Source organism: Aquirufa salirivi (assembly GCF_045310485.1).
Classification (GTDB): domain Bacteria; phylum Bacteroidota; class Bacteroidia; order Cytophagales; family Spirosomataceae; genus Aquirufa; species Aquirufa salirivi.
Genome location: NZ_JBEWZH010000002.1, coordinates 2,501 through 60,171 on the forward strand (window position 1 = coordinate 2,501; position 57,671 = coordinate 60,171).

45 protein-coding genes and 2 rRNA genes (2 of these 47 running past the window's edge) are annotated in these 57,671 nt (G+C 38.9%); 18 read left to right on the forward strand and 29 right to left on the reverse strand.

Annotated features, from left to right (window positions below):
• Both U0R11_RS02430 and rrf read left to right on the forward strand, forming a co-directional pair.
• A 23S ribosomal RNA gene (locus U0R11_RS02430) occupies positions 1 to 2,705 on the forward strand; it begins 126 nt to the left of the window's first position.
• Between the two features lie 68 nt (positions 2,706 to 2,773).
• Positions 2,774 to 2,885, forward strand: a 5S ribosomal RNA gene (rrf, locus tag U0R11_RS02435).
• A 641-nt stretch (positions 2,886 to 3,526) separates the two neighbouring features.
• Here the strand turns inward: rrf and U0R11_RS02440 are convergent.
• The 4 genes from U0R11_RS02440 to U0R11_RS02455 are packed head-to-tail and all read right to left on the reverse strand — an operon-like array spanning position 3,527 to position 9,423.
• Complete coding sequence (locus tag U0R11_RS02440) at positions 3,527 to 3,952, reverse strand: Fur family transcriptional regulator (RefSeq protein WP_406749630.1); 426 nt, start codon at positions 3,950 to 3,952, stop codon at positions 3,527 to 3,529.
• Positions 3,953 to 3,956: 4 nt separating this feature from the next.
• Positions 3,957 to 5,756 carry an ABC transporter ATP-binding protein gene (locus U0R11_RS02445; RefSeq protein WP_406749631.1) on the reverse strand — a complete coding sequence of 600 codons (1,800 nt, stop codon included), beginning with the start codon at positions 5,754 to 5,756 and terminating at the stop codon, positions 3,957 to 3,959.
• A 4-nt stretch (positions 5,757 to 5,760) separates the two neighbouring features.
• Positions 5,761 to 6,798, reverse strand: a complete 1,038-nt coding sequence (locus U0R11_RS02450) for a gliding motility protein GldB-related protein (protein ID WP_406749632.1) — start codon at positions 6,796 to 6,798, stop codon at positions 5,761 to 5,763.
• The gene (locus U0R11_RS02455) at positions 6,799 to 9,423 is read right to left on the reverse strand and encodes a valine--tRNA ligase (RefSeq protein WP_406749633.1); all 2,625 of its coding nucleotides are present in this window, start codon (positions 9,421 to 9,423) and stop codon (positions 6,799 to 6,801) included.
• A 131-nt stretch (positions 9,424 to 9,554) separates the two neighbouring features.
• On the opposite strand from U0R11_RS02455, the gene U0R11_RS02460 reads away from it, so the two are divergent.
• The gene (locus U0R11_RS02460) at positions 9,555 to 9,986 is read left to right on the forward strand and encodes a sterol desaturase family protein (protein ID WP_406750040.1); all 432 of its coding nucleotides are present in this window, start codon (positions 9,555 to 9,557) and stop codon (positions 9,984 to 9,986) included.
• A 2-nt stretch (positions 9,987 to 9,988) separates the two neighbouring features.
• On the opposite strand, the gene U0R11_RS02465 is transcribed toward U0R11_RS02460, so the two are convergent.
• From U0R11_RS02465 to U0R11_RS02475, 3 genes are read right to left on the reverse strand one after another with little or no spacing between them, the layout of a single operon-like run.
• A complete protein-coding gene (locus tag U0R11_RS02465) occupies positions 9,989 to 11,239 on the reverse strand; it encodes a sulfate adenylyltransferase subunit 1 (RefSeq protein WP_406749634.1) in 1,251 nt (416 codons plus the stop codon).
• A gap of 18 nt (positions 11,240 to 11,257) precedes the next feature.
• The gene (gene cysD, locus U0R11_RS02470; protein WP_406749635.1) at positions 11,258 to 12,178 is read right to left on the reverse strand and encodes a sulfate adenylyltransferase subunit CysD; all 921 of its coding nucleotides are present in this window, start codon (positions 12,176 to 12,178) and stop codon (positions 11,258 to 11,260) included.
• A 15-nt stretch (positions 12,179 to 12,193) separates the two neighbouring features.
• Positions 12,194 to 12,886, reverse strand: a complete 693-nt coding sequence (locus U0R11_RS02475) for a phosphoadenylyl-sulfate reductase (protein WP_406749636.1) — start codon at positions 12,884 to 12,886, stop codon at positions 12,194 to 12,196.
• A gap of 126 nt (positions 12,887 to 13,012) precedes the next feature.
• On the opposite strand from U0R11_RS02475, the gene U0R11_RS02480 reads away from it, so the two are divergent.
• The 5 genes from U0R11_RS02480 to U0R11_RS02500 all read left to right on the forward strand — a co-directional run bounded on the left by U0R11_RS02480 (position 13,013) and on the right by U0R11_RS02500 (position 18,685).
• Positions 13,013 to 13,708, forward strand: a complete 696-nt coding sequence (locus U0R11_RS02480; RefSeq protein WP_406749637.1) for an AlbA family DNA-binding domain-containing protein — start codon at positions 13,013 to 13,015, stop codon at positions 13,706 to 13,708.
• Positions 13,705 to 15,078, forward strand: a complete 1,374-nt coding sequence (locus U0R11_RS02485; protein ID WP_406749638.1) for a monooxygenase — start codon at positions 13,705 to 13,707, stop codon at positions 15,076 to 15,078. The genes U0R11_RS02480 and U0R11_RS02485 overlap by 4 nt, the downstream gene beginning before the upstream one ends.
• 48 nt (positions 15,079 to 15,126) lie before the next feature.
• Positions 15,127 to 15,987 (forward strand): dienelactone hydrolase family protein, encoded by an 861-nt coding sequence (locus U0R11_RS02490; protein WP_406749639.1) that lies wholly within the window; start codon positions 15,127 to 15,129, stop codon positions 15,985 to 15,987.
• 342 nt (positions 15,988 to 16,329) lie between these two features.
• The gene (locus U0R11_RS02495) at positions 16,330 to 18,291 is read left to right on the forward strand and encodes a KUP/HAK/KT family potassium transporter (RefSeq protein ID WP_205753257.1); all 1,962 of its coding nucleotides are present in this window, start codon (positions 16,330 to 16,332) and stop codon (positions 18,289 to 18,291) included.
• Position 18,292: 1 nt separating this feature from the next.
• Complete coding sequence (locus U0R11_RS02500; RefSeq protein WP_269010328.1) at positions 18,293 to 18,685, forward strand: HIT family protein; 393 nt, start codon at positions 18,293 to 18,295, stop codon at positions 18,683 to 18,685.
• Here the strand turns inward: U0R11_RS02500 and U0R11_RS02505 are convergent, their stop codons facing one another.
• The 4 genes from U0R11_RS02505 to U0R11_RS02520 are packed head-to-tail and all read right to left on the reverse strand — an operon-like array spanning position 18,686 to position 25,523.
• Entirely contained in the window at positions 18,686 to 19,711 is a 1,026-nt protein-coding gene (locus U0R11_RS02505) for an NAD(P)H-dependent glycerol-3-phosphate dehydrogenase (protein WP_406749640.1), read from the reverse strand. It abuts the gene before it with no gap.
• 38 nt (positions 19,712 to 19,749) lie between these two features.
• On the reverse strand, positions 19,750 to 21,426 hold the full coding sequence (locus U0R11_RS02510; protein ID WP_406749641.1) for a hypothetical protein: 1,677 nt from the start codon (positions 21,424 to 21,426) through the stop codon (positions 19,750 to 19,752).
• A 12-nt stretch (positions 21,427 to 21,438) separates the two neighbouring features.
• Positions 21,439 to 24,735, reverse strand: a complete 3,297-nt coding sequence (locus U0R11_RS02515) for a tetratricopeptide repeat protein (protein WP_406749642.1) — start codon at positions 24,733 to 24,735, stop codon at positions 21,439 to 21,441.
• A gap of 26 nt (positions 24,736 to 24,761) precedes the next feature.
• Entirely contained in the window at positions 24,762 to 25,523 is a 762-nt protein-coding gene (locus tag U0R11_RS02520) for a hypothetical protein (protein WP_406749643.1), read from the reverse strand.
• Positions 25,524 to 25,964: 441 nt separating this feature from the next.
• On the opposite strand from U0R11_RS02520, the gene U0R11_RS02525 reads away from it, so the two are divergent.
• The gene (locus U0R11_RS02525) at positions 25,965 to 26,402 is read left to right on the forward strand and encodes an Lcl domain-containing protein (RefSeq protein ID WP_406749644.1); all 438 of its coding nucleotides are present in this window, start codon (positions 25,965 to 25,967) and stop codon (positions 26,400 to 26,402) included.
• Position 26,403: 1 nt separating this feature from the next.
• Here the strand turns inward: U0R11_RS02525 and U0R11_RS02530 are convergent, their stop codons facing one another.
• Genes U0R11_RS02530 through ettA form a run of 5 tightly spaced genes read right to left on the reverse strand, consistent with a single transcriptional unit; the run spans position 26,404 to position 32,169 of the window.
• Positions 26,404 to 26,862: a DUF1569 domain-containing protein gene (locus U0R11_RS02530; protein WP_406749645.1), complete on the reverse strand. Its 459-nt coding sequence runs from the start codon at positions 26,860 to 26,862 to the stop codon at positions 26,404 to 26,406.
• Between the two features lie 10 nt (positions 26,863 to 26,872).
• Positions 26,873 to 29,083: a glycosyl hydrolase family 28 protein gene (locus U0R11_RS02535; protein WP_406749646.1), complete on the reverse strand. Its 2,211-nt coding sequence runs from the start codon at positions 29,081 to 29,083 to the stop codon at positions 26,873 to 26,875.
• 56 nt (positions 29,084 to 29,139) lie between these two features.
• Positions 29,140 to 30,099, reverse strand: coding sequence for an AAA family ATPase (locus U0R11_RS02540; RefSeq protein ID WP_406749647.1), 960 nt, complete (start codon positions 30,097 to 30,099; stop codon positions 29,140 to 29,142).
• Between the two features lie 30 nt (positions 30,100 to 30,129).
• Positions 30,130 to 30,501, reverse strand: coding sequence for a DMT family protein (locus U0R11_RS02545; protein WP_406749648.1), 372 nt, complete (start codon positions 30,499 to 30,501; stop codon positions 30,130 to 30,132).
• Positions 30,502 to 32,169 (reverse strand): energy-dependent translational throttle protein EttA, encoded by a 1,668-nt coding sequence (gene ettA / locus U0R11_RS02550; protein WP_406749649.1) that lies wholly within the window; start codon positions 32,167 to 32,169, stop codon positions 30,502 to 30,504.
• A 219-nt stretch (positions 32,170 to 32,388) separates the two neighbouring features.
• Between ettA and U0R11_RS02555 the strand changes: the two genes are divergently transcribed.
• Positions 32,389 to 33,663, forward strand: coding sequence for a DUF349 domain-containing protein (locus U0R11_RS02555; protein WP_406749650.1), 1,275 nt, complete (start codon positions 32,389 to 32,391; stop codon positions 33,661 to 33,663).
• Here the strand turns inward: U0R11_RS02555 and U0R11_RS02560 are convergent.
• Entirely contained in the window at positions 33,649 to 35,019 is a 1,371-nt protein-coding gene (locus U0R11_RS02560) for a UDP-N-acetylmuramate--L-alanine ligase (protein WP_406749651.1), read from the reverse strand. The two genes, U0R11_RS02555 and U0R11_RS02560, sit on opposite strands and share 15 nt — an antisense overlap.
• Before the next feature lie 102 nt (positions 35,020 to 35,121).
• Here U0R11_RS02560 and U0R11_RS02565 point away from each other — a divergent pair, with 102 nt between their 5' ends.
• Both U0R11_RS02565 and U0R11_RS02570 read left to right on the forward strand, forming a co-directional pair.
• Positions 35,122 to 36,603, forward strand: a complete 1,482-nt coding sequence (locus U0R11_RS02565; RefSeq protein ID WP_406749652.1) for a type III PLP-dependent enzyme domain-containing protein — start codon at positions 35,122 to 35,124, stop codon at positions 36,601 to 36,603.
• Between the two features lie 10 nt (positions 36,604 to 36,613).
• Positions 36,614 to 36,736: a hypothetical protein gene (locus U0R11_RS02570; RefSeq protein WP_406749653.1), complete on the forward strand. Its 123-nt coding sequence runs from the start codon at positions 36,614 to 36,616 to the stop codon at positions 36,734 to 36,736.
• On the opposite strand, the gene glpK is transcribed toward U0R11_RS02570, so the two are convergent.
• Entirely contained in the window at positions 36,733 to 38,223 is a 1,491-nt protein-coding gene (gene glpK / locus U0R11_RS02575; RefSeq protein ID WP_406749654.1) for a glycerol kinase GlpK, read from the reverse strand. The genes U0R11_RS02570 and glpK overlap by 4 nt on opposite strands.
• A gap of 6 nt (positions 38,224 to 38,229) precedes the next feature.
• The gene (locus U0R11_RS02580; RefSeq protein ID WP_406749655.1) at positions 38,230 to 38,934 is read right to left on the reverse strand and encodes an MIP/aquaporin family protein; all 705 of its coding nucleotides are present in this window, start codon (positions 38,932 to 38,934) and stop codon (positions 38,230 to 38,232) included.
• A gap of 161 nt (positions 38,935 to 39,095) precedes the next feature.
• Between U0R11_RS02580 and ruvB the strand changes: the two genes are divergently transcribed.
• Together ruvB and U0R11_RS02590 are read left to right on the forward strand one after the other, a co-directional pair.
• Complete coding sequence (ruvB, locus tag U0R11_RS02585; protein WP_406749656.1) at positions 39,096 to 40,121, forward strand: Holliday junction branch migration DNA helicase RuvB; 1,026 nt, start codon at positions 39,096 to 39,098, stop codon at positions 40,119 to 40,121.
• A 12-nt stretch (positions 40,122 to 40,133) separates the two neighbouring features.
• Positions 40,134 to 42,239, forward strand: coding sequence for a prolyl oligopeptidase family serine peptidase (locus tag U0R11_RS02590; RefSeq protein WP_406749657.1), 2,106 nt, complete (start codon positions 40,134 to 40,136; stop codon positions 42,237 to 42,239).
• A 253-nt stretch (positions 42,240 to 42,492) separates the two neighbouring features.
• Here U0R11_RS02590 and U0R11_RS02595 read toward each other — a convergent pair whose 3' ends face one another.
• Positions 42,493 to 43,299 carry a T9SS type A sorting domain-containing protein gene (locus U0R11_RS02595; RefSeq protein WP_406749658.1) on the reverse strand — a complete coding sequence of 269 codons (807 nt, stop codon included), beginning with the start codon at positions 43,297 to 43,299 and terminating at the stop codon, positions 42,493 to 42,495.
• A gap of 173 nt (positions 43,300 to 43,472) precedes the next feature.
• On the opposite strand from U0R11_RS02595, the gene U0R11_RS02600 reads away from it, so the two are divergent.
• Positions 43,473 to 45,332: an ATP-binding protein gene (locus U0R11_RS02600; protein WP_406749659.1), complete on the forward strand. Its 1,860-nt coding sequence runs from the start codon at positions 43,473 to 43,475 to the stop codon at positions 45,330 to 45,332.
• Between the two features lie 11 nt (positions 45,333 to 45,343).
• Positions 45,344 to 46,051, forward strand: a complete 708-nt coding sequence (locus U0R11_RS02605) for a response regulator transcription factor (protein ID WP_406749660.1) — start codon at positions 45,344 to 45,346, stop codon at positions 46,049 to 46,051.
• On the opposite strand, the gene serS is transcribed toward U0R11_RS02605, so the two are convergent.
• The 4 genes from serS to U0R11_RS02625 form a co-directional block, all read right to left on the reverse strand.
• A complete protein-coding gene (serS, locus tag U0R11_RS02610; RefSeq protein ID WP_406749661.1) occupies positions 46,044 to 47,315 on the reverse strand; it encodes a serine--tRNA ligase in 1,272 nt (423 codons plus the stop codon). The two genes, U0R11_RS02605 and serS, sit on opposite strands and share 8 nt — an antisense overlap.
• Positions 47,316 to 47,325: 10 nt before the next feature.
• On the reverse strand, positions 47,326 to 48,648 hold the full coding sequence (locus tag U0R11_RS02615; protein WP_406749662.1) for an aspartate kinase: 1,323 nt from the start codon (positions 48,646 to 48,648) through the stop codon (positions 47,326 to 47,328).
• 18 nt (positions 48,649 to 48,666) lie between these two features.
• A complete protein-coding gene (gene ribH, locus U0R11_RS02620) occupies positions 48,667 to 49,143 on the reverse strand; it encodes a 6,7-dimethyl-8-ribityllumazine synthase (RefSeq protein ID WP_406749663.1) in 477 nt (158 codons plus the stop codon).
• A gap of 72 nt (positions 49,144 to 49,215) precedes the next feature.
• The gene (locus U0R11_RS02625; RefSeq protein ID WP_406749664.1) at positions 49,216 to 49,893 is read right to left on the reverse strand and encodes a tetratricopeptide repeat protein; all 678 of its coding nucleotides are present in this window, start codon (positions 49,891 to 49,893) and stop codon (positions 49,216 to 49,218) included.
• Between the two features lie 189 nt (positions 49,894 to 50,082).
• On the opposite strand from U0R11_RS02625, the gene U0R11_RS02630 reads away from it, so the two are divergent.
• On the forward strand, positions 50,083 to 51,666 hold the full coding sequence (locus U0R11_RS02630; protein ID WP_406749665.1) for a glycerol-3-phosphate dehydrogenase/oxidase: 1,584 nt from the start codon (positions 50,083 to 50,085) through the stop codon (positions 51,664 to 51,666).
• Here the strand turns inward: U0R11_RS02630 and U0R11_RS02635 are convergent.
• Positions 51,663 to 51,884 carry a DUF2795 domain-containing protein gene (locus tag U0R11_RS02635; RefSeq protein ID WP_109324052.1) on the reverse strand — a complete coding sequence of 74 codons (222 nt, stop codon included), beginning with the start codon at positions 51,882 to 51,884 and terminating at the stop codon, positions 51,663 to 51,665. The genes U0R11_RS02630 and U0R11_RS02635 overlap by 4 nt on opposite strands.
• A gap of 180 nt (positions 51,885 to 52,064) precedes the next feature.
• On the opposite strand from U0R11_RS02635, the gene U0R11_RS02640 reads away from it, so the two are divergent.
• Positions 52,065 to 52,823, forward strand: a complete 759-nt coding sequence (locus U0R11_RS02640; RefSeq protein WP_406749666.1) for a copper homeostasis protein CutC — start codon at positions 52,065 to 52,067, stop codon at positions 52,821 to 52,823.
• Here U0R11_RS02640 and ftsZ read toward each other — a convergent pair.
• The 4 genes from ftsZ to U0R11_RS02660 all read right to left on the reverse strand — a co-directional run.
• Positions 52,820 to 54,106: a cell division protein FtsZ gene (gene ftsZ, locus U0R11_RS02645; protein ID WP_406749667.1), complete on the reverse strand. Its 1,287-nt coding sequence runs from the start codon at positions 54,104 to 54,106 to the stop codon at positions 52,820 to 52,822. The two genes, U0R11_RS02640 and ftsZ, sit on opposite strands and share 4 nt — an antisense overlap.
• A gap of 56 nt (positions 54,107 to 54,162) precedes the next feature.
• Positions 54,163 to 55,653, reverse strand: a complete 1,491-nt coding sequence (locus U0R11_RS02650; protein ID WP_406749668.1) for a M20/M25/M40 family metallo-hydrolase — start codon at positions 55,651 to 55,653, stop codon at positions 54,163 to 54,165.
• Positions 55,654 to 55,752: 99 nt separating this feature from the next.
• Entirely contained in the window at positions 55,753 to 56,766 is a 1,014-nt protein-coding gene (locus tag U0R11_RS02655; protein ID WP_406749669.1) for a hypothetical protein, read from the reverse strand.
• Between the two features lie 26 nt (positions 56,767 to 56,792).
• Positions 56,793 to 57,671: the 3' portion of a YifB family Mg chelatase-like AAA ATPase gene (locus U0R11_RS02660; protein WP_406749670.1), read on the reverse strand. The gene runs 660 nt beyond the window's last position; 879 of the gene's 1,539 nt are visible here — the last part of the coding sequence; the start codon falls outside the window, past its right edge; it ends in the stop codon at positions 56,793 to 56,795.

A 57,671-nucleotide genomic window follows, 5' to 3' on the forward strand; every position in this document is an offset into this window, starting at 1 on the left:
ACCCACTAGATTGAAGATCTAGTATTCTATTTAAATAGAAGGCAAACCTGCTGAACTGAAACATCTAAGTAAGCAGAGGAAGAGAAAACAAAAGTGATTCCGTAAGTAGTGGCGAGCGAACGCGGATTAGCCCAAACCAGTGTTGTTGCGGCAAGACTGGGGTTGTAGGACTTCGATATCGATGTTATAAATGAACGAGAACTGTCTGGGAAGGCGGGCCGTAGAAGGTGAGAGCCCTGTATTGGTAAGTTTATTTCATTGTAGGAGTATCCTGAGTAGGGGGGGACCGGAGAAATCCCCTTTGAATCTGCCGGCACCATCCGGTAAGGCTAAATACTACCAAGAGACCGATAGTGAACGAGTACTGTGAAGGAAAGGTGAAAAGTACCCTGAGTAAGGGGGTGAAAAGACCCTGAAACCATACGCTTACAAGCGGTCGGAGCCCTTTCGTGGGGTGACGGCGTGCCTTTTGCATAATGAGCCTACGAGTTACTTTCACTGGCGAGGTTAATCACATAGATGTGAGCAGCCGGAGCGAAAGCGAGTCTGAATAGGGCGCTTAGTCAGTGGGAGTAGACGCGAAACTTTGTGATCTACCCATGAGCAGGTTGAAGCTCCGGTAAAACGGAGTGGAGGACCGAACCAGTTTACGTTGAAAAGTATTTGGATGACTTGTGGGTAGGGGTGAAAGGCCAATCAAACTGAGAAATAGCTCGTACTCCCCGAAATGTTTTTAGGAACAGCCTCGGGGTCAAGTTTTAAGCAGGTAAAGCTACCGATAGGACTAGGGGGAGTCAAATCCTACCAAATCCTGACGAACTCTGAATGGCTTAAAATATACCCGGGAGTGAGGGTTGGGGTGCTAAGGTCCCAATCCGAGAGGGAAAGAACCCAGACCAACAGCTAAGGTCCCAAAATCTTTACTAAGTTGAACTAAGGAAGTCTGATTGCAGTGACAGCCAGGATGTTAGCTTGGAAGCAGCTATTCATTTAAAGAGTGCGTAACAGCTCACTGGTCGAGCGAGGCGGGCATCGATAATAAACGGGCATCAAGTAAAGTACCGAAGCTTTGGATTATATTTATATACTGGTAGGGGAGCATTCTGATTGCGGCGAAGGTTGAGCGACGAGCTTGGCTGGAGCGATCAGAAAAGCAAATGTAGGCATGAGTAACGATAATGAGGGCGAGAAACCCTCACGCCGAAAGACTAAGGTTTCCTCAGCTATGCTAATCAACTGAGGGTTAGTCGGGGGCTAAGGGTCTAGCGAGAGCGACAATCTAATGCACAACAGGTTAATATTCCTGTACTTACTTATTGGGCAAATAGATGACGGAGAGAATGGGTTACCAGATACTGACGGAATAGTGTCTTTGAGAGGCGGCAGCAATGCCAAAACGAGTGTAGCGAGTGATCTTCCAAGAAAAGTCTAGGCGTGTATAACTAATAAGTAACCCGTACCGTAAACCGACACAGGTGGTCGAGAAGAATATTCTAAGGCGCTCGAGTGAATCACGGCTAAGGAACTCGGCAAATTAACCCTGTAACTTCGGGATAAAGGGAGCCTCGAGTAATCGAGGCCGCAGAGAAATGGCCCAGGCGACTGTTTAACAAAAACACATGGCTTTGCAAAATCGAAAGATGACGTATAAGGCCTGACACCTGCCCGGTGCTGGAAGGTTAAGGGGGGATGTTAGCTGCAAGGCGAAGCATTGAACTGAAGCCCCAGTAAACGGCGGCCGTAACTATAACGGTCCTAAGGTAGCGAAATTCCTTGTCGGGTAAGTTCCGACCTGCACGAATGGTGTAACGATCTGGGCACTGTCTCAGCCGTGAGCTCGGTGAAATTGTAGTAACGGTGAAGATGCCGTTTACCCGCAACGGGACGGAAAGACCCCATGAACCTTTACTATAGCTTAGCATTGAGTTTTGGTACTGGATGTGTAGGATAGGTGGGAGGCTATGAGCCGGTGTCGCTAGGCATCGGGGAGCCAACGTTGAAATACCACCCTTCTTGTACTGGAATTCTAATCCCTAATTGGGAGACATTGCTTGGTGGGTAGTTTGACTGGGGTGGTCGCCTCCAAAAGAGTAACGGAGGCTTTCAAAGGTTCCCTCAGCACGCTTGGTAACCGTGCGTAGAGTGCAATAGCAAAAGGGAGCTTGACTGTGAGACCGACAAGTCGATCAGGTACGAAAGTAGGATATAGTGATCCGGTGGTTTAGTATGGAACAGCCATCGCTCAAAGGATAAAAGGTACTCTGGGGATAACAGGCTGATCTCCCCCAAGAGCTCACATCGACGGGGAGGTTTGGCACCTCGATGTCGGCTCGTCACATCCTGGGGCTGGAGAAGGTCCCAAGGGTTCGGCTGTTCGCCGATTAAAGTGGCACGCGAGCTGGGTTCAGAACGTCGTGAGACAGTTCGGTCCCTATCTGTTGTGGGCGTAGGAATATTGACAGGTTCTGACTTTAGTACGAGAGGACCGAGTTGGACTGACCGCTGGTATATCAGTTGTTCTGCCAAGGGCATAGCTGAGTAGCCACGTCGGGATCAGATAAGCGCTGAAAGCATCTAAGTGCGAAACTGACCTGAAGATGAGTATTCCATGAAGGGTCCGTGTAGACGACACGGTCGATAGGCTACAGATGTAAAGGCAGTAATGTCAAAGTCGAGTAGTACTAATTACCCGAAAGCTTACTTTTATTAAAAAAATGCAACGACTGTTTATTTTATCTCACAATATGGAAAAAGGCTAAGACCTTGCAAGATTTATGGAGCCGATAGGACGGGTGTTCACCTCTTCCCATCTCGAACAGAGAAGTTAAGCCCCGCACCGCTGATGATACTGGGATCAAACCCGGGAAAGTAAGTAAGCTCCAAGTTATTATTATCCCCAAGCCCGCTAGATTCTAGTGGGCTTTTTTTTTGCTGAATGTAGAATTAGTGGTTAGTTATTAGAGTTTCGAATGTGAATCCGACATCCATTCATAATTTATACTTCACCATTTACCATTTATTAGTGCTGCATTGTTGGAATAAACCTTTTCATGGTCTTTCTTTTTTTCATAAAAAAAAGAAACAAAAAAAACAGAGGAAATACGGTTAATCCAATACGAATTCCGCATGCACGGAACCGATGTTCACTCCGCATACGGCTTTAATCTTTGACGCTTAGCTTTAGCCTACGCACGAGGTCAAAGATGCGCCTGCCGCTTCGCTTATGCTGCGCTACTATCTTTCGTTGGGATTAACCTGTATAGGGATTAGTTATTAGTGATTAGAATGTAGCCAAATCCATTCATAATTTATACTTCATCATTTACAATTTACTTCCCGCCTTGGCTGGACGACAAAAAGAAGTTTTTTGTTTCTCTTTTTATTAAAAAGAAACAATTATAACTGTTGATATTCGGTTAATCTAATTTTGGAAATTGAGAATTTGGCTTTAGACACCCAAAGCTACTGAAGCGCTATTAAATAAACCCGATATGTATATGGGCTTACTAAAAGGAAAATAAGTTAATTAAACCTGATTGCACAAATTACAAACCCCTTGAATTAATAAATTACTTTCTTTTTTTGTAAAATTTTCTGGTAAACTGATACTTGGTATATGAACCAATTCCAAACAAGTTGTTTGGCCACATTGGTCACATTTAAAATGCACATGATCGTGTTGATGTGCATGTCCACCCTGATGACAAAGCTCTTTACAAAGTGCATATTTGATGCCCCCAATATCGTCCAGCACCTTATGAATTAGTCCTTGACTTAAGAAAGATTTGAGTGTACGATACACTGTAACACGGTCAAATTGGCTACTTAATTGGTGTTCAATATCGCCCTGACTTAAAGCATAGTCATGAGATTGTAATAAACCCAATACCTCCATTCTACAAGGTGTGGGCCGAAGGTCAAAGTCAGACAAACTAAGTGCTTTATGCTCCATTTTCTTAGATATGATCAGATTGCAATTTGACCATTTTTTGATAAATTCCATCGTTCAAGCTCATCAATTCCTCATGATTACCCGTTTCAACAATCTGACCTTCTTGCATGACAATGATTTTGTCTGCCGAACGAATGGTCGATAGACGGTGAGCGATGATTAAACTAGTACGATTTTTCATTAATTCTTCTAATGCCGATTGAACCCATTTTTCCGACTCCGAATCTAAAGCACTTGTCGCTTCATCCAGCAATAAAAACTTGGGGTTTTTTAATATAGCTCTCGCAATGGCAATGCGCTGCCTTTGTCCTCCAGATAATTTTACACCTCTTTCCCCAACCAATGTTTCCCACTTTTCAGGAAATGATTCAATGAATTGTTTGGCAAAGGCTAATTCAGCAGCTTTTTCTATTTCTTCCATCGTTGCACCTGGTTTACCATATGCAATATTCTCACGGATACTTCCTCCAAATAGTAAAACTTCTTGAGGTACTAAAGCCACTAATTTTCTCCAATCACTCACATCGAACGATTGTATATCCTGATTTACCAATTCAATTTTCCCCGAATTCGGTTCATAAAAGCGCATGAACAACTGGGCTAATGTTGACTTACCTGTACCAGAACTGCCTACAATGGCTACTTTCTCACCAGGTTCAATCGAGAAATTAATACCTTTTAATATTGGGACATTCGGTCGACCAGGATAAGTAAAATGTAAATCCTTGACTTCAATTCTTCCAAATGGAATTTCAATTTCTGATTCCTTTTCCATGTTTATTTCAGATGGATCATCTAAAATTTCTAAAATCCTTTCAGAAGCTCCAATAGTCTTTTGTAACTGAGCATAAATGTCACCCAGTCCACCTACCGAACCCCCAATAAAAGCAGTATAAAATATAAAAGTCAGTAGCTCAGCCAGAATTAAATCCCCTGATGAAACTAATTGTGCTCCATACCAAACCACTCCAACGATTCCACCAAAAAGAGCGAAGATGATAAAGCTGACAAAACCTCCTCGGAAAGTCGCTGCCTTTAACGCTTGGTCCACCACTAAATTTAAGGATTGTGTATAGCGATTAACTTCCCATTTTTCATTGGTAAAAGATTTGACTGCCTGAATGGATTGGAAAGTTTCTTCCACAATGATGTTGGTGGATGCCAATTCATCTTGAGATTTTTTGGAAACTTTGCGAATAAATCGTCCAAAAACTAAGGCCGCAATGACTAAAACAGGAAATGTGGCTAGCATGAATAAGGTTAGTTTCCACGATATGTAGGTAATCAAGGCAATTCCACCTACTAGGGTGAAGATTTGTCTAAAGAATTCAGCCAATGTAATGGAAAGTACATCTTGTAATTGGGTAATATCGGAGGTTATTCGACTCATCATTTCTCCTACTCGGCGTTTTTCAAATTGAAAAATAGGGAGTGTAATGATCTTGGAATAGAGATGTTGACGAACGTCCCTCATCGCTTTTTCGGATACCTGAGCAAAGGTATAAATCCTAAAAAAGGATAAAATAGCCTGAATAACCAAGATCGAAAAAAAGAAGATGGTGACCTGATTGATGGAAAAATGCGATTTCCCTTCCATTACTTTGGTCATTTCGCCAATTACTAAAGGGAAACTCAAGGTAGTTAAATTCGAAAAAAACAAAAAGAACATTCCTGCGATGAATGTCCATTTATAAGGCAAAATAAATTTGTAAATACGTAATGCTTTGCGAATTCCTTCTTTATTGACTTTTTTGGCATCTTTAGGGTCAGCTCCTTCTCCAAATTTCTCGTGTCTCTTTGCCATATGATTATTCTTTCGCTTTACCTCTATATCCTGAGGCCTGGAATAGTTGATTGGCATTTGGTTTTGCCATGATTGATGCCAAACTTTCTTTTGGATGATTTGTTTGATAAGCAAGGACGATTCTCCATCCTAACCATCGACCAATAGAGCCCGGGCATGCGGGACCAATTTCAATCGTTTTGGGTCTTTCCCCCAAATATTTGGCTTTGGTGAATTCATCCTGTTTGTACAACAAAGATTGATCAATAAAATGTTCCCAAATTTCTTGTTGGAACATATCTGATTCCGCTAATTCTGTTTGAGTATATCCAAACAATAAGCTATCTGCTAAAGCAGGGGCCATTTTTTTAGCAAATGCATAGCTTTTTCCATACCAAATCATATCGCTTAACATGGTAGCATTTTCTGCATCATGTTGATTGAAATAGCCAGCATACAATAATAAAATTTGCCCAACTAGCGATCTAGGTTCTAAGCGCCTTAATTGGTAGTCATATACATTTTGAGGGAGATACAATCCCTTTTTTCCCATGAAATAATCTAATCCGATGATGATTAGGCTATCGCTTACAACAAGGTGTTGGGTTTTGAAGTTTCCTACAGCCCCAAATCCCGTAAATACCGTTCTGATTTTAGGTATTTTAGCAAGAGGGAACTCATTTTTTATTTCTTGGAATGCAGCTTGTAACTCATTCTCCAAAACTTTTCCACCAAAAAAGGCTTGTTGCTGACTTTGTTCATAAAATTTCTTAAGTGCGGGATTTTGGAAAAGTGCAAAGAAGTTTTTTGCAAGTTCAGCTGAGCGATTTGTTCCAACAGAAAAATAAGCCTGTAAGACCTCAGGATGCTTGTGAAGAATACTGTCGATTTGTTTTTCAGTCGTACTATTCGCAATAGTCTGATCTAAACGCTGTATATCCAATTGAATGATTGGCTTATTTGCCTGGATTTCCTTTTTGTCTTCCACACTTCCGCAAGACCCAAAGAAAAAAGGGGCAATTATCAAGCCAAAAAATCCTACATAGCGTTGAACGTTTTTCATCTAGTTTAAACGGGCTAATAACTCTTTCAAGGATTTGATTTTATTTTCAGCATCAGAGAGCTTTTGTCTTTCTCTTTCTACCAAATCTGCTTTGGCATGTTGAACGAATTTTTCATTGGCTAATTTTGCCTCAACGGATTTTTTAAACCCTTCCAAGTAAACTAATTCCTTTTCCGTTTCTTCTTTTAACACAGCTGGATCCTCGTCATTGGCTAAGGGAACAAAAAACTGATCTGATTTTACGACAAAAGTTTGTGCCTCTGAAATAGATTCTTGAATGAAAGAAACAGAATCTAAATTAGCTAGTTTAATTAAAAGGGCATTTATTGCCTCATAAGCGCTTGCTTGCTCCGTTTTGATGCATAAACTAAGCGCTATTTTAGGAGAAATTTGTTTGATGTTTCTAATCTCTCGGATTTTAGTCACAACCTCAAACATGGCGTCAAACTGGGCAATGATGGAAGCGTTGACAGGTTTTGCTAATGGAAATTCGGCTTTACAAATACTAATGCCTTCTTTTCTTTCTTCCATGTTCTGCCAAATTTCTTCGGTAATAAAGGGCATATATGGATGCAATAAACGCATCAATTGATCAAATAAACCTAAGGCTTTTGTTAGAGTTTCAGAAGCAATTGGGCTTTGGTATGGCGGTTTGATGATCTCCAAATATTTGGCACAATAATCATCCCAAACCAAATTGTAGATACTTAATAAGGCATCTGAAATACGGAATTTTTGGAAATGGTCTTGTACATCCAGAATCGTTTGAGATAATTTAGATTCAAACCATTCCGCAGCTAGTACATGTTCTGGTAATGTTTTACCTTCCTGAACTTCCAATCCCTTTAATAAACGGAATGCATTCCAGATTTTGTTGGAGAAGTTTCTTCCTTGTTCACAGAGTTTATCATCAAACAACAAATCGTTTCCGGCTGGAGCAGAAAACAATAAACCAGAGCGAATTCCATCCGCTCCAAATTTTTCAATCAATTCCAGTGGATCAGGTGAATTGCCCAAGGATTTAGACATTTTTCTGCCTTGCTTGTCGCGAACAATACCCGTCAAATACACATTTCTAAAAGGTAATTCGCCTCTCCATTCATATCCTGCCATAATCATACGGGCTACCCAAAAGAATAAAATATCAGGTCCCGTCACTAAGTCGTTGGTTGGATAGTAGTAATTGATTTCTTCATTTTCCGGGTTTCCTATACCATCAAACACTGAGATTGGCCACAACCAAGAGGAGAACCAAGTATCCAATACATCAGGATCTTGCGTTAAATCATCTTCTACTAAAGCAAATAATTGGTATTTATCTCGAGCAATGCGCAACGCTTCTTTCTTATCTTTCGCCACAATCAGCGTTCCATCTTGTAGGTAAAATGCAGGGATTTGTTGGCCCCACCATAATTGGCGAGAAATGCACCAATCGTGGACATTTTCCATCCAAGAACGGTAGGTATTTTTGAATTTGGCTGGATGCAATTGGATGTTGTCATTCATGACATTTTCCAAAGCAGGTTTCGCCATTTCCTCCATTTTCAAAAACCATTGCAAGGAAAGCTTTGGCTCAATAACCGCACCTGTACGCTCAGAAGTACCAATGGTCGATTTATATTCTTCCGTTTTGATCAGATAACCTTCTTCTGTTAATTGTTTGACAATTCGCTTTCTAGCTTCAAAACGATCTATGCCTACAAACAAGACAGCCTTTTCATTTAATGCACCATTGTCGTCAATGATATCGATAACAGGTAATTTATGCTTAATGCCTAGTTCATAGTCATTCAAATCATGGGCTGGAGTTACTTTAAGACAACCCGTTCCAAAGTCGGTACTTACATAATCATCTGGAATGATGCTGATTTCACGATTGATCAAAGGAATAAAAACCTTTTTGCCATGCAAGGAGAGATAGCGCTCATCCCTAGGATTGACGCAGATGGCAGCATCGGCCATGATGGTCTCAGGACGCGTAGTGGCAATGGTAACATATCCAGAACCATCGACCAAGGGATATTGGATATGGTATAATTTGGCTTGAACATCCTTGTAAATAACTTCTTCGTCAGACAAAGCCGTTTTACCTTGAGGGTCCCAATTGACCATTCTAACACCTCGGTAAATTAACCCTTTGTTGTATAGTCGAACAAAAGTTTCAATTACAGCCTCATATAATGAAGGCTCCATCGTGAATCGGGTACGATCCCAATCACACGAAGCGCCTAATTTTTTTAATTGATCTAAGATAATTCCGCCATACTTTTCCTTCCACTCAAAAGCATATGTTAGAAATTCTTCCCGACTAATATCCTTTTTTTCGATGCCTTTTTCTTTCAACATCGCAACTACTTTTGCTTCAGTAGCAATGGAAGCATGGTCTGTACCTGGTACCCAACAAGCTTCTTTTCCTTCCATACGCGCTTTTCTAATCAACACGTCTTGGATGGTATTGTTTAACATATGCCCCATGTGCAAAACTCCCGTCACATTGGGAGGAGGGATGACGATGGTATAGGCTTCTTTATTAGGATCTGGTTTGGAAGCAAATAGCTTATTTTCCATCCAATAGGCATACCATTTTTGCTCTATTTCTTGGGGGGCGTAATTTTTGTCAATCATAAAGGAAGATTCTTGCCGTATTCTAGGAACGGTTTATTATAGCCTACAAAGATAATTGATTTAGCTCAAAGAGGAAGGTGGAATTTTAAAACAATTCGACGTAATTTCGGTTCAAATTGAAAACAGAAATCATGGAAATAGGATTGTGGCTAGGTACTTTTTTACTGATGGAAGGAATGGCCTGGTTTACCCATAAATACATCATGCACGGTATCATGTGGAATTGGCATGAGTCACATCATGTACATCACAAAAATGTATTGGAAAAAAATGATTTGTTTTCGGTAGTGTTTGGAGTCTTGTCGACCCTAACAATCATCATAGGTGCTGAAATCGAAGCTTACAGGCCATTATTGTGGATTGGACTGGGCATTGCAACCTATGGTTTGTGCTATTTTATTTTTCATGATATCATCGTCCATCGACGAATCAAAATCAAGTTTAAAACAAAGAATAGCTATTTGAAGCGCTTGATTAAAGCTCACTACGTTCACCATGAAGTGCATGAAAAAGAGGGCGCAGAAGCTTTCGGTTTCTTGTACGCCCCCAAAAAATATGAATAGGTTTATTTAACGAAACCTATCCCAACTGTTGAGTTAGAAAACTCGTCTATTAATATAAACGCTCCATTGGAAGGATTTTCTGCATAGACATCCGCCATGATCGGCTGTGCTGTACGCAATTGTATTCCTCCAATTTCATTGAGTTTCAGTGAGTCTACATCTTGGCTAGATGTTTGCGCTACCACATCCAATCGCTCTGTTATTTGAGAAATTTTGGCTTTAGTCAAATTTACCCCATGCTGTAATAAATAAGTTTTTCCTGGACTTAAAGCTTGGTGATCTAACCAGCAAATGTGGGCAGCAAAATCTTTTAATTGGGGTGCTTGCGTATCCGAAGCCAATACCAAAGAATTTCCACGAGAAATATCCACGTCAGTCGTTAATGTAATCACGACCGAATCTCCAGCGACAGCATGCTCTAATTGTTCACCAAATTTTTCAATGGAAGCAATGGTGCTTTCTTGACCAGTAGGTAATGCTTTGATGACATCCCCAACTTGAAAAGTACCTGAACTGATTTTTCCAGCATAGCCACGGTAGTCGTGATATTCTTCTGTTTTTGGGCGAATAACCCATTGAACTGGAAAACGAGCTGGTGCGTGTGCTAAGCTTTCTGCAAATTCAAAAGCTTCTAATTCACCCAATAAGGTATTTCCTTGATACCAAGGCATCTTATCAGCAGCTTGGGTAATGTTCTGTCCAAACAGGGAAGAAATGGGTAAAAAGCTGATTTCTTGTCCTTCAAAAGTGGTTTGAGCTACCAATGAACCTAAACTATCTTTGATGGCTTCAAATTTAGCTTCGTCATATTGAACCAAATCCATTTTATTCACACAAACAATGACTTTGGGAATGCGGAGTAATGCCGCAATGGATAAATGCCTAGCTGTTTGTTCTACCACACCTTGGCGAGCGTCCACCAAAATCAATGATACTTTGGCATTGGAAGCCCCAGTAACCATGTTACGGGTATATTCCACGTGACCGGGTGTATCTGCAATGATGTATTTACGTGTGGGAGTGGAGAAATAAATATGCGCCACATCGATGGTGATGCCTTGTTCTCTTTCCGCGATTAAACCATCTGTTAAAAGAGAAAGATCTAAAAAATCTAATCCTTTTCTTTTGGAAGCGCTTTCTAATGCTTCAATTTTATCTTTAGTAATTGAATTGGTTTCATATAATAATCGACCAATTAAAGTACTTTTTCCGTCGTCTACAGATCCTGCAGTAGCTATACGTAAAATATCCATATTCCTTTCTCTCTCCTGTTAAAAATATCCCTGTTGCTTTCTTTTTTCCATGGCGGCTTCCGAGCGCTTATCGTCGATACGAGCTCCTCGTTCTGAAATTTCTGCTGATAAAATCTCTTCAATGATGATTTCAATTTCTACTGCATCAGATTCTACAGCAGCCGTACAAGTCATATCACCTACGGTTCTAAAGCGAACGGTGGCTTCAAATGGGATTTCATCGGCTTCTTTATTCAGGTAGGCTGAATCTGCCCAAAGCATACCATCACGTTCAATAACTTGGCGTTGGTGCGAGAAATAGATGCTTGGGATTTCCATTTTTTCTTCCTTGATGTAATTCCAAACGTCTAGTTCTGTCCAATTGGAAATAGGGAAAACACGCACATTTTCGCCCACAGCTATACGGCCGTTCAGCATATCAAATAACTCAGGTCTTTGCCTTTTGGCATCCCATTGGCCGAAATCATCTCGAACAGAAAAGATGCGTTCTTTTGCTCTGGCCTTTTCTTCATCTCTTCTAGCTCCACCGATACAAGCATCGAATTTAAATTCTTCAATGGTATCTAATAAAGTTACGGTTTGAAGAACATTGCGAGAGGCATATTTACCTGTTTCTTCTTTGGCTTTTCCTTGGTCGATGGAATCCTGTACATAACGTACGATCAATTCTGCTCCAGTTTCTTTGGCTAGCCAATCTCTAAATTCAATGGTTTCAGGGAAGTTGTGCCCTGTATCAATATGTACCAAAGGGAAAGGAATTTTTCCAGGAAAAAATGCTTTTTGAGCTAATCTTACTAGAGTAATAGAATCTTTACCTCCAGAAAAAAGTAAAGCTGGGCGCTCAAATTGAGCTGCAACTTCACGCATGATATAAATAGATTCATCTTCCAGTTTTCTTGGAAACTGTCCTATTTTGTCTTTAATGGTTGAATTTGTCATAAAATGGGTAATAAATTAGGCGTGTAAACCACATTCTTTTTGAGAGTTTTCCCACCACCATCTGCCTGCCCTAGGGTGTTCTCCCTCAGCGATGGCACGGGTACATGGTGCGCAACCGATGGAGATAAATCCTTTTTTATGCAAAGGGTTTTGGGGTATTTTATGGTGTACTAAATATTGATTTAATTCATTAAATGTCCAATCAATTAATGGGTTGATTTTGAACAATTGTCTTTGTTCATCCCATTCTACGATGGGCATATTGGCTCTATTTTCAGATTGCTCGGCTCGTAAACCTGTTATCCAAACCTTTGCTCCTTGCAAAGCTCGGGATAAAGGTTCCATTTTACGAATAAAACAACATTCTTTTCTGTTTTCTACTGAATTATAAAAGGAGTTGAAACCCTTTTCTTTCACTAGTTTTTCCACCGATTCTGATTTTGGAAAAAAAGTATCAATCGTAATTTGATACTTTCGGGTAGTCAAATCCATTAATTCATAGGATTCTTGAAACTGCCGTCCGGTATCTAATGTGAATATGTGTATAGCTAAAGATTGACTAGCTATGGCGTATAAAATGGCTTGATCCTCTTGCCCAAAAGAAGTGGAAAATACTATTTTCTCATTAGGGAAAAGTTGAGTCAATACACGCAATCGTTCTTCTAGAGATAGATTTGCTAAGGTTTTTTCAAGGGTTGAAATATCCATGCTCTTAAAATTTTCACAAAAATACATAATGTCTATTGAATTACTATACTTGACAATAAAAAGATTTACATGATGTATGCGAAGGCAATAAATCTTTTGTAAATTCATCACGATAAATAAGGTAGAATGCATCAAGGCTCTGAGATTTGGTGGAATGAGGGAATGGAGGAAGATAAATCTCCCTTTTTGGACTTGAAGGCTATAAAAAACTTAGTTAAGCAGGGGGAGGGTCTGCACTTGGAGTTTAAAATGAAAGTAAAATTCCCAGAAAAGATTATCAAAGAAATGGTAGCTTTTGCCAATACTGATGGAGGAACGCTTTTAATAGGTGTCAGTGATGAGGGTCAAGTTCAAGGCGTGAAATTTGTAGATGAAGAACAATTTCTCCTGGATCGGGCTATTGAAAAATATTGTTTCCCTGTTTTTTCCTACACTAATTATCGGGTGGAAATAGATTCTCAAAGGGCAATTCTTGTTTATCATATATTTCCCAGTATCGACAAGCCACATCTGGTTCAAGTAGCAGATGAATCTCAGCCCAAGTGTTATGTGCGCATCAAAGATCGTACGGTACAAGCGAGCAAGGAGATGAAACAAATACTTAGAAGAGAAAATGAGGAAGGCATACAATTTAATTTTGGACCGGCTGAAAAATGGTTGATGGAGTATTTGCATGAAAATCAACAGATTACATTAGCTTTGTTTGCAGAGAAGCAATCCTTACCACTTTGGCTAGCTTCACGGAAATTAGTTCTATTGGTTTTGGCACGTGTTTTACGCATTTTGCCAGGCGAAGTATACGATATTTATACCTTAAGATGAAAAACTGTTATTGGGCAATATTTGCTTTAAGCCTGCTTTTTTCTGCTTGCACGAAGCAAGCAGTAGAGCCAGAAAACTCTACCAATCCAGTTAGTTCAGTTACCTCCTCTTTTGATTTAATCCAGGATCGAATATTTACTCCTTCTTGTGCCACTGCGGGTTGCCATCTCGCTACCACCGATGCATCCTTTGCCCAACATGGCTTAGTACTTGCTAAATCATCCTCTTACGCTCAACTGGTAGGAGTCGCTGCTAAAAACCCCAATGCCGTCCTCAATAAAATCTTACGAGTTACCAAATATCAATCCACTCAAAGTTTATTGTATCATAAACTGAATTGGGATGTGGCACATCATTCCAGCATAGATTATGGTGTGCCCATGCCTTTAGGAGGCAAGCCGCTGTCAGTTGGACAATTGAAATTTATCCAAAATTGGATTGAAGCTGGAGCTCCTGAAAAGGGAGAAGTAGCCGATTCCAAACTATTGGATGATACGACACCTAGTTTTGCGGTAAGCTCAGATTTTAGTCCATTAACTGAACCATCCGCCGAAGGAAAAGAGGGGATTCAATTGAAAGTCGAGAAGTTTTCTGTCGCACCTAATTTTGAACGTGAGTTATTTGTTCGCAAGCCTTTAAATAATTCAGCTCCAGTGTATGTTTCCCGCATTAAGTTAAAGTCAAGGCCCAATAGCCACCACATGGTCCTGTATGATTTTGAAAATAAACAAGCATTGCCTAATTTAAATGAAGTAAGGGACTTGCGTAATGGTGATAATAGCATCAATGTGTTTACCTTTTTGCAAATGCAAAATCACCTTTTCTTGGGTGGCGGCACAGATCCTAATTCAGACTATACTTTTCCTGAAGGAACGGCATTATTGCTCCCTGCCAACAGCTCCATTGATTTAAATCCTCATTATTTTAATAAAACCAACGAGGTGATTTTTGGCGAAAACTATGTCAATCTATATACCGTAAAGGCTGATCAAGTGAAAAAGGTAGTGCAAATGATCAATTTTAATAATACCAATCTAACTATACCTGCCAATCAAAAGACCGTCATATCCAAAGATTTTACCTTTGATAAGGCAGTAGCCATCGTGTCTTTAACTTCCCATACCCATCAGTGGGGTAAATTATTTCAAATTAAAATTAAAGGAGGAGCCCGAAATGGAGAGGTAATTTATGAAAGTACGGATTGGGCGCATCCGAAGGTTATTAATTTTTCCAAAGTGATTGAGCTTAAAGCAGGAGAAGGATTAACTTCGGTGGTTACTTATGAAAATAATACGAATCGCATCATTCGTTTTGGTTTAACTTCCGAAGACGAGATGGACATCATATTTGGATATTACTACGCACTTTAAGACAGAGCACTACATACATATTCACTCACATGCTTAAATGAAAAAATAATGGATCAGAAAATTATCAACCTGTTTGATGAGTACACACACAAACCATTAAAAAGGGAAGTGTTTTTAGCTAAACTGAGCAAATTAGCTGGAGGAACAGCGGCTGCTTTAGCTATTTTACCCATGTTGGAAGGCAATTATGCCATGGCGAATCAAGTATCAGTTCAAGATGCTGATTTATTGATGGAGGATGTTTCTTACCCTTCCAAAAATTGTATCATGAAAGGCTATTTAGTACAACCGAAATCATCTAAAGGGAAATTAGGTGCTGTATTGGTCATTCATGAAAACAGAGGATTGACTCCACATATCAAGGATGTAACGCGTAGAATTGCCAAAGCAGGATACATTGCTTTGGGTATTGATGCGCTTTCTCCCTTTGGAGGAACTCCTGCTAATGAAGATGAAGGACGTGCCTTGTTTGCTAAATTGGATGCGGTACAAAATTTAGAAAACATTAAAAGTGGTTTGGATTATTTAAGAGGATTGAAAAACAGTAATAAAAAAACGGGTGTAGTTGGTTTTTGTTGGGGCGGAGGCATGGTAAATTCCATGGCTGTCATGGACCCTGAATTAACTGCTGCTGTAGCCTATTATGGTCGACAAGCAGAAGTAGCTGATGTTCCCAAGATCAAAGCCAAATTGATGCTACAATATGCTGGTCTGGATGAGCGAATCAATGCTGGGATTCCTGCTTTTGAGGAAGCGCTAAAGGCCAACAAGAAGGATTATCAACTATTCGTGTATGAAGGAGCGCAACATGCCTTTAACAATGATTCTTCGCCGGCACGTTACAACGCTGAAGTGGCTAAATTGGCTTGGACTAGAACCATGGGCTTATTTGAGCAAACATTGAAATAATTATACTTGAGGGAAGCGAAAGGCTTCCCTTTTTTTTGAATCATTCAAGGTCTTTTGCTTGGTTTTGAGTTCGATAATTTCCTTTTTGTACCTGTTTGCTCCGCCGAACCAATATTATTTGTTTTGAATATGTGCGAATTAGGCGCTGTAAATCAATTTTTTAGGGCAATTTTAATAAAATGAAAAATAGCTGTTTTTTATATCAAAATTGAAGGTATATTTGCTGCCGTTTCTTGAAATATGTCAAGAAAGCAACCAATAATAGTACAATTTTTTGCAAATTTTGCATTCTTACGTTAAACTAATTCGCTTGGTAATAAATTTACGCTCCCACACTTTATAATGGAACAAAAACACAAAAACACGGCTACTGCAGCTGGACTGCTCGTAGCCATGGGTATCATCTACGGAGATATTGGGACATCTCCTTTGTATGTTATGCAGGCCATCATAGGAAAAGATCCTATCAATGAGCTGATGATATTGGGGGGCTTGTCTTGTATTTTTTGGACACTGACCCTTCAAACGACTCTCAAGTACGTTATTTTAATTTTACGTGCCGACAACAAGGGTGAAGGAGGAATCTTTGCCTTGTTTGCATTAGTTCGTCGACATGCCAAATGGTTGACTTTGCCTGCCATTATCGGTGGAGCCACCTTGTTGGCTGATGGTATTATTACGCCACCCATTTCAGTTTCTTCTGCTGTAGAAGGATTAAAAATGCTGAAAACCAAAGAGGGTTTACCTTACGTGACAGATACCGTACCTATTGTAATTGTCATATTAACGGGTTTGTTTATTTTTCAAATTTTAGGAACCAAGGTTGTAGGGAAGTTATTTGGACCCATCATGTTACTTTGGTTTAGTATGTTAGCCCTAACTGGATTGTTATGGATTGAACATGATTGGAGTATCCTTCGTGCTGTATCTCCTCATTATGCTTGGGCATTATTAACTTCCCATCAAGCAGGTACTGCAGGTTTCTGGACACTAGGTGCGGTGTTTTTATGTACCACTGGAGCGGAAGCATTGTACTCTGATTTGGGACATTGCGGTCGGGATAATATACGGATCAGCTGGATATTCGTCAAAATAGCTTTGTTGCTTCAATATTTTGGACAAGGTGCTTGGTTATTACAACATCAAGGGATGTTGCTTGATGGTAGAAAGCCTATCTTTGAATTGCTCCCTAGAGAATTCCTATTCACAGGAATTTGTATAGCTACTGCTGCAGCGGTCATTGCTAGTCAGGCTTTGATTTCAGGATCATTTACGCTGATTTCAGAAGCGATTCGTTTGAATTTTTGGCCAAAGGTCCGCCTCATATATCCATCAGACCAAAAAGGTCAGTTGTATGTTCCTTCTATCAATATTTTTCTTTGGTTGGGATGCGTAGGTGTCGTACTTTGGTTTAAGGAATCTGCGAATATGGAAGCCGCCTATGGTTTGGCAATTACCCTAACCATGTTAATGACTACCTCATTGATGGCTTATTACCTACATATCAAGAAGATTGATATGTGGTGGATACTCTTATTTTTAGTCGTTTATATCTCTTTAGAAGGGGCATTTTTGGTAGCTAATTTGCAGAAATTCTCCCATGGGGGTTATGTGTCCTTGTTTATAGCAGGTGTCATTTTATTGGTTATGTATGTTTGGTTTAGGGCCACACGTATTAAAAAGGACTTAACGGAATACGAAAAACTAGCTGACTATGTAGAGCCTTTGAAAGAGCTCAGTCGTGATGAAACCATTCCCAAATATGCTACTCACTTGGTATTTATGTCCAACGCTGGTCGTGTTTCTGATATTGAGTCCAAAATTATCTATTCTATCTTTCAACGTAGACCGAAGCGGGCAGATATTTATTGGTTTGTACATGTTGACACCTTAGATGAGCCTTATACTATGGACTATAAGGTAACGGTGATAGAGCCGGATGATATCATCAAGGTGAATTTTAAATTGGGTTTCCGAGTGGAGCAAAGAATCAATTTGTACTTTAGAAAAGTAGTGGAAGAAATGGTTGCCCGTGGAGAAGTGGATATAACCTCCCGCTATAAGTCATTGAATGAGCAAAACGTGATAGGTGATTTCCGATTTGTTGTATTGGAGAAATTTTTATCCTTTGATAATGAATTGCCATTGATGGATCGACTGGTCATGAAGTTTTATTTCTTCTTAAAACAGTTTATGAATTCAGAAGATAAATGGTTTGGTTTAGATAGTGATGCGGTAAAATTAGAGAAAGTACCATTGATCATTAAGCCTATTTCAAAATGTAATTTGAGACGCGTAGACTAATATGAGCACGATATTTAGCAAAATAATTGCGGGAGAAATCCCTTGTCACAAAATTGCTGAAAATGAGCAATTTTTAGCCTTCTTGGATGTGATGCCTTTGGTGGAAGGACATGTATTAGTCGTGCCAAAAGAAGAGACAGATTATATTTTCGATTTGGCACCAGATCAATTGGCCGACTTGATGAAATTTGCTCAGTCCGTAGCACCTGCCATCCGAAAAGCCATTCCTTGCAAAAGGATAGGGGTCGCGGTTATTGGTTTGGAAGTGCCACATGCTCACGTGCATTTAGTACCGATGACCACTGCCAATGATTTGAATTTTACCCAAGCAAAATTGCAGGTTAGTCAAGAATCGTTAGCTAAAACAGCGGAGTTGATTCGCTCTTTTTTGTAGTTACTTCAGAAAACCCTTCAATTTATTCATTTCCATTTGAGGGTTGGCTTTCTCATATACAATCGCATAAACTGCCTCAATAATGGGCAATTGGATTTTATGTTGTCTAGAAATATGGTAAATACTTCTCACTGCATAATATCCCTCTGCAATCATATTCATTTCAATCTGGGCTGATTTGACAGAGTATCCTCGGCCAATCATATTACCAAATGTTCTATTTCTAGAGAACTGAGAATAGGCAGTCACTAATAAGTCGCCCAAGTATCCTGAGCTATTTAAATCACGATTGGTTTCAGGATCTACTGCATCCAAGAATAGCTTTATCTCCTGCATGGCATTGCTGACTAAAACGGCTTGGAAGTTATCCCCAAAACCCAAGCCTCGGGTGATACCACAGGCCATTGCAATGATGTTTTTAATAACGGCACAATACTCCACTCCATATAAATCTTCAATGGCATGGGCCTGTAAAAAACGACTATTCAGTAAATTTGAAAAAGACTGAGCCAATGCCAAATTGGGAGAAGCGATGGTCAGGTAAGACTGTTTTTCCAAAGCCACCTCTTCGGCATGACAAGGGCCCGCAATCACACAGGTTTGACCTAGTGGTAAGTTAAATTCCCTTTCTATCCAATCAGTCACGAGCATATTTTCTTCAGGAATCATGCCCTTGATGGCAGAAACCACTTTTTTGCCCTCGAAATGTTTCTTATTTAGATCTTTTAAAGTACTGGGTATAAAGGCGGCGGGTACAGCTAAAATAATGTATTCTACCCCATGCAAGGCATCGGACATTTTATGGTATGTCTTAACTTTGCGTGGATTAATAGCCACATCCGTTAAATAGCTAGGGTTATGGTTGTATTTTCGGATAAAATCAACATCAGTTTTTCTACGAATCCACCACTTGATTTTAACTTGATTTTCAGACAATATTTTTACTAGAGCAGTTGCCCAACTTCCTCCTCCCAATACCGTAATATGGGTAGGGATTTTTTTCTTAAGTTCCTCGATTTGACTCATAGCGCAAAATTAATTTAAAAAGGTGGAATGAGTTTAGATTAAAAGGAATAAGTAAGTACTCCACCAAAATTATACCCTAGACTTGGGTAATTCAGGTATCGCTGGAAATTTCTATTCAATAAGTTATTCAAATTAACTCCTAAGGCAAGCTTATCATTAAATTTGAAATTGACATGGCAATTTAAATCAAAAATCTCCTCCATGGCTTTCACTTTTGATTCGGAAGGGCTCCAGGCAAATAAACCATTGATGTATTCAATCGTAGGAATGATGGAGAGTTTATTGCCTAACAGGATGGTTCCATTCCAATTGATTTTCCAAGCTGGTCTGTGGAAAGCTTTTTCTAAATCACCCAAAGATTCGTAGTTGTCGTAATTAAATCGAACAGCACTTTTGATGGATTTACTCACTTGTAAGTCAAAGTTTCCAGAAAAGGTAGTTACCTGAACTTTTTTTAGACCTCCCACATAAGTGAGGACAAATTGTTTGGGATCAAGTAAGGAATTGGAGATGATTGGTAAATCCGTGTATTCGGAATAGGCAATTTTAAATTCAAAATCGATATCCCCTGCTTTGTCTTTATCTGACCGGTTCGTCCCTTTAATTCCAGCATATAAATTACCCACTTGTGAGGAGTTTTTCAATAGGATAGTAGGAGCCATCCAAGGATTTTGTTTCACAAAATTGGCATAGGTATTGAATTGTACATCCCCACCTAGGCCGGCAAAAAAGTGGATATAATCTAAGCTAGAAAAGTCTATCAAGAATTGAGGGAAAAAACTTGTTTTAGCAGGCTCAGGACCATCGCTTGTTTCTTGTAAGAAATGCGCTCCTGCAGAAACAGTGACAAAGTAATTGGAGAATGTGTAAAAGGGTCTAAGTCTAGAAAAACTTCTAGTGAGGGTCATGTCAGGCGTTTTATATTCCGAAAGGATCATTTCCCCACTTAAATTGATGAAGGAGTTGGACTTCAATTTAATTTTGGAATAGAATGAGCCATTGCTCGTTAATTCACTAACCTCACTCAAATTACTGATTCTTGAAACATCAATACTGGCATTAAAATCAAAGGTGGATTTGGGAATGTTGGTACCAAATTTTCCGAAAAAATTATAGGTGTCATACACCAAACGCTGATCTCGGAAACTAGGAATTTTTTGCCCAGGCTCAAATCCATAATAGTTGGTCCCTAATTGGGAATAGGCAACATGTGTCTCTAGTTCTAATTTACTATCGGCTCTAGAGCGACTCCAAACTTTGATATTATTCAATTTTTTCTGAGAAAAAATGTCCGCTACAGGGCCTTCTGCATAGGCATCATGAGATAAATAAAAACCTAATCGCTGATCAGCTTTATTGAGGTTTAAGTTTAAATAGGTATATCCAAAACTGCCAGCACCTACTCGAATGATGTTATTGTTCAAGGAATCTAATCCAAAAACCTCCCCATCTCTTGGATTGATTTTTGACCATTTTAAGGAATGTACCTCTTGACTACTCCAATTCAAAGGGACTTCTACAGGTTTTTGATTACTTTTCTTATCGCGAAAAGTAGGAAATTTTATTTTCTCTTGAGAAAGTTTCAATTCTCCTAGATTGACTTCTCGGTTTATTCGAATGGTATCGGCTGTCTGAGGAACAAAAGACATAGCCATTTCGGACTTTACAATAAAGCCAACAATAATAAAAATATAGCGTAGGTATGAATTGCTCATTGTTGTTTCAATCTATTTTAATCGACTCTTGGCTAAGTTTCTAATATCATTTTCTTTGGCCATATTTTGGGACAATGCTGTATAATATCCCATGGCTTTATCCTTTTGATCCAGCGCCATTAAATTATCTGCATACAATAAAAGGCCTCTGAAATAGGTTTTTTTAGTACGGATATTCGTGGTAATAACCTTACGAATCAAAGTTTTATCCAATAATTCATCCAATTCTTGGTGTTTCTTTTCTTGGAATAAAAGCTGCGCATACTTCAGTTCTGCTTCTGCGCCAATAACAATCTGTTGAACCACAGGACTTAAGTGGTTATTAACACTGATTTTCTGTAGCCATTTCTTGACTAATTCAGGCTGTTGTGCCTCAATAGCTATTTGAAGATAATTTTGGTATAAGGTATTTTTTTCATCTACTTCATACAGCTCATCCCAAGTAGAAGTTAAATTATATAAGGAATCTAGCTGTTTCGTTTGCAAATAAATACTAACTAAATTTTCATTGGCCATTTTTTGGTGACGGCTGACTTTGGTATACGACTTGATAAATTGAAAGGAGCGTATGGCTGTTTCCAATTGTTGATTTTCCAAAGCAATCTCTCCAGCTCTTTTTGCCGCACTGATGACTTCTGCTTGCTTAAATTTCTCTTTTTTGTGGATAATTTGCTGGTAATATTCAATGGCACCAGGATAATCATGAAGGCTATCTGAGCAGGCTGCTAGATTCTTCAACAAGGTATTGCTGTTAGTAGAATTAGGATAGATTTTTTGGAATTCTAATATGGTAGTACGGGCTACATCCCAGCGTTTGCTTTGATATAATTCCACACAATCTTCCCAAAATTTCTCTTCGCTGCCATATTCTTGGTAATGCTTTTTTACCCATTCTACCTCAAGATTCAATCGCTTGTAAAGGTTTTTAAGCTTATTGACCACGCTAACACGTATGGTATCCCCTTGACTGCTTGCTAATTGTTCTTCCTTGTCTTGAATGGCTAATCGTCCCATTGACATTTGATCTTCCCCTTGTGAAAGAATGGATAGCTTTTCATAAGTCTGAGATCTAAAATCCAATGCTCTTTTATAATGGACAGAGGTTTTGGTATTTTTTTGTAAAATTTCCGTGAAGCCCTTAATCGCTTGTACATAATTTTCTCGCCCACCTTTTTGGTATAAACTAATCCACTGATTTAAGGTGGCGATCTCCTTATTTTTAGAATTCGGGAACTCTTTTAAGAATTTTCCATATAAATCACTCACATCATCGTAGCGACGGAGCTTTTCCAGAATCTTGATTTTATCCCACAAATAGCCTTCTTTTTCTTCATGGCTGCCTTTTTCATACGCAATATCTAATAAGCCGATCGTTTGTGCCAAAAGGTTATTTTCTTGGTATTCACTAGCTTCTTTGGTGGAATTATATTTCCAAACCTCAATCACTTTTTTACGTGTTGCAGCATTTGCTAATGGAGAATGAAATAAGTTTGAAGCCAAGGCCAGTTGTAATGGTCTTTGTTGATTTAGGTCAATCAAAGCATTCAACAAGGCAGATTTAATCTGATATTTTAAGATCGAGCTATCCACAGTTAATTCGCTGCCAAGCTTAGTAGGAATAGGACTTTGGTGTAAGGAAGAATATATTTGGACCAGATTATTCAAATAAAATTGATGAACTTTTTCTTCCTCTTTAGTTAATTTCTGATTTTTCTTTTGAAGGTAGGCTTTGGCCAAAAATCCATAGGTTTCTCCTTGTAAGACCTTGGCTAAATAGACCAATTGAGGGTTGTAAGGGTAGGCTTTCACTTCTTCGATCAAGGCAAACAATTGATCTACTTGGGCAAGGTTATTTTCTTGGTCAAATAATGAAACTGCCAAGCTATAAGCTCTTTCTTGATAGGCTTTTTTAAATTCCTCTGTTTGCAAATAATTATAAGTGAAAAACTCTTTCACTTGATAAATACGGTTAGCTAGAATACTACTTTCACTAATGGCATGAATAATCATGGTATTCAATTTGGCCAGGTGCTTGCTTTGAGGATATTGTTGCAAAAACCCTTTGATTTTACTCATCAAGGCATCAAAATCACCTTGGTTTTCTAAGGCAACAAGTTGATTGAAATAGGCGTCTTCCGCCAAGGATTTATTCCAATTAATTTGAATGGCTTGATTCAAACTGTTACTTGCCGCTTCATATTGTTTCAAATAATATTGAGACATACCTATCTGGTAATAAACCAGTTGACGTAAAGAATCACTTAAGCTTTCGTTATTAGCAACTTGTTTTAGCAGGCTTTCACTTGCTTGGTATTGCCTAGACTTAAACAAAGAAAATGCTTGTTTCAAAGGAATGTCTTCTGTATTGTTTTGAAATACGGACCTTTTACTTTCATTCAGGACTAAATACTTGGCATATATTTCAGCGGATTTACTGAATTTCCCTTGGTTAAAATAGATATCTCCCAATAGCCTAGCTATATCAGACTTTTCTACTTCACGGGTATCAAGTAATACGATAGGTTCTGCATAAGCAATTAATTCGGCATACTTTTCTGGACCCATTTGGTAATAGGCCTGAGTAATCATGGTGGGGATTTGTCGCTTGATTTTTGCCCAAACAGAATCTGAAAGTGGGACTTGTGCCAATTGAAAAGGGGCTTCATCGGCTTTTTTTAGATCAAATATGGCCGCCGAAAATTGCTTTTGATTGAGTTTTAGTAAACCAGAGTAATAGGAAGCCGCATAAGCTACTGATTCATTATCATCATTACTTAATAGTTCAAATAAGCTAAGGGCCTTGGTATTTAGTCCCACTTGCAAATAGCAAATGGCCAACTGGAAACGAATTTCTGGGTCTAAAATAGAAACGCGCTGTTCGATGTATTGTATTGCATCTTGGTATTGACCAGCTTTATAAAGAAAACTCCCGATTTCTTTGACCAAGATGGATGTTTTTAAGCTGGAAGGATGGTTGGCTATAAATCGTTCTACAGCTACTTTAGCCCGAGTGGTATTGATGTAAAAGTCGCATAAAACGATGAAAAACTCAGCATCTACGATTTCGTTGGAATTACGGTCAAAGTCCTTGGCATTTTTTTCTAAGAATAAAGAAAATTCCATTCTAGCGGCAGCATAATTAGCCGCATTGTAATAATCTTTGGCTATTCTAAATTGTTCAGAAGGACTTTTATTGATATTGGAATCTTGAGAATATGCCGGATAGGAAATCATCGTGGCCATTCCCAATAGGAATAACAACAGGTAAATGGGTCTATAAAAAAGGGCTGATTTATTTGCCTTCATCATGTCAATATGCTATTGGGTATCACGGATTAATTCAAAATGTACTCTTTTTTTGAAGAGACAGCTAGTCCGATCCCCACTTTTTTAGTGTTTTGTAAAACAAAACGATGGTTCTTAAAATAATTAGTTAAAATACCTTCCACATTGCTTTCGCAATCACTGTTCGCTTGAATCTCTTTCACTGTTCCATCGGCCTTAATCTTTATCCTGAAATCAATCGAGCAAGCTGTAGAACCGTTAGGAATCAAACTTTGTAGGCTTTTCCCACTTGGCCATTCCCAAATGCCATTGTTGATGGGAAAGGGAATAACAGGTGGTTCTTCCTCCAGCTCAGGACCATCCGGCTGACCCTCATTAACATCCCCTAGGGCATCAATTCTACCTGGGTTCCCTTTGATCTTATCTTGTTCAGGAGGTCTTACTACAGGTGTAGGGTCATCATCTGGTCTAATTTCTGGCGGTAAGAACTTTGTGCTAGTAACTTTAGGGATTTCTTTGGGTGGCGGAGGCGCTAATTCATCCTGTTTTTTGACCGGTGGAGCAGGGGCTAAACGCATCACTTCAGCGGTTACTTCCTTGCTTAGGTCTGTTTTATCTTGCTTTGAATCCAGCCAAAGATGTATGCAAAACATCAAAATAATCGCTAAAGTAAAAATAAGGGCACCTTTTATGGCGGATTTATATAAGGTAGAAGGATAACTTCTCCTTATTTGAAATGCGCCGTATTCTTGATTTCTATGCTGAAATACGATTTCATCTAAAGTAGTAAGTTCTTCTAAATTTGCTGACATAATTAATCTGGCTAACAAAAAATACTAGGAGGTTGAACCGCCTTAGTGTATAAAACGTCTGCAACCATCACATATTTCCTTTGAAATTTTCTTAGTATCCTGCCCATCTGAAAATATACATTTCTTTGTTTATGATCTACGCATAGACAAAAATGGTTTTAGTATAAAATCATATTATGACCATCCATTCCTTCCTAAAATTCGGAGAGTAGGATAGGTTAAAGTAATGATTATTTTGGTTTTGGTTAAGTTCAAAGTAAAATTATTTCAAAATACAGCTTTTTGGCCTTAATTGCAAGATGTATAGACCAAGAGCCCCAAATTTAGTAAGGTTCAGCTCAATGTGACAGGGAATAAGTTTCAATTAATAGCATCAATTTACCGACTAGATGAAATGATTATTGGAATTATTTCGGAACTTTGACAAGGAATAACCCATATATGTCAGTGAAATTTTTTACCATCTTATTGTTTGTTATTAGTGGGTCCTATTTTTCCATGGGTCAAAGGGCTAATGTCAAAGCCCCTCAAGAAAAATTAGGTGGTTTTTTGATTTTTGAAAAAGATAATCATGGCTTGATCGCAACGACCAAAGATATTGGTCAATATGATTATCCTAACGCCTTGTTAGCCTGTGAAAACCTTGTTTTGAACGGATTTGATGATTGGAGATTACCAACTCGAGAAGAGTTTGAATTAATTCATCAAAAACTAAACCTCAAAAAAATGAAGTCCAATAATGTTTTCAAATCAGCGTGGTTTTGGACCTCCACCGAAATAGATCAAGAACATGCAGTAACACATAACCTGAATACAGGTATGCAAACAAACTATTTCAAACGATTGAACATGCGGGTTATAGCGGTTAGATCTTTTTAAATTAAACGCCAAACTGTTTTAAATGGTGATCTAGGTGCTTGTAAAGCATGTTATTCCATTCACTTTCCTTTAACATGCCTAAACTTAATGATGGTTGCTGACAGAGTTGTACCGCCCCCAATTTTTCAATATCCCCAATGTAGCTTTTTAGGCGACGCTTTTCATTTTCATAATCATGAATTTCTACTTTGATAAATGCAGGGGCCGTGGGAGTATTTTTTTGATAGGGGAGCTCATTGGTCAAGGTTTTTTTGAGAAAAAGTTTCAAAATCAATTTCATAAACCATGGCACCTGTTGCGTATTTTCTCCTTTAATTTGTTCATAAGGTACGCATAGATGTGCCAACATTTGGGACACATTCATCTTTCCCCATAATGCTGGAGAATCAGGTTGCAGGGCATCAATTCGGTCAAAAATTTGTTGACTAGTTTCAGATGAAAAAATGGATGGATAAGGCATGCTAGTGGTTTTATTTTTTCAATGTTAGTTCTTTCCCAGAAAATTTCCAATGCTGAACATGATAAAGTTCGCTTTTTCGATCTTTGTTTTTAGTGAATATTACCTGCTCTAAATCGATACCATCCGCTTCAATGACTCGGTAAGCCTGATCGCATTCAATTTCAACATCCTTTAATTTGATTTCTTTGATCGGCATTTCTGGTAAGCCCCGAATGAGTAAACCTGTCGCAGCGCCTTTTACGCGAATGCGCTCTACCCAAATAGATCTAAATTGGGGAGTTCCTAGGTTGATGGGCATAGCTGCTATAACAGGCTTTTCCTCACCATTGCCAAAGGTGCTCAATGGATCTTTTCCTTGGTAATACATGTCAAACAAGATTGCTTCACCAGCAATATTTTTCATAAGGATATCACGGATATAGACGTTTTCTACGATTCCTCCTCGACCCCTAGCAGTTTTAAATCGAAGCCCTACATCAGTTCCTAAAAACTGACAATTAGAAACAAATAAATCATGAATTCCACCCGACATTTCACTTCCAACCACGACACCCCCATGTCCATGAAATACTTGGCATTGATCTATCCAGATATGGGCACTAGGTCTTGCTCTTTTTCGACCCTCTTCATCCTTTCCTGATTTGAGACAAATTCCATCGTCTCCGACATCAAAACTGCTATTTTTAACTAAAACATATTCACAAGATTCAATGTCTATCCCATCTCCATTTTGTGCAAACCAAGGATTTTTTACTTTTATTTGATTGACAATCAGATGTTTGCAAAGTAATGGGTGAATATTCCAAGCAGGTGAATTTTGGAAGGTTACCCCCTCCAACAATATTTGCTCACATTCAATCAAACTAATCATGTTGGGCCTTAAAAATTCTTTTATTTCTTGGGCATTTTCGATATTCCAACCTGCAGCAACTACTCCTGGACGGTCTACATTAGCAGCTTTTAATGCGCCAGCCGTAGGGTACCAAGTGTCCTTAGATTCATTTAGTACGCCACCTGATTTAACTAAAGTGGACCATTCCCCAGAGGTTAATTTACCTTTCTTTACGGGTCGCCAAGCTTCACCAGCGCCATCGATGATTCCAGCCCCACTGATGGCGATATTATTTGCCTTAAATGCTGAAATGGGTGATTGTGCTCGAATAGCCTCCACTCCCTCCCAATAGGTTTTCACCAAAGGGAAATCTGTACTTTGATGACTGAATTGAAGCAGAGCACCAGCTTCAAGATGTAGGTTAACCTGCGATTTTAATACAATAGGACCGCTTAACCAAAAGCCTGCGGGAATGTTGACCACACCCCCTCCTTGGGCAGAACAGAGATCAATCGCTTGTTGGATTGCTGCCGTATTTAGATAAGTTGGGGATGATTTTGCCCCATACGAAACAATCGAAAATGTGTCTTTTTTAAATGTAGTTCCAGCTACTAGCGGTAATTCATATTGATATTTCTGACTAAAAGCTGATTTTTTAAGGAAGCTTCTCAGCGCTTCATTGGAGTCGAAAAAGGCTGAGGCAACAGCCTGAGCCATCCATGATGCACCATAAACAGAAAAGTGGGTGTCATCAATTACCCCTTTCATGAATTTTTTGAAGATTCCCGCGGGGTAGTGAAGGTATATTTTTTTGGAAAGTTCCGGACCTAGTCTTTCAATTTGCGCCCGACTGATTTTCTCTAAATCTATCAGCAGTACTTTTTCTTGTTTGGCCACTTCGCGAACCACTTGTGGATATTCGCCATGTTGGTCCACGAATGTACCTGTTGAGTCAAATTTTCTTCTTTGTATGGAGGTCAATAGTACAGGAATTCCACCTTTAGATCGGGTTTCCTTTATGTAGCGAGTCAGGTTTTCACGGTAATCGGTTTGTGCAGCGGCATATCGGCTCGTATCCGAAAATTTGGCATCATTATGGCCAAATTGGATGAACACATAATCACCCTTTTTGATTTGTTGGAATACCTTAGCCCATCTACCTTCTCGACGAAAGCTTTTGGTACTCCGACCATTATAAGCATGATTTTGAACTTCAACAGCCTCATTGAATAAATGAGCAAATGGCATACCCCAGCCTGTTTCAGGATAATCTGCAGGAACTTTATCTGCCATGGTAGAATCTCCAATGAGAAAGACCCGCAGCGGCTCTGAGGCTTGGAAACTAAAAAGAGCCAAGCTTATAAAAAGGAATAATAGGCGAGTTTTCATAGACAGTGTTTTCATTGTCTATAAAAGAAAATCAAGAGTCAAATATACCCGTCGACTTATCGATTAATCGCTACGCTACTTAAAATCGATTGGATAATCTGAAGAGTACTTATATTATCTGCTTCCGCCACATAATTTAATATGATACGATGATTTAATACGTCGGGGGCCATTTCTTTTATATCTTCTGGCAACACATAATCACGTCCTTCCAAATAGGCCATCACTTTTGCGGCAAGATTCAGGTGGATACTTGCCCTTGGTGAGGCACCGAATTGGATGTAATTGGCTTCTTGAACTAATCCATACTCGGCGGGATTTCGAGTAGCAAATATGAGTTCAATGATGTATTTTTCTAGGGTTTCACTGATTGTAATCTGGTTGATTTCCTTTCTGATTTTCTGAATATCTTCCAAATTCATGATGGTCTTCACTTCATATTGGAAGTCCATGTTCGACATTTTACGCATCACTTCTAGTTCCTGTTCTTTATCCAAGTAATTCAGGAATACTTTCAGCATGAAGCGATCTACTTGTGCTTCAGGTAAGGGAAATGTTCCTTCTTGTTCTACAGGATTCTGAGTAGCTAAAACCAAAAAGGGTTTATCCAAAGGATAGGTAGTGTCACCGATAGTTACTTGTTTTTCTGCCATGGCCTCCAATAAGGCAGATTGTACTTTAGCAGGGGCACGATTTATTTCATCGGCTAAGATGATTTGAGCAAAAATAGGCCCCTTTTTTACTTCAAACTCATTTTTTAGTGGATTGTAAATCATGGTTCCTACCAAATCGGCAGGTAATAAATCCGGAGTAAACTGTATACGGTGGAAATTGAGATCAAGAATCTTAGCTAAGGTATTGATGGTCAAGGTTTTTGCCAATCCAGGGACTCCTTCCAAAAGCACATGGCCACCCGTGAATAAGCCCACTAAAAGTCGATTGATCAACCTCTCTTGGCCCACCACCACTTGGCCCATCTCGTTTAAAAGGGCATTTATTTTTTCTCTAGATTCCATCGTTTCAGTATATTATGATCCCTTCGGAGCTTACCATTTTTTAAAAATAACATAAACTGCCAGAAGTATTAGGCCAAATCCCAAGAAATGATTCCAAGCTAGTTTTTCGGATTTGACAACGAAAATAAGAAAAAGGGTGAAGACTATCAGGGAAATGGCTTCTTGAATGGTTTTTAATTCAAAAAAAGAAAATGGTCCGCCATTATCTTTAAATCCAATTCGGTTGGCAGGCACTTGCATCAAATATTCAAAAAAAGCGAGTCCCCAGCTGAAAAGTATGATGGTCCAAATCCCCGCATGCTTCAGCCAGGAGCTTTCTTTCCATTGTAAATGCCCATACCAAGCCAAGGTCATAAAGACATTGGATAATACGAGCAAAGTAATGGTGATGACTCCTCTCATTTAATTTAATTTCTTGTATCGGATACGCTTAGGGTTAATATCATTGCCCAAGCGTTTTTTTCTAGCTTCTTCGTATTCTGAATAATTCCCTTCAAACCAAGTAACTTGAGAGTCACCTTCAAAGGCTAAAATATGGGTAGCGATACGGTCTAGGAACCATCTGTCGTGGGAGATGACCACCGCACAACCGGCAAAATTCTCCAAGCCTTCTTCTAAGGCACGGAGTGTATTCACATCCAAGTCGTTGGTTGGTTCATCCAGAAGTAAAACGTTAGCCCCTTCCTTTAACATCATGGATAAATGCACTCGGTTACGCTCTCCACCAGAAAGGTTGCCAATTTTTTTCTCTTGATCAGCTCCGTTGAAGTTAAATTTACTCACATAGGCACGTGCATTACTTTGCTTTCCTCCTAACATCACCCAATCATTCCCATCTGAAATTGTTTCAAAAACGGATTTTTCAGCTTTTAATTGATGGTGTTCCTGATCTACATAGGCTAGTTGTACCGTTTCTCCTACCTCAAAGCTTCCAGTATCTGGTAGTACCTGTCCTGTGATGAGTTTAAACAAAGTAGTTTTACCCGCACCGTTGGGTCCGATAATACCGACAATGCCTGCTGGAGGCAATGAAAAACTTAAGTTTTCAAAAAGTAGCTTGTCCCCATATGATTTGGAAACACCTTGTACTTCGATGACCTTATTACCTAAACGTGGACCGGCAGGGATATAGATTTCTAATTTATCTTCTTTCTGTTTGTTTTCTTCCGAAAGGAGTTTTTCATAGGCGCCGATACGCGCTTTAGATTTGGCTTGACGCGCCTTTGGGGCCATTCTTACCCATTCTAATTCACGTTGTAATGTCTTCTGACGACGGGACTCCGTTTTTTCCTCTTGGGCTAAACGATTTTGCTTTTGCTCCAACCAAGATGTATAATTTCCTTTCCAAGGAATACCTTCACCGCGGTCTAGTTCCAAAATCCAACCAGCTACATTATCTAAGAAATAACGATCGTGGGTTACAGCAATAACGGTTCCTTTGTATTGACGCAAATGTTCTTCTAACCACCAAACAGACTCAGCATCCAAGTGGTTGGTCGGCTCATCGAGTAATAATACATCAGGCTCTTGAAGTAAGAGGCGGCATAAAGCCACACGTCTTTTTTCTCCCCCTGACAAGGTGCTAATGAGGGCATCGGATGGTGGACAACGCAATGCATCCATCGCCTTTTCCAAACGGTTATCTAGTTCCCAGGCATTGAAATGATCCAATTTTTCCTGTACTTCACCTTGTCGTGACAGTAATTTGTCAAAATCCGCATCAGGTTCAGCAAAGGCTTCATTGATTTCATCAAATTCCCTCAACAAGTTTTTAATTTCGGCGACACCTTCTTCTACTACGTCTAATACCGTTTTGTTGGGGTCTAATTGTGGTTCTTGTTCCAATAAACCCACAGTATAACCAGGTGAAAATACCACATCACCTGTATAGGACTTGTCGATGCCCGCAATAATTCGAAGCAAGGTAGACTTACCCGAACCATTGAGACCAAGCACACCGATTTTGGCTCCGTAAAAGAAAGACAGGTAAATATTTTTTAAAATAGTTTTCTGAGGAGGGATGGTCTTGGAGACCCTTTCCATGGAAAATATGATCGTTTCGTTGCTCATGCGGGGTTTGAGATTTTAATAAGCTACAAATATCGGAAAAAGCTGGAAACAGTTTCTTGATTATTTTTGGATTGCCTATATTTTTAAAAAGATTATTAATTCAAATTGTTTAGAGATTTATTAAAATTTAAATAATTTAGGGCTTTGTAATAAAGATTATTTAAACCACACCTAATTTTTGAGCCATAGCATTTGCTTGAAGCTCTCTCAGATCAAAAGATGGAAGCAACCACCTCCAATGAATACGGATTTTGTCAAGACGGCAAAGTCTATATCAAAGCATTTCTTAACTTTCCCGAGCGTGAAATAGGGTTTGTTCGTAATACAGAACAAGAAGCACTTCAGTATTTTGTCAATCGATTTGAATTGGCAAAGAAAAAAGTAGCTGATCTATCAAACGAAGTAAAGGAAGTTCAAAACAAAGGGTCATTTTTGACTAAAGTAGTTCAAATGAAAGCTTATTTGGCTGAGTTTGATGGTTTAGGAGATTTTAAGCCTTTGTTTGATGAATTAGAACGAATAGAAGAGTTTTTACGCTCTTTGATTCAACAAAATCAAGTAAAGAATTTAGAGATTAAACGGGCGCTCATTGAGGATGCTAAAAATGCAGCTCATGGAGAAGATGTTCTGTTAGCTACCGAACAATTGGTAGAAATTAAATCCAAATGGGTTAAGACAGGTCCTGTTGATCGCCAGTTTCAAGATGAATTAACCGATATTTTTCAAGCCATTCTAGAAGCATTTTTCTTGCGTAGAAGGGTGTATTTTGAAGAAAAGAATCGAATCATAGATGAAAAAATAGCCAAACTTCAAGGATTTATTGATGGGGTGCATCAATTGAGAAAAGCACCCGATATCGATGATTCAGTAGGTAAGGTAAAAGACTTACAGCGTGAGTGGAAAACCGTATTAGGTTTACCTCCCAAAAAACAATCGATGCTTTGGAAGAATTTCAAAAAGGCAAACGATATGTTCTTTGAAAAATACAACCGAATTAAGGGTATTGAAGTTAAGCCACGCATCGACCCTCGCATGCAGGAGTTGGTGGCTATGACCCAAGAATTAGAGTCAAAGTTGAGCGATCAGGTTAATATGCCAGCCATTGCAGATAAGGCGAAGGCCTATTTGGTGAAATGGAAAGAAATTACAGCTCAAATGAAATCCTTGGATCGAAGCTTAGCAGAGCGTTTTAGAACCATTTGCGATAAGATCTTCGAAATGAATTATCTGCTACGCGTTATTTCATATCGCCATCCAGCATTGAACGACAAGCCAAGAATAGAGCAATTAAAAATCATGATTAATCAGATGGATTACATGACCAAAAAAGAGCGCAGTGAATTGGAAAGTTTTATCGCCCAAGCTGAGCAAGATCGTCAAATGGAAGAGAAGCCAATTCAAAGTAAGATCAATACGCAAAAGCGTAAAATCAGCATGAAAGAAATACTTTTAACTGGATTTAAAGCTGAATTGGATCAATTACTCAACGCTTAGTCCCATCTGATGGGCTAAGCCCATCAAATCTAGCCCATCAAAGGTACCTGATGACATCATCAACAGGTTGCTTTGTGTCCAAGACTGTGTGTGTAAATAAGCCATCAAATCACCGGGATTTCTCAGAATGAGTAGATTAGGGTGTTCAAAATACTGTTGTACTTGATCATCTTCCATTCGGTCCATTCTTTTTATTTCACGGGCATGTTCGCTTAAATAGACTACCGCAGCATCAGCAGCTTGCAAAGTCTTAGCATAATGTGGTAAAAATGCAGGATTTAAGCTACTGAACGTATGTAATTCTAGGCAAGCAATCAGTTTTCTTTGTGGATATTGATTCTTGACAGCCAGAGTAGTTGCTTTTACTTTTGATGGAGCATGGGCAAAATCCTTATAGAATAAACAAGAATCCGATTTCCCGACTAGCTCCAGCCGTTTTGCCGCACCTTTGAATGATTGTATGGCTTGATAAAAATCACTCGTGGAAACACCCACTTGTTCACAAAGTAAACGGGCGCCATTCAGGTTTTTTAAACTATGTTCTCCAAAAATCTGAATTTCGTATTCTTTTCCATCTAATCCCTTTAAAATAGTTTGCCCATTTTTTATGTAGGAAGGATGAGCTGAATAGCCTGATTTATCTGTATGATTTGGGCAAGCCTCCGTTAATTGTTCCAATAAGGTATCCGTTTGGTCGAAAAATAAAGTTCCAGCCTTGGGCATGGACTTGATTAATTCTTTAAAAGAAGCCGTGTAGGATTCGAAAGTCGGATATACATTAATATGATCCCAGGCAATACCAGAAATCAAAGCAATATGAGCTTGGTATAATAAGAATTTAGCCCTTCTGTCAATGGGAGAGGCCAAATATTCATCCCCTTCAATGATGATAATAGGTGCATCTGATAATGATGCCATGAAGTCGAAACCCTCAATTCGAGCACCCACTAAATAATCAAATTTTTTATGGAGTGTTTTGAGCACATGAAGCACCATGGATGTAATGCTGGTTTTCCCATGGCTACCTGCGATGACGATACGCTGCTTGTTTTTACTGTGTTGGTACAAGAAGGAAGGATAAGATTCTATACGTAGACCTAATTCTTGTGCTTTTAGTAATTCAGGATTATCCGCACGAGCATGCATGCCCACAATCACGCAATCTAAATCTGTTGTGATTTTCTCAGGATACCATCCGTAGTGCTCAGGTAAAATACCATGTTGGTCAAGTAAACTTTTAGAAGGTTCGTAGATTTCATCATCTGAACCGGTAATTTTATATCCTTGAACCTGAAGAGCTAAGGCTAGATTATGCATCGCCGCACCACCTATAGCGATAAAATGAATTTTTGGCATGTAACATTGTATAGAATAGTTTGCAAAGTACATACTTTTATTGCAGTTTTGCACGTTTTTCCACAATTCGAGAGTACTCGTTTTTTAATTTGGTAAGTATCCATGAAAAATTACATCGATCTAATTGATCAAACCATTGAATTCCCTACACGAGAATTTAATATCAATGAGAACAATGAGTTATTGTTTAATAATGTGCCCTTGATGGAGATTATTAAACAGTATGGTACGCCATTAAAATTATCCTATTTACCCAAGATTGGTGAGCATATTGATAATGCCAAATTATTGTTTAGAAATGCAATTAAAAAGTACAATTACAAAGGAAATTATACCTATTGTTATTGCACAAAATCATCTCATTTCTCCTTTGTTTTGGATGAGGTAATTAAGCAACATGTGCATTTAGAGACGAGTAGTGCCTTTGACATACCAATTATTCGGGATATGTATGAGCGTGGAAAAATCTCTAAATCAACGTATATTTTATGCAATGGCTACAAGCAGCCATTGTATACGCAATACATTTCAGAATTTATCAATGAAGGTTTCAACTGCATTCCAATTTTGGATAATTTGAAGGAAATTGATTTTTACGAGAAGTCGGTAACAGCCGATAAGGTGAACTTAGCTATTCGAATAGCAACGGATGAGGAACCCGATTTTGCTTTTTATACCTCTCGTTTGGGAGTACGCTATTCCGATGTAAATACCTTGTATTTGGAGAAAATTAAGCCTAATCCTCGTTTTAATTTGAAGATGTTGCATTTCTTCATCAATACAGGAATTAAGGACAGTGCTTATTATTGGTCGGAGTTAAGTCGATTTATTTATAAGTATTGTGAGATTAAAAAAATCTGTCCAGAATTGGATTCCATTGATTTAGGAGGAGGCTTACCGATTCAGACATCCTTGCAATTTAATTATGATTATCAGGCCATGGTGGATGAGATTGTAGAATCAATCTCTTGGATTTGTAATAAAAACAACGTTCCTGTTCCAAATATTTTTACTGAATTTGGATCTTATTCAGTAGGGGAAAGTGGAGCTGTTTTGTATGAAATTATTGATCAAAAATTGCAAAACGACAAGGAGCTTTGGTATATGATTGATGGATCTTTCATTACTCAATTGCCAGATTCTTGGGGAATGAACCAAAAGTACATTATGTTACCTGTGAATAATTGGGGTTCTCCTTATCAAAAAGTGAATTTAGGAGGCTTGACATGTGATTCCATGGATTTTTATAATACGGAAGCGCATAGTTCTGACTTATATTTGCCTATTTTTGAGGAAGCTACTGAGCGACAATACGTTGGGTTCTTCCACACGGGGGCCTATCAGGAGTCTCTGGGAGGTTATGGAGGTATTCAACATTGTTTAATTCCAGCTCCTAAACATGTGATTATAGATCGTTTGGAGGATGGAACCGTAACAACCCGCTTGTTTTCCGAGGAGCAAAATAGTAGCACTATGTTGAATATCTTAGGTTATAACCAAGCGGTGACGATACAGCAGGAGGAGGATTTGAAAGCGAAAATTGAGCTTGAGATTAAATCAAAAACTAAATTAGCATCTGTTTAAAACAAATTATATGAAAAAAATATTGGCCATCGTGTTGCTTGCCACTTTTGTTTGTGGGGCATGTTCACAAAATACCAATTGTCCAGCTTACGGAACTACCCGTGCTGATGCACCTAAAGTGAAGCGAGGTTAATCCTCCCAGTTAAAGCTTTTTGAGACGGCTTTTTTCCATTGTTTTTTCATATGGGAACGTTTGCTGTCTTCCATTTGGGAATTCCAACGATGTTGGATTGCCCAATTTTTCTTCAGATCTTCTAAGTTTTCCCAATAGCCTACCGCTAAACCTGCGGCATAGGCAGCGCCTAAAGCAGTAGTTTCAATGATTTTTGGACAAATGACTTCTTGTCCCAATATATCCGACTGAAATTGCATCAATAATTGGTTGACCACCATGCCTCCATCTACTCTCAAAGATGAAATGGAGATACCTGCGTCTTTTTCCATGGCTTCCAATACTTCCCAGGTTTGAAAAGCGGTAGCTTCCAAAGCCGCACGAGCAATATGGCTTTTATTCACATAGCTAGTTAAACCCACTAATACCCCTCGGGCATCTTGTTTCCAATAGGGAGCATATAATCCAGAAAAAGCGGGGACAAAATAGCAGCCTCCATTATCTTCTACCTCTTTAGCCAAATTTTCAATATCAGGGCTGTTTTGAATCAAGCCTAAATTATCACGTAGCCATTGGACAAGGGAACCAGCTATGGCTACAGAGCCTTCTAGGGCATAATGTACGGGCTCATTGCCCAACTGATAAGCAACGGTAGTCAATAAACCAAATTGGGAAGGAATGGCTTGTTTGCCTGTATTCATTAGTAGAAAACAACCTGTTCCGTAGGTGTTTTTTCCTTGTCCAGGATCAAAACAGGTTTGACCAACTAGCGCCGCTTGTTGGTCACCAAGGATTCCTGCTAATGGCACACCTTCTAAAACACCTGTTGATTTTCCGTAAACCTGTGAGCTTGCTTTAATTTCGGGAAGCATGGCCTTGGGAATACTTAAAACTTGTAATATTTCATCATCCCATGCACAGGTAACAAGGTCCATTAATTGCGTTCTACTGGCATTAGTGACGTCCGTAATGTGAATTCCGCATTCTGTTCCTCCAGTTAATTGCCATGAAATATAAGTATCCATAGTGCCAAATAAGGCTTCGCCATTCATGGCATCCTCTCGTAATCCTGGGACATGATTGAGCAACCAGCGAAGTTTCAGCCCACTGAAATAGGTAGCCAAGGGTAAGCCTGTTTTAGCTCGGAATCGATCCATGCCTCCATTTTTGGCTAGTTCAGCCAATTCAGATCCAACACGGGTATCTTGCCAAACTAGGGCATTGTGGTAGGGTTTGCCAGTTCTTTTATTCCAAACAACGGTTGTTTCTCGTTGATTCGTAATTCCAACAGCAGCGATATCTCGGGCAGATAATCCAGCCTTTCCTAAGGCAAGGCCGATAACTTCTTGCACATTTTGCCAAATCTCTTCAGCATTATGTTCTACCCAACCAGCTTGAGGATAAATTTGCTCATGTTCTTTCTGCCCCATGGAGATAATTTCTCCTCCTTTGTTAAATATAATGAATCTAGAACTTGTTGTTCCTTGGTCAATGGATCCGATATACATACTTTATTATGAGTTTAATGTAAGTAAATAGGCACCAATTAAAGCACCTGCTGATGGTCCTAACACAGGAATCCAAGCATATTCCCAGTCACTTTTTCCTTTGTGAGGAATTGGTAAAATGAAATGCATGATGCGTGGGCCTAAATCACGAGCGGGGTTAACCGCATATCCTGTAGTTCCCCCTAAGGCTAAACCAACTGCCCAAACAAGTATTCCCACTAAGAAGGGCCCTAAACCATGTTCAATGGTAGAAAATGTACCTAATGCAACAATGATAAGCGCAGAAGCAAAGGCCTCCGAGATAAAATTGAAAGGCCAAGATTTAATAGCTGGATCGGTACAAAAGGAAGCTTTGATGGCTCCAGGATCTTCGGTTACTTGATAGTGAGGATGGTAATGTATCCAAACCAATAATTGTCCTAACATAGCACCTAGGAATTGGCCCCCAACATAGGTGGTAAAAAGCGACCAATCTCCGGATTTGACGCAGCCAGCAATGGTAACAATGGGATTTAAATGAGCTCCTGGACTACCAAAATAGGTTGAAATAAATATTCCAATGGTAACTGCAAATGCCCAAGCAGCAGCTATAGCAAGTAATCCAGTCTGATGCCCTTTGGTGCCTTTTAATAAAACATTGGCAACTACACCATTTCCTAAATAAATCAAACTGGCTGTACCAGCTAATTCTCCAATAAAAATAGAACTCATTGTTTAAGGTTTAAATACCGTCAAAAATATAAAATTTATCTCTAAAAATAGGCTTTTTTTTAGAGGATAGATTTTATTTTGAGAATTTAATTTTGATTGAAATGGTCATTTATTGCAGGCTTAAATTTATCTTTGATTAAGGATTATAAATTTTAAGTTTTATGCGTGAAGACTATTTGAAGGGAGATTCTGAGTCATTACCTCAGCAGGAAAAAGAAATAGATAAGGCATTGCGCCCTTTGAGCTTCTTTGATTTTACGGGTCAGGGAAAGATCGTTGAAAACTTAAAAATATTTGTGGGTGCTGCTAAGGCCAGAGAGGAGGCTTTGGATCACGTGCTATTGCATGGCCCACCGGGATTAGGGAAGACAACCTTATCGCACATTATCGCCAATGAATTAGGCTCAGCATTAAAAATTTCGTCGGGGCCAGTATTGGACAAACCCTCTGATTTAGCGGGTTTATTGACCAATTTGCAACCTTATGATGTATTATTTATAGATGAAATCCATCGCTTAAATCCGATCGTTGAAGAGTATTTATATTCAGCTATGGAGGATTATAAAATTGATATCATGTTGGATTCAGGTCCTAATGCACGAAGTATACAGATAGGCTTGAATCCATTTACCTTGATTGGAGCTACTACTCGAGCTGGATTATTAACTTCACCTTTACGGGCTAGATTTGGTATTAATGCTAGATTGGAATATTATGATGCCAAATTATTGACGACTATCGTAAAGCGTTCTGCGACCATTTTGAATATGCCCATCGATGAAACGGGTGCATTTGAAATAGCGAGAAGAAGTAGAGGTACACCTAGAATTGCCAATAATTTATTGCGAAGAACAAGGGATTTTGCTCAAATCAAAGGTACGGGAAGTATTGATGTTGAGATTGCCAAATTCGCTCTAGAGGCCTTGGATGTAGATATGAATGGGTTGGATGAAATGGATAATCGGATTTTACTAACTATCATAGAAAAGTTTAAAGGTGGGCCTGTGGGTTTAAGCACCATTGCTACTGCCTGCGGAGAAGAAGCAGAAACGATCGAGGAAGTTTACGAACCTTTTTTAATTCAAGAAGGATTTTTGAAGCGCACATCACGTGGAAGGGAAGCTACAGAAAAAGCTTACCGACATGTAGGCATTGAACCAAGGTCTCAGACAGGTACACTCTTTTAACTACGACCTAATATGTCACAAACAAAATTATTAATCGTAGGAATGGTGTTTATTTCTGCTACTTCTTTGTCCCAAATGAACTATCCAAAAACGAAGAAAATTGACCAAGTAGATAATTATCATGGAACGCAAGTTCTGGATCCATATCGCTGGTTAGAAGACGATCATAGTATGGAAACTAATGCTTGGGTTAAGGAGCAAAACGAACTGAGTTTTGGTTATCTAAACCAAATCCCATTACGTCTAGAATTCAAAAAGCGTATCGAAGAACTAAGTAATTATGAGAAGATATCAGCGCCTTTTCGGAAAGGAAACTGGTATTATTTTTATAAGAACAGTGGTTTGCAGAATCAAGCTGTTTTGTTCCGTCAGAAGGGACTTAAAGGAAAACCCGAGCAAGTAATAGATCCCAATACCTTATCAAAAGAAGGGACGACACGTTTAACCGTATTTTCTTTAAATAAAACGGGGAAATATGCTTGTGTCGGTTTGAGTATTAATGGGAGTGACTGGCAAACTTTCTATGTGCGAGATATGGAAACAGGGAAAAATCTAGCAGATGAATTGCGCTGGGTGAAAGTGAGTGGTGTGGCTTGGAAAGAAAATGGATTCTATTATTCTCGTTATCCTGAACCTGGTAAAGGCAAGGAATTGAGTACAAAAAATGAAAATCACCAAGTTTGGTTTCATACAGTTGGGACCTCACAATCACAGGATCAATTGATTTATGAGGATGCTGAAAATCCTCAACGCTTCCACACCGTCAGTACCACAGACGATGAGCGTTTTGTCATTTTGACGATTTCAGACCGCGGAAAAGGCTTGGATGGGAACGCACTTTGGGTATTGGATACCTCAAAAAAAGAGATAAAATTTAAGTATATCATCGCTGAACCTGGAAAATATGATTTTAGTGTCGTCGATAACGATGGGGATGTATTGATTATAGAAACCAATGATGGAGCGCCAAATAATAAAATTGTTCGAGTAGATCCATCACAGGCAGCTAAAGAAAATTGGAAAACAATGGTAGCTGAAATGGCAGAGCCTTTGCAGGGAGTTAGTACAGTCGGTAATCGATTGTTTTTAACCTATTTAATGGACGTGACTTCACGTGTGAAAATTTTCGATTATAATGGAAATGCATTAGGCTCCGTTAATTTGCCAGGTTTAGGTAATGCAAGTGGTTTTGGAGGAGAAAAAGAAGATAAATTCACCTTTTACACGTATTCTTCGTTTAATTTTCCACCAACAATTTACCGATACGACTTACCCACAAAAAGGTCATCTGTTTTTCAAAAACCTACTTTAGCATTTAATCCAATGGATTATAGCGTTGTTCAAAAGTTTTATCCTTCTAAAGATGGCACCCAAATTCCGATGTTTATCGTTAGCAAAAAAGGAATTAATTTAAACGGCAAGAATCCGACCATTTTGTATGGTTATGGTGGGTTTAACATTAGTTCTACACCTGCATTTTCTGCTAGTTTAATTCCATGGTTAGAAAAAGGGGGGATTTATGTCGTTGCAAATTTACGGGGAGGTAGTGAGTATGGTGAGAAATGGCATGAGGCAGGTATGAAATTTAAAAAGCAAAATGTATTTGACGATTTTATTGCTGGTGCGGAATTTTTAATTCGAGAGAAATATACTTCATCAGCTTATTTAGCCGCTTCAGGTCGATCAAATGGAGGGCTTTTAGTAGGTGCGGCGATAAATCAACGTCCTGATTTATTTGCAGCGGCTCTTCCAGGTGTAGGTGTGATGGATATGTTACGTTTTCAAAAATTCACGATCGGGTGGAACTGGGTAGCGGATTATGGAAGTAGTGATAATTCAGAAGAATTTAAGGCCCTTTATGCTTATTCCCCTTTACATAACATCAAAGCGATGAATTACCCTGCAACCATGGTATTTACTTCGGATCATGATGATCGTGTGGTTCCTGCACATTCATTCAAATATGCAGCGACTTTACAGGAAAAAAATACGTCGTCAAATCCAATGATTATTCGTATTGATACGAATAGTGGCCACGGCTCATCGAATACAGCTAAGTTAATTGAATTAACAGCAGACTCTTATGCCTTTGCCTTATTTCATATGGGTAAGAAATAGTGTTATTTCAATAACGCTGTCAAGGTTTTAAACCTTGACAGCGTTGGTAAAAGTCCTCATTTTCATTCAAAAACTTAATCATTTTCTTGGTATTTTTCGGATAAAACCAATTCATAGATTTTGTCCGAATTTTATCAGTTTTTTAAACGGATTAGGGAAAAGAAAGAATTAGTTTTGCCTAACGCTGTCAAGGTTTTAAACCTTGACAGCGTTGTTGAAAAGAGGCACGTTTTTCTATTAAGCGGATTGAATATTAATCTATTTTAACACGAATGACAGCTCCGTCATTACCCTGAGTCACTTGAACAAAATATACTCCGGAAGCTGCTTTCTTTATTTCGACTTGCCCTAAATAACGGCCTTGAAAATCTTTAACCATTTCAGAAGCCATTTCTTTTCCATTCACATCTCTAACCGTAATCGAAACATTTCCTTTTTCCGGTGCATGAAAACGAATGTTTAAGGTTCCATTAAAAGGATGATTCGGGTTAGCAAAAAGTCCTTTGATCGTGGTGGATGCTTGTCCTCCTGCAAAATTTCGCCCACCCATAGGGAATCCCTCTTCTTGAAGTCTTCTTAAACCTTGAAATTCAGGGCCATTTTCATCAAAATCAAATTTGAAGTTCTTACCTCCTGGCAATTTCTCCACATGTACTTCCATATCCTCTGGTCCATGACGGAAAATACGAACCTGCTTATCATCCAACTGGTTTTTCAATTTCCGCATTCTCTTTTCAACTCGAGCCATTTGTTTTCTATCTAAATGAGGCATAGGCCCCATCGCATCCATGGGCATTCTGTTTCCACCACGCTTTCGGATATCCATCGTGATGATTTTCGTTTTCCCATCGGATTTCCCCATCTCCTTATTCAAGGAGTCGTTCAAGTGTTTTATACCAGCTTCCGCTAAGTCAGGATTAGCAAATGTCCGCTCAATGACTTTCTGTTTGCCATTTTCTTCTACAACGATCTTTACAGTAGATTCCGGTTTTGGCGCATCTTGTGCCAAGGCCAAGGTTCCCATCGTTCCCAGTAGGGCCGATAAAATGAATGTTTTCATAAATTTTTAATTTTTGTGACGGCACAAACTTAGATAAAGCATTCAATACTTGACTGTTAAAGAATGTTAAGTGGCCTTTGAATAGAAAAATGGACCAATAATTCCTTTAATTTTGTTATTCCATGGTTTGAATAGATATGTCCCAAAAGAAAATACGACTCATAATTGGCTTAATGACATTGGCATTGATAGGTTTAATCTCCTTTCAATCATATTGGCTTGGTTTTATGTTGGAAACCAAAAAAGAGCAATTAGCTGCTGATATTCGAGATGGAATGGAAAAAGTGGTTCGTAAGTTGGAAAAACAAGAGCTTTATGTCCTTTCTCAAAAGCAAAGAGAATATGAAAGTCAGCAAAAGGAGATTGCTGCTTTGGAAAAGAAGCTAGCATCCAAATCAATTCCTGTTCCTCCACTTCCTCCTCAAATGAAAGACCCGGCTTTTGCCCAGCATGATCCCTTGGAGCTGCTCACTGAAGATTTTTCACACGAGTTCAAAATGAATCAAGCGGAGCTTCAAGCCTTAAAAAAATTCCAACAAAATGAGATGCCTAATGACATCTTGTATGTTAGAAAGTCGTTTATGTTACCCAATGGCCAGATTGCGGAAGTAACAGAAGAATACCAAATCAATGCTGATTTGAAGGGAATCAATCGCCGTTTACGGGAAGAAAAACAATTGAATGACATGATGGGAGCTGTAAAACCACGCGTTTTGCAAGAGCTGAACCGAATCAAAGAAGCTAATCGTGCGAGAGCAAGAGAAGCTAAACGATTCAATGATTTGAACCGAATGCGGCCTAAATTTTTAGCACAATTACATCAAGAAGACCAACAAAAAACTAAAAAAATCAATGCCCTCACCATCAATGCTCAAAAGTTAAAAGAAGAAAAGGCCGAGCTTCAAAAAGTGTTAAAAAAGACAGAAATGGCCAAGGAGGTTTTTGCGGATTTCTTATTTAAAGAAAGACCCATTACACAGCGAGTTTCCACCAAACATATTGATAGTTTAATCAGGCAAGAATTGGCAGAAAAGGGAATTACAATGCCCTATGTATTTGGAATTGGTCCTAAAGATTCTGCCGAAAATAAAAATTGGATATATACTTCAGCGGGCTTAATGAAAACACCAAGGGCGCAGTCGGCTTCGTTTATTACGCCTTTATTTCCAAATGATTTAAGGCCAAGTGGCCAGTACCTGCAAATTTATTTTCCCAATCAAGAAGCTTTAGTATGGGAAGCGATGAGCTTTAGTTTTTTAGGTTCTGCCTTATTATTATTGATCATGATAGGGTGCTTTTATATCGCTGTTACCACGATTTTAAAACAAAAGAAATTGGCTGAAGTGAAAAATGATTTCATCAATAACATGACCCATGAGTTTAAAACGCCCATTTCTACCATTTCTTTAGCCGCACAATTAATCCAAGAAGAGTCAAATGGTATCAAAAATGATTCGATCAATCGATATGTAGGGATTATCAAAGAAGAAAATATACGATTAGGCCGACAAGTGGAACGGGTATTGCAAACGGCGCAAATGGAAAAGGAAAACATCGTGTTGAAAAAGAAGGAGGTCAATCTGAACTCCTTAATTCAACAAGTGGCAGAGATGAACGGTCCATTGATTCAATCACAAGGGGGAAATTTGAATTTGTTGCTCGATGCTCCCAATGCTCAAATAGAAGTAGATGAAGTGCATATTTCCAATGTACTTTTCAATCTTCTCGATAATGCCATAAAATATAGTAAAGAGAAACCTGAAATTACCATTAGCACGAATGCTAGTCCCACATCTCTCAATATCCGCATTTCAGATCAAGGCATTGGGATGGCCAAGGAGGTACTTGGTTCTGTGTTTGAGCCATTTTATCGGGTTCCAACAGGAAACGTACATAATGTGAAAGGTTTTGGCTTAGGATTGAGCTATGTGAAAAAAATTGTGGAAGCGCATGGTGGTACCGTTCAAGTTTCAAGTCTACCACAAATTGGAAGTACGTTTGAGATTAATTTACCTTTTCACCCAACCGTTTAATATCAACAAAAATGGAAAATAGTCACCCATCTATTTTATTGGCCGAAGATGACCCGAATTTAGGTTTATTATTGTCTGAATTTTTAAAAAAGAAGGGATACGATGTGCAGTGGGCACAAAATGGAGATGAAGCCTTGGATCTGTTTGTCAGGGAATCATTTGATATTTGCCTTCTGGATGTCATGATGCCCAAGAAGGATGGTTTTTCTTTAGCTAAAGATATCAGGGCGACACACCTGGAAGTTCCCATTATTTTCTTAACGGCCAAATCCATGGAAGAGGACACCTTACAAGGATTTAAAGTAGGGGCTGATGATTATTTGACCAAACCATTTTCTATGGATGTGTTGGTAGCACGTATTGAAGCCGTATTACGAAGAACACATTCTGGTAAATCGGTACCTAGTTTAGCAGAAGAAATAGCTCTTGGTGATTTTATGTATGTACCTCAAAAAATGAAATTGATTTTGGGCCAAACAGAACAAAAATTCACGCCGAAAGAAAATGACCTGATGAAGCTTCTTTGTGAAAATTTGGGAAGACCAGTTAGTCGAAGTTATGCGCTGAAATTAATTTGGGGAGATGATACGTATTTCAATGCAAGAAGCATGGATGTTTACATGACCAAACTCCGAAAAATGCTGAAAGAAGACCCCCGCGTGCAGCTGATGAATCTGCACGGCGAAGGTTTTCGACTAAGCGTAGAAGGGCTTAGTTAATGTGTTCAAAGCCACAATATGGCACAAGTACTGGAGGAATCTTAATTCCATCGGGTCCTTGATTATTTTCTAAAATTGCCGCCACGATGCGTGGAAGAGCTAATGCTGATCCGTTTAAGGTATGGCAAAGGATGGATTTTGCGTCTACTTTCGTACGAAGTTTCAAGCGATTTGCCTGAAATGTCTCAAAATTAGATACAGAACTCACTTCCAACCAGCGGCCTTGTGCAGCCGACCAAACTTCCATATCATAAGTTAAAGCCGAAGCAAAACCCATATCACCACCACAAAGTCGTAATACGCGGTAAGGTAATTCCATCTTTTGTAATAGACCTTGAACGTGCTGCGACATTTCCTCTAAAGCCTGATAAGATGTTTCGGGTTTGTGAATCTGTACAATCTCAATCTTGTCAAATTGATGTAAGCGATTTAAACCACGAACGTGGGCACCCCAAGAACCTGCTTCACGACGGAAGCATGGGGTATGGCCTACGTTTTTTATCGGTAATTCTTTTTCGTTGACAATCACATCACGGTATAAATTGGTAATAGGTACCTCCGCCGTCGGAATTAAATAAAGCCCTTCCTCTTTGGTTACATACATTTGCCCCTCTTTATCAGGTAATTGACCTGTACCAAATCCCGAATCTTCATTGATTAAGATAGGAGGTTGAATCTCGTAGTAACCGACCTTAATGGCTTCGTCTAAGAAGAAATTAATTAATGCCCGCTGTAAACGAGCACCTTTACCTTTATATACGGGAAAACCAGCTCCTGTGATTTTGTTTCCTAAATCAAAGTCGATGATGTCATATTTCTTAATCAAATCCCAATGAGGCTGAGCCGCATCATCTAATTTGGGAATAGAGCCCCAGCTTAAAACCACTTCATTGTCTTCGGCCGTTTTACCTTCTGGAACCGAGCTGTGAGGTAGGTTAGGAAGGGTTACTAATAGTTCATACACCTCTTGCTCTGCATTTTTTGCAGCATCTCCCAACTCTTTAATGTTAGCTTTTAAAGCTGCCGTTTCTGCTTTTTTGGATTCAGCTAAATCAGCTTGACCATTTTTCATCAAGGTCCCAATCTCCTTGGCTGCGGCATTGGATTTCTCTAAAGCTTGTTCTGCTTGCTGCAATAATGTTTTACGCTTGTCGTCTAAGGAAATCAATTGCTCGACAACCTTTTCTGCTTCAAAAAAACGTTTTTTCTGTAAACCTTGAATGGTTACTTTTGTATTAGCACGGATAAAAGCAAGCGTTAGCATAGGATCAATTTTAGAAGAATAAACCTTCGTTTAAGGCATTTAATGACTCATTTTTATGTTTGGCATCGACCAATAAGGAGATATTATGTTCTGAAGCACCATAAGAAATCATGCGTATCGGGATGTTTTTCATAGCATTCAATACTTTGATGGCAATACCTTCTTTATCTGCCCAGAAATTTCCAACGATACAAATAATCACTTGGTCATTATCTGGATCTTCCAATTCAGCAAATTCTCTCAATTCACTCATGATGGAATCTAGGTGCGTAGTTTGGTCTATAGTAACCGAAACAGAAACCTCCGAAGTAGTAATCATATCCACCGGAGTTTTGTATTTTTCAAATACCTCAAATACACGTTTTAAGAAACCATAGGCATTTAACATACGAGTTGAATGTATGTAAATGGCCGTAATATTATCTTTGGCAGCAATGGCCTTAATTTCAATGTCGGTTGATTTCTCGGAGATCAAAGTACCATAAGCACTTGGTTCCATGGTATTTTTCAAACGCACTGGAACCCCTTTTAATTTGGCAGGAGTAATGGTACTAGGATGTAAGATTTTAGCTCCGAAATAAGCTAATTCTGCTGCTTCAGCGAAGGATAATTCACGAATAGGGAAGGTGTTCTTCACAATACGGGGGTCATTATTATGCATCCCATCAATGTCAGTCCAAATTTGAACTTCTTCCGCAGAAATCGCTCCCCCAATTAATGAAGCCGTATAATCGGAGCCTCCTCTTTTTAAATTATCCACTTCTCCCTGCGGATTACGGCAAATAAATCCTTGTGTAATGTAAATTTGTTTACCCGGTTCCTTCGCCAAAATAGCTCCTAAATTCTCTTCGATTTTCTTTAAAATGGGCTCATTATCTTCATCAATCACCATAAAATCTAAAGCAGGAAGCAAAAGTGAATGAACTCCTTCTTCTTGAAGATAAGCTTCAAAAATTTGTGTTGATAACAATTCTCCCAAGGCAACCATTTCCTTTTCTTGCTTGGTACAATATGGCTTAGTCGCAATTAGTTCATCAATAAAAGAAAATTCTTTCTCTACAATGGATTTTCCTTTAGTTAAACCTTGTTCTGTTTGGTATAATTCCGTCAAAAATAGATCATAGTGACTGCGCAATGCTTGAGCTTTAGTTTGAGCTTCAGCAATTTGACCAGCTAATAATGATTCTGAAATTGATAATAAGGAATTGGTACTTCCTGAAAGAGCTGATAATACCACAATTTTAGCTTTTCCGTCTTCGGTAATCAATTGTCGGATCGACTTCATTCTTTCTGGTTTTCCAACGGAGGTCCCTCCAAATTTCCAAACTTGCATATGGGTTATATTATGGGTTTATATAGCTAGCATTTTGATCGCAGTTATGGCCGCTTCATCGCCTTTGTTTCCATGTTTTCCTCCCGCACGATCCATCGCTTGTTCTTGGCTATTCGGAGTTAAAACTCCAAAGATGACGGGTTTATCGTATTTCAAACTTACATCTGTGATTCCTTTTGCTACGGCGTCACAGATAAAATCAAAATGACGAGTTTCTCCTTGAATGACACAGCCTAAACAAATGACCGCATCAATCTCGGATTTTTGAGCCAATTTTTGAGCACCTAGGCTTAATTCAAAACTCCCTGGAACTTGTACTCGGTGAATGAATTCTGCTTTAGCTCCATGGGCCAATAAGGTGCCAATACAGCCTTGAAACAAAGCTTCTGTCACTTCTGTGTTCCACTCAGAAACTACTACCGCAAAATGTTTATCTTGAATATTCGGCAGACTTTCAGTCGAAAAATCACTTAAATTTTTATGTTGGGATGACATCTTGAATGGATTAAAACAATAAGGGATAAAAGCTGCTGCTCTTATCCCTTCCTGATATAAAAATTTATCTAATTATTCAGAGATAGAGCTTTCTAATTGAGCTTTATATTTCTTAGCAGGTACAGCTTCTGCCGACTCTGGAAATTTTTCCGTGATATCAGTGTAAGCAGCTAATGCCTCTTTTCCTTGTTTATTGGCTTCATAAGCTGTAGCCAATTTTAATAGATAAGTAGGGGTAAAGAATTTGTTAGGCTTATAATCAGCGGCTTTTTTGTAGTAATCAATAGCTTCGCCATATGATTTCTTTTCTACGTAAGCATCTCCAATTAAGGAATAAGCTCTTGCTTGCACTAATAAATCACCACTGCTGAAGTTCTTCAATTTTTCAATGGATTGATCAAATTTACCTTGCTTCAATAAGGCAATACCTTGATATAAATCAGCTAAATTTTGCGTATTTCCGCCGAATTCGTCAGAAATCTTATTTAATTCCTTGGTGGCTTTTGATAAAGAATCAGATTCAAAAGCATAAACAGCTTTGAACAATTTTTTCTCACCTTCTTCATCTTGAGTCTGGGTGTACCACTTATAACCTAAGGTTCCTACTACTAAGGCCACGATGATGGCACCTAATCCTAATACGGAAGTTTTATTTTGCTCAAAAAATCCAGTGACCTTGGTTAACTCTTGTTGTAGCGCCTCTGGGCTTTCAATAATTTCAATCGTTTCTTTAGTTTCTTTCTTTGCCATATTACGTCCTTATTTCAGGAGTCTAATTGTATTGACCTTTCATTACATGGGTACAGACCCATCAAAGGTTTGCAAAATTATAAAATCTCTTTCATTTATATCAATATTAATGGAATCTTTTCGGTTTTATTTTCCTGATTCTTTAGTAAATTCGTCGGATTGCGGATTTTTCAAGCTTAAATTTAGTTCATGGCATTTTCCCGGATTGATCAATTTCAAAAAATTAAAGCAAATGAATCTGAATATGATATTTGTATCATAGGTGGTGGGGCAACAGGTGCCGGTGTGGCACTGGATGCCGTATTGCGTGGTTATAAAGTTTTATTGATTGAAAAAGGGGATTTCGCTGGACAAACCTCCTCCAAATCCACCAAATTGGTTCATGGTGGTGTTCGATACTTAGAACAAGCCGTCAGAAATATTGATTGGCAGCAATTTAAAATGGTTTATAAGGCTTTACATGAACGTAAAGTGATGTTACAAAATGCGCCACATTTAGCTCATCCTTTGGCTTTATTGACTCCCTGTTATTCTTGGTGGGACCGGATTTATTATGGTATAGGTATGTGGTTGTATGATCGTATTTCCGGGGTGACCAATTTGAAAAACAGTCAAGGATTAGGCAATCAACGCATGGAACAATTAGTGCCTAATCTGAAAGTGAAAGGAATGTCTGGCGGAATTTTATATTACGATGGGCAGCTTAATGACGCGCGCTATGCCTTGGCAATTTTGCAATCGGCCGAAAAGGAAGGGGCCGCTATATTAAATTACTGTGAATTAAGTCACTTTGGTTTAAGTCCTAAAAGCTTGAAAATTAAAAAAATTCATTTCAAGGATTTAATAGCTGGGGAGGAACATGAAGTAAGCTGTAAAGTGGTAGTAAATGCCACGGGACCGTTTACTGACCATATCCGCCAACTGGCCAACCTGAAGTTGAAACCCAGAATGAAAGTTTCACGAGGCGCTCATATTGTATTAGCTAAATCTTTTTGGTCGGGGGATACCGCTTTATTAATTCCTAAAACAGATGATGGTCGGGTAGTATTCATTATACCATGGAGGGATTATGTGCTCGTTGGAACGACGGATGAACCCGATGAATTGATGGAAGATCCCAAGATCAGGGCGGAAGAAGAGGCCTATTTATTGGATTATTTTAACCGTTTTGCCTTGAACAAAGCTAGCCAAGAAGACGTTTGTTCAGGTTTCGTAGGGCAAAGACCTTTATTACAAGTAGGCCTTTCGGATGCGATGCAATCAGACACCAAGTCATTGGTCCGCGACCATGAAGTAGAAGTAGACCAACGAAGTAAATTGGTGAGCATTATGGGAGGTAAATGGACGACTTATCGTGTTATGGCAGAAGACACAATGAATGTGGTGGAAGAAGAAGTTTTACACCGCCATAAACAAAATTGTCATACCAAAGACTATGTGCTTTTTGGTGGGGAGAAAATCGATGAGATTTTTTGGAAAAAAAGAATTAAATCGCTCAATATTAGCGAATTAAGTGCCCGTCATTTGCGGGAAATATATGGATTCACTGCCTTGAAAGTATTGGAGCATTGTGAAAGAGAAAAGGGAGGATTGGAGTTAATCCATGCATCTTTGCCTTATTTACAAGGAGAATTGAATTATTTGAAAAATTATGAAATGGCGGAATGTTGGGAAGATATTTTATACCGCCGTTGGGGGATTAGTTTGAGAGATCAAGCGAAGGGGCAATTGATTAAGGACATAAAAAAAGAGGCTTTCGCCTCCTTTCATTAATATTCGTCCTCATTGAAGAAGAAGTCGTCTTTGGTTGGGTAATCAGGCCAAATCTCTTCAATGCTTTCAAAAGGTTGACCATCATCCTCTAATTCTTGCAAGTTCTCTACCACTTCTAGGGGAGATCCTGTACGAATTGCGTAGTCAATTAATTCATCTTTTGAAGCAGGCCATGGTGCATCTTCTAAATAGGAGGCAAGTTCTAGTGTCCAGTACATATGTTTAATTTTAATTCTTAAAGATTCAAATTTTTGTCCTTTTCTCTTTTAGATTCTTAAGAATCAAAGATTTATCGGACTGCAAAAGTAAAATAAAAAAATATTTATGAAAGATTTATTTTTTAAATTTTGAATAAATAAAAATAAACTGGTTTTAACGCTTATAGAGCCCTATTTTTTATGTCAGAATCCCGTACGATCTCGGTAGAAGTTTGTAGTTATTCCCTTTTTTCTTGTTTAGCGGCCGATCAGGCAGGAGCTGACCGTGTAGAATTATGTGCTTCACCATGGGAAGGAGGAACAAGTCCCTCCGCTGGTCTAGTTTTAGAAGCCTTAACTCAAACATCTTTGGGAATTCATGTGATGGTGAGAGCGCGTGGTGGTGATTTCTGTTATGATTCCAATGAAAAAAAAACGATGCTAGCCGAAATTGACCAATATCTTACTTTGGGAGTACATGGTTTGGTTATTGGGGCATTAAATCCCCATGGCGACATTGATATAAATTTTTTAAAGGAAGTCAAATACATCGTTGGTGAATCAGCTGAACTTACTTGTCATCGGGCCATTGATGTATCAAGGGAACCTTTGGAAGTGATGGAGGCTTTAATATATCTAGGATTTAAAAGAATATTAACCTCAGGTCAAAAAAACAAAGCCATGGAAGGAATTGAAGCGATAGCTACTTTGGTAGAAGCCGCTCAAGGTCGAATTCAGATCATGGCAGGCAGTGGTGTAAATCCTCAAAATTGCTTACAACTCGTAGATGCAGGTGTGGATGCCGTTCATCTTAGTGCAAGAACCACACGAGAGTCGGACATGATATACCGTAGGCCAGGTATATCGATGGGTGGAGTGGCCGAAATCTCAGAATTTGAGGTGGCTTATGCCAGTCAAGAAATTATTCGTGAAACAGTTCTTAAAATCAAAAACTGTTAATTCTCATATAATGGAGTTTCAATCCACTCTTCTTGAGGAATTCGACTCAAATCATACAAGGGAATTTGATTTCTTTGATAGGTAGGAATGGCGAAGTCGCTTTCATCAGGTCCCCCTTTTTTATAATGGTCTACCATTTTCTGGAAACGGACTTCTTCACTTTCCGAGGAGGCAGAACTGGTCGTTCCAAACTCATCAAATTCAACGGTAGCGCCCGAGATCAATGAGGCTGGCTTATTGGCAGTGCCATAATGTCTTGTATCACTGAACAAGAAATCATCTAAGGCATTTTGCTCATGTTCAAAGCCCGCAGCGATTACGGTTAGGTACAAATCTTCACCCAATTCATCATCGGTAGAGAAACCAAATTTCACCATGTCAGCTTGGTCATTGATACGCCCATTCAGGTATTCAATGATGATATTTTGTTCGCTCATGACCAAAGCATGTTCCGAACTTGTGGAAACCGTAACTAAGATGCGTTTGGCACCTTTGATTTCCTGGGAATTTAATAAAGGAGATTCTAATGCTTCCGCAATGGCTTGAAATGCACGGTCTTCGCCTTTTCCCAATGCGGAACTCATCATGGCTTGCCCTGCATTTTTTAATACCTTTTTAACGTCCATAAAGTCCGTATTGATATCTCCAGGTTTGGCAATAACGTCTACTACACTTTTTACGGCTTTAGCAAGAACATCATCTGCTTTCGCAAAAGCATCTTTGACAGCCAGTTTCTCATAAATTTGAGCTAGCTTATCATTCATTACCACTAAGACAGTGTCACAATAGGTTTTTAATTCTTGAATTCCTGTTAAGGCATACTGGATTTTTTCCCGACCTTCCCAAGCATAAGGGGCAGTCACCACAGCCACCGTTAATAAACCTCTTTTTCTAGCAATTTCAGCTACGACTGGGGCAGCTCCTGTTCCTGTACCTCCTCCCATACCTGCGGTAATGAAAAGCATTTCAGTACCATTGGTTAATACGGCATTAATCTTATCAATACTGTCTAATGCAGCTAATTTCCCTACCTCTGGATCTGTTCCTGCACCAAGACCTTGTTCCCCTAATTTGATTTTCGTCTTAACAGGGTTCGAGGCCAAGGCTTGCGAATCTGTGTTGCAAATAATCAAATCCGCTCCCTTAATCTTCATGTTGTCCATGTGGCGAACCGCATTGGAGCCACCACCACCAATACCAATAACTTTGATGATGGATTTGAAAGATGATTCAGGAACAATTTCCATTTTATGATCGAAAAAGGAAGGGTTCTGGTTATTCATAATGTATTATGCTTTTAGGGGATAATCGAAATAAATGTAATCTAAAACGTAGGATTTTAATCTTTACCCCAGCGCCATTCATTACCTAGCTCTAAATCTCTTCTCAAATTTTGTTTGATGAAGAAATCACGAGTGGAGTAAAAATCTAGTTTTTTTGCTGGAATAGATTGGGCATTGGCCACACCGTATAACAACATGGCTGTGTATTTTACGGTATTTTCTAATTCAATTTTGTTGACTAAATCAAACGAGTCACAGTTAGCATGATAACAATCTAAAACCCTTTTTTCTAATCGGCCTATCGGTGCACTCGCTGGAATTCCTTCCAATAAAAACGACTGATGATCAGAGTGTAATCCAGCACTATTACTAATTTCATTTCCAAAAGCAGGATCAATCGACTTGATTTTATTGCCAATTTCTTTTAACAAAGCCACTAACTCGTCTCTTCCTCCTGCATTGAACCCAGAAACATTGTTTGTCATATCCAAATTAATCATGTACACGATTTCATCAATTTCACCCGTCTTTTTGGCTCTTTCGATGTAGGCTTTAGAACCTAGCAATCCTTCTTCTTCACCCATGAAAGCGACAAATTCAATCGTTCTTTTGTTTTTTAAGCCCAATGCCTTGAATGTTCTGGCGATATCTATGACCGAAAAAGAACCAATGCCATTGTCAATGGCACCCGTGGATAAATCCCAAGAATCTAAGTGACCACCAATGATGATTTTCTCCTTGCGGTATTTTTTATTATCGCCTTTCAACGTAGCCACTACATTGCGAGCTTTAATTGGTTTACTCACATTGTGCATTTCGATTAAACTCAATAGTCCGGGTTGCTCCAACATCCATTTACGGATTTCAACACCACTTTCCCAACTGATACACACGGCAGGGATGGATATTAAATTTCCAGTAACCGAGGCGGTACCTGTTAATAAAATTTGTCCTTTGACTGTATTAACAAAAATCACCCCAATGGCTCCGTATTGAATGGCTAATGCCGTTTTTTCTGAACGATGCAAGTTTTTTTGGCCAGGTTTAGGGTCAATCAATCCAATATTCATCACCGCTACCTTACCCTTGATTTGCTCTTTTTTTAATTCAAAATCTACATCAAGACCATTACCTAAGTCCACCATGGCTCCTGTAATATTCGCTTCTACAGGTGTCATAGCCAATGATACGACAGGGACTTCTCTGAAATCATCGGATTTAGGAGGGGCAATGGAAAGTGTTACGGTATCTCTTGCCCAAGCTTCTACTTGGAAACCTTGAAATTTAGTATCTCGAAAACCATATTTCTTGAAGAGATTAAAAGCAAATTCTTCGGCTTTTTTCCCTTTCTCGCTGCCAGTCAAGCGATGACCTAAGGTTTGACAGGCAGTACCTAATGAAGTATAAGCCAAGGAATTTTGATCAACCTCATCTTTGATGCGCTTAAATACCGACTCTAAACTCTCTTCCCCACCAATAGTAGGGGAGAAGCCAAAAGAAGTGATTAAGAAAACAAAGACAAGGATGGATAATATACTTTTCTTCATGGATTAGTTTAAATAGGATGAAGGCTTACGATTCAGAAATTTACTTTTTTTTGAGCAAAATACCAATTCGTTTCCAGAGGATTTTATATAAATGGATATTTAAGGAAGCAAGCACTCCATACTACCCGACTTTTTCAAAAGTTTACACCAAAACTCCTTTTCTTTTTCTGGAATCGCCTTTCCACCGTAGTAATTTTTAACCCTTGCCACTGCTTGATCGACTAACTTTTTATCTAAATCAATTAATACCTCTAGGTAGATAAATCGAGCAGCGATTTGTAGAGGTTTTAAACCAATGGCCTTTAATCCATTTTTTAATCGTTGGATTCGTTCCGGACTGTAGGTTCTAGCACGGCCACTATATAAACTAGTCATGATGGTATTTTCTGCGGTTTGCTTGACTTCCAAACTATCAAATTTACTTTCGTAGTTTTTTAAATGAGTTATGAAATGCTGGAATAGGGCATTGTCGTCGTCCATCATAACTTTTTGGATCAGCAAAAAACTGGTTTGTCCTTCAAACTCCTCCGGCTTAAACAATTGAACTAAGTCATTGACCAAAGCCACATTTTTCAGGGTATCCAAACTTAAGCGTGTGAAATAGGCAGCTGAAATCATATTTTCTTTATTCCTTTCCCCTGCCGTATATCGTTCAAGTAATTGCGATTGGTTCTGCATCGGATTTTTAGCGGCATCCAACAATTTGATAATGCCATTCACAGAATTTGTCGATTCACCCACGGGCTCAATATTCCAAACTTTTCCTTGAGGAGAAAAAACGATAAAGGAAGGGGTCGATGGAATGAAAATTTTGCGGGAACGTAAAAAAGCATTGTTTTCACGTTTACTCAAATCTAACTGATAAGCATGGAAATTTTTGTCCAAATACGCCTTGATAGTCGGTAAACTTAAGGTTTTGTCGTAAGCGATACAATGCGAACATGAGGGTAAAAATGCTTCAAAAAAAACAGGTTTGTTTTCCTTAGCGGCTTTATTAAATATTTCTTCAAAGGAAATAAAGGGTCTAAAAGATTTATTTTGATCAATTTTTTGTGCCAAAGTGGGTTGTAAGAGGCACACACAAAGTAAAAGTATCCAAGAAGATAGGCGCATAAAAGGTATTTTTTTTCAAAAATACATCATCCTGCCCAATTTTCTCTATCTAAATTTCGATAGGTAATAGCTTCTGCTATGTGTTCGGAGAAAATATTCTCCGACTTTGCCAAATCGGCAATCGTACGAGCTACTTTACGAATTTTGTCATAAGCTCTGGCAGATAGTTGAAGTTTGTCCATTGCTACAGATAATAATTGTTGGGATGGCTCATCCAGATGGCAAAATTCATTGACTTGCTGACTGGACATCATGGCATTGGAGTGGATTTTGGGATATGGGATGAATCGATTTTGTTGAATAATTCTGGCATCAATTACCCTTTTTCGTACGTGTTCACTTGATTCGGCAGCTCTTTCCTTGCTCATTTCTTCAAAATGCACGGGCACAATTTCTATGTGCATATCAATTCGATCCAGTAAAGGCCCCGAAATACGATTTAAATAGCGTTGAACTTGACCTGGGCCACAAACACAGTCTTTATTGGGGTGGTTATAGTACCCGCATGGACAAGGATTCATGCTTGCGACCAACATAAAATTAGCAGGAAACTCCAAGGACCATTTGGCTCTCGAAATAAACACTTTGCGATCCTCCAAAGGTTGCCGCATGACTTCTAACGCATTTCTATTGAATTCCGGAAGTTCGTCTAGAAATAAGACACCATGGTGAGCTAATGATATTTCTCCTGGCTGCGGAAATGACCCACCTCCTACCAAAGCCGCATTGGAAATCGTATGGTGCGGACATCTGAAAGGACGATGAGTCAACAAGGAATGTTTACCCATTAATTTACCTGCTACCGAATGAATTTTAGTTACTTCCAAGGCTTCAGTTAAAGAAAATGGAGGAAGAATTGTCGGTAACCTTTTCGCCAACATCGTTTTTCCTGCTCCTGGAGGTCC

Excerpts from the sequence above, each read along its gene's own strand:
- U0R11_RS02465 (WP_406749634.1), bottom strand. The coding sequence starts at position 11,239 with ATGGATATTTTACGTATAGCTACTGCAGGATCTGTAGACGACGGAAAA.
- U0R11_RS02515 (WP_406749642.1), bottom strand. The coding sequence starts at position 24,735 with ATGATGAAGGCAAATAAATCAGCCCTTTTTTATAGACCCATTTACCTG.
- serS (WP_406749661.1), bottom strand. The coding sequence starts at position 47,315 with ATGCTAACGCTTGCTTTTATCCGTGCTAATACAAAAGTAACCATTCAA.
- U0R11_RS02520 (WP_406749643.1), bottom strand. The coding sequence starts at position 25,523 with ATGTCAGCAAATTTAGAAGAACTTACTACTTTAGATGAAATCGTATTT.
- U0R11_RS02535 (WP_406749646.1), bottom strand. The coding sequence starts at position 29,083 with ATGAAAACTCGCCTATTATTCCTTTTTATAAGCTTGGCTCTTTTTAGT.
- ftsZ (WP_406749667.1), bottom strand. The coding sequence starts at position 54,106 with ATGAATAACCAGAACCCTTCCTTTTTCGATCATAAAATGGAAATTGTT.
- ettA (WP_406749649.1), bottom strand. The coding sequence starts at position 32,169 with ATGAGCAACGAAACGATCATATTTTCCATGGAAAGGGTCTCCAAGACC.
- U0R11_RS02455 (WP_406749633.1), bottom strand. The coding sequence starts at position 9,423 with ATGATTGACAAAAATTACGCCCCCCAAGAAATAGAGCAAAAATGGTAT.
- U0R11_RS02480 (WP_406749637.1), top strand. The coding sequence starts at position 13,013 with ATGCATCAAGGCTCTGAGATTTGGTGGAATGAGGGAATGGAGGAAGAT.
- U0R11_RS02555 (WP_406749650.1), top strand. The coding sequence starts at position 32,389 with ATGGAAGCAACCACCTCCAATGAATACGGATTTTGTCAAGACGGCAAA.
- U0R11_RS02460 (WP_406750040.1), top strand. The coding sequence starts at position 9,555 with ATGGAAATAGGATTGTGGCTAGGTACTTTTTTACTGATGGAAGGAATG.
- U0R11_RS02595 (WP_406749658.1), bottom strand. The coding sequence starts at position 43,299 with ATGAAAACATTCATTTTATCGGCCCTACTGGGAACGATGGGAACCTTG.
- U0R11_RS02635 (WP_109324052.1), bottom strand. The coding sequence starts at position 51,884 with ATGTACTGGACACTAGAACTTGCCTCCTATTTAGAAGATGCACCATGG.
- U0R11_RS02540 (WP_406749647.1), bottom strand. The coding sequence starts at position 30,099 with ATGGAATCTAGAGAAAAAATAAATGCCCTTTTAAACGAGATGGGCCAA.
- U0R11_RS02605 (WP_406749660.1), top strand. The coding sequence starts at position 45,344 with ATGGAAAATAGTCACCCATCTATTTTATTGGCCGAAGATGACCCGAAT.
- U0R11_RS02570 (WP_406749653.1), top strand. The coding sequence starts at position 36,614 with ATGAAAAAAATATTGGCCATCGTGTTGCTTGCCACTTTTGTTTGTGGG.
- U0R11_RS02565 (WP_406749652.1), top strand. The coding sequence starts at position 35,122 with ATGAAAAATTACATCGATCTAATTGATCAAACCATTGAATTCCCTACA.
- U0R11_RS02560 (WP_406749651.1), bottom strand. The coding sequence starts at position 35,019 with ATGCCAAAAATTCATTTTATCGCTATAGGTGGTGCGGCGATGCATAAT.
- U0R11_RS02580 (WP_406749655.1), bottom strand. The coding sequence starts at position 38,934 with ATGAGTTCTATTTTTATTGGAGAATTAGCTGGTACAGCCAGTTTGATT.
- U0R11_RS02640 (WP_406749666.1), top strand. The coding sequence starts at position 52,065 with ATGTCAGAATCCCGTACGATCTCGGTAGAAGTTTGTAGTTATTCCCTT.
- U0R11_RS02485 (WP_406749638.1), top strand. The coding sequence starts at position 13,705 with ATGAAAAACTGTTATTGGGCAATATTTGCTTTAAGCCTGCTTTTTTCT.
- U0R11_RS02505 (WP_406749640.1), bottom strand. The coding sequence starts at position 19,711 with ATGAGTCAAATCGAGGAACTTAAGAAAAAAATCCCTACCCATATTACG.
- U0R11_RS02475 (WP_406749636.1), bottom strand. The coding sequence starts at position 12,886 with ATGGATATTTCAACCCTTGAAAAAACCTTAGCAAATCTATCTCTAGAA.
- ribH (WP_406749663.1), bottom strand. The coding sequence starts at position 49,143 with ATGTCATCCCAACATAAAAATTTAAGTGATTTTTCGACTGAAAGTCTG.
- U0R11_RS02625 (WP_406749664.1), bottom strand. The coding sequence starts at position 49,893 with ATGGCAAAGAAAGAAACTAAAGAAACGATTGAAATTATTGAAAGCCCA.
- U0R11_RS02500 (WP_269010328.1), top strand. The coding sequence starts at position 18,293 with ATGAGCACGATATTTAGCAAAATAATTGCGGGAGAAATCCCTTGTCAC.
- U0R11_RS02590 (WP_406749657.1), top strand. The coding sequence starts at position 40,134 with ATGTCACAAACAAAATTATTAATCGTAGGAATGGTGTTTATTTCTGCT.
- U0R11_RS02510 (WP_406749641.1), bottom strand. The coding sequence starts at position 21,426 with ATGAGCAATTCATACCTACGCTATATTTTTATTATTGTTGGCTTTATT.
- U0R11_RS02525 (WP_406749644.1), top strand. The coding sequence starts at position 25,965 with ATGTCAGTGAAATTTTTTACCATCTTATTGTTTGTTATTAGTGGGTCC.
- glpK (WP_406749654.1), bottom strand. The coding sequence starts at position 38,223 with ATGTATATCGGATCCATTGACCAAGGAACAACAAGTTCTAGATTCATT.
- U0R11_RS02440 (WP_406749630.1), bottom strand. The coding sequence starts at position 3,952 with ATGGAGCATAAAGCACTTAGTTTGTCTGACTTTGACCTTCGGCCCACA.
- U0R11_RS02615 (WP_406749662.1), bottom strand. The coding sequence starts at position 48,648 with ATGCAAGTTTGGAAATTTGGAGGGACCTCCGTTGGAAAACCAGAAAGA.
- ruvB (WP_406749656.1), top strand. The coding sequence starts at position 39,096 with ATGCGTGAAGACTATTTGAAGGGAGATTCTGAGTCATTACCTCAGCAG.
- U0R11_RS02450 (WP_406749632.1), bottom strand. The coding sequence starts at position 6,798 with ATGAAAAACGTTCAACGCTATGTAGGATTTTTTGGCTTGATAATTGCC.
- U0R11_RS02530 (WP_406749645.1), bottom strand. The coding sequence starts at position 26,862 with ATGCCTTATCCATCCATTTTTTCATCTGAAACTAGTCAACAAATTTTT.
- U0R11_RS02650 (WP_406749668.1), bottom strand. The coding sequence starts at position 55,653 with ATGAAGAAAAGTATATTATCCATCCTTGTCTTTGTTTTCTTAATCACT.
- U0R11_RS02445 (WP_406749631.1), bottom strand. The coding sequence starts at position 5,756 with ATGGCAAAGAGACACGAGAAATTTGGAGAAGGAGCTGACCCTAAAGAT.
- U0R11_RS02630 (WP_406749665.1), top strand. The coding sequence starts at position 50,083 with ATGGCATTTTCCCGGATTGATCAATTTCAAAAAATTAAAGCAAATGAA.
- cysD (WP_406749635.1), bottom strand. The coding sequence starts at position 12,178 with ATGACAAATTCAACCATTAAAGACAAAATAGGACAGTTTCCAAGAAAA.
- U0R11_RS02495 (WP_205753257.1), top strand. The coding sequence starts at position 16,330 with ATGGAACAAAAACACAAAAACACGGCTACTGCAGCTGGACTGCTCGTA.
- U0R11_RS02545 (WP_406749648.1), bottom strand. The coding sequence starts at position 30,501 with ATGAGAGGAGTCATCACCATTACTTTGCTCGTATTATCCAATGTCTTT.
- U0R11_RS02490 (WP_406749639.1), top strand. The coding sequence starts at position 15,127 with ATGGATCAGAAAATTATCAACCTGTTTGATGAGTACACACACAAACCA.
- U0R11_RS02600 (WP_406749659.1), top strand. The coding sequence starts at position 43,473 with ATGACATTGGCATTGATAGGTTTAATCTCCTTTCAATCATATTGGCTT.
- U0R11_RS02655 (WP_406749669.1), bottom strand. The coding sequence starts at position 56,766 with ATGCGCCTATCTTCTTGGATACTTTTACTTTGTGTGTGCCTCTTACAA.